The organism is Pseudomonas sp. (assembly GCF_050739935.1).
Classification (GTDB): Bacteria; Pseudomonadota; Gammaproteobacteria; order Pseudomonadales; family Pseudomonadaceae; genus Aquipseudomonas.
The window spans coordinates 57672-99795 of sequence record NZ_JBOICF010000103.1 but is presented as its reverse complement, the minus strand read 5'-3'; the positions used below and the strand labels follow the sequence as shown (position 1 = coordinate 99795).

At 59.7% G+C, this 42124-nt stretch carries 43 protein-coding genes (1 of these 43 running past the window's edge); 26 read left to right on the top strand and 17 right to left on the bottom strand.

Features of this window, described 5'->3' with window-relative positions; translation table 11 throughout:
- Positions 1-326: 326 nt before the first annotated feature.
- The gene (locus ACRER8_RS21005) at positions 327-737 is read right to left on the bottom strand and encodes a YbaN family protein (protein WP_431748113.1); all 411 of its coding nucleotides are present in this window, start codon (positions 735-737) and stop codon (positions 327-329) included.
- Positions 738-747: 10 nt separating this feature from the next.
- Positions 748-1335: a UPF0149 family protein gene (locus ACRER8_RS21000; protein WP_431748112.1), complete on the bottom strand. Its 588-nt coding sequence runs from the start codon at positions 1333-1335 to the stop codon at positions 748-750.
- A gap of 212 nt (positions 1336-1547) precedes the next feature.
- On the opposite strand from ACRER8_RS21000, the gene recQ reads away from it, so the two are divergent.
- The 5 genes from recQ (at position 1548) to ACRER8_RS20975 (ending at position 8046) form a co-directional block, all read left to right on the top strand.
- Positions 1548-3674, top strand: a complete 2127-nt coding sequence (recQ, locus tag ACRER8_RS20995; RefSeq protein ID WP_431748111.1) for a DNA helicase RecQ — start codon at positions 1548-1550, stop codon at positions 3672-3674.
- 281 nt (positions 3675-3955) lie between these two features.
- Entirely contained in the window at positions 3956-4390 is a 435-nt protein-coding gene (locus ACRER8_RS20990; protein WP_431748110.1) for a MarR family transcriptional regulator, read from the top strand.
- Positions 4391-4527: 137 nt separating this feature from the next.
- Positions 4528-6840, top strand: coding sequence for a FimV/HubP family polar landmark protein (locus tag ACRER8_RS20985; RefSeq protein WP_431748109.1), 2313 nt, complete (start codon positions 4528-4530; stop codon positions 6838-6840).
- A 3-nt stretch (positions 6841-6843) separates the two neighbouring features.
- Complete coding sequence (locus ACRER8_RS20980; RefSeq protein WP_431748108.1) at positions 6844-7143, top strand: SelT/SelW/SelH family protein; 300 nt, start codon at positions 6844-6846, stop codon at positions 7141-7143.
- Between the two features lie 3 nt (positions 7144-7146).
- On the top strand, positions 7147-8046 hold the full coding sequence (locus ACRER8_RS20975; protein WP_431748107.1) for a bestrophin family protein: 900 nt from the start codon (positions 7147-7149) through the stop codon (positions 8044-8046).
- A gap of 129 nt (positions 8047-8175) precedes the next feature.
- Here the strand turns inward: ACRER8_RS20975 and ACRER8_RS20970 are convergent, their stop codons facing one another.
- Entirely contained in the window at positions 8176-8487 is a 312-nt protein-coding gene (locus tag ACRER8_RS20970) for an Mpo1-like protein (RefSeq protein ID WP_431748106.1), read from the bottom strand.
- A gap of 133 nt (positions 8488-8620) precedes the next feature.
- Between ACRER8_RS20970 and ACRER8_RS20965 the strand changes: the two genes are divergently transcribed.
- Positions 8621-9628 carry an AraC family transcriptional regulator gene (locus ACRER8_RS20965; protein WP_431748105.1) on the top strand — a complete coding sequence of 336 codons (1008 nt, stop codon included), beginning with the start codon at positions 8621-8623 and terminating at the stop codon, positions 9626-9628.
- Positions 9629-9751: 123 nt separating this feature from the next.
- On the opposite strand, the gene ACRER8_RS20960 is transcribed toward ACRER8_RS20965, so the two are convergent.
- On the bottom strand, positions 9752-11206 hold the full coding sequence (locus ACRER8_RS20960) for a TrkH family potassium uptake protein (RefSeq protein WP_431748104.1): 1455 nt from the start codon (positions 11204-11206) through the stop codon (positions 9752-9754).
- 174 nt (positions 11207-11380) lie between these two features.
- On the opposite strand from ACRER8_RS20960, the gene ACRER8_RS20955 reads away from it, so the two are divergent.
- Positions 11381-11941: a nitroreductase family protein gene (locus ACRER8_RS20955; protein WP_431748103.1), complete on the top strand. Its 561-nt coding sequence runs from the start codon at positions 11381-11383 to the stop codon at positions 11939-11941.
- Positions 11942-12054: 113 nt separating this feature from the next.
- Here the strand turns inward: ACRER8_RS20955 and ACRER8_RS20950 are convergent, their stop codons facing one another.
- The 6 genes from ACRER8_RS20950 to ACRER8_RS20925 all read right to left on the bottom strand — a co-directional run bounded on the left by ACRER8_RS20950 (position 12055) and on the right by ACRER8_RS20925 (position 16373).
- Entirely contained in the window at positions 12055-13383 is a 1329-nt protein-coding gene (locus ACRER8_RS20950) for a sensor histidine kinase (RefSeq protein ID WP_431748102.1), read from the bottom strand.
- Between the two features lie 116 nt (positions 13384-13499).
- On the bottom strand, positions 13500-13943 hold the full coding sequence (locus tag ACRER8_RS20945) for an LTXXQ domain protein (RefSeq protein ID WP_431748101.1): 444 nt from the start codon (positions 13941-13943) through the stop codon (positions 13500-13502).
- A 264-nt stretch (positions 13944-14207) separates the two neighbouring features.
- Positions 14208-14885 (bottom strand): response regulator transcription factor, encoded by a 678-nt coding sequence (locus ACRER8_RS20940; RefSeq protein ID WP_431748100.1) that lies wholly within the window; start codon positions 14883-14885, stop codon positions 14208-14210.
- Between the two features lie 7 nt (positions 14886-14892).
- Positions 14893-15312 carry a translation initiation factor 2 gene (locus tag ACRER8_RS20935; RefSeq protein WP_431748099.1) on the bottom strand — a complete coding sequence of 140 codons (420 nt, stop codon included), beginning with the start codon at positions 15310-15312 and terminating at the stop codon, positions 14893-14895.
- Positions 15313-15463: 151 nt separating this feature from the next.
- Complete coding sequence (locus ACRER8_RS20930; RefSeq protein WP_431748098.1) at positions 15464-15763, bottom strand: YciI family protein; 300 nt, start codon at positions 15761-15763, stop codon at positions 15464-15466.
- Position 15764: 1 nt separating this feature from the next.
- Positions 15765-16373 (bottom strand): septation protein A, encoded by a 609-nt coding sequence (locus ACRER8_RS20925; RefSeq protein ID WP_431748097.1) that lies wholly within the window; start codon positions 16371-16373, stop codon positions 15765-15767.
- A gap of 65 nt (positions 16374-16438) precedes the next feature.
- Between ACRER8_RS20925 and ACRER8_RS20920 the strand changes: the two genes are divergently transcribed.
- The 8 genes from ACRER8_RS20920 to arfB all read left to right on the top strand — a co-directional run bounded on the left by ACRER8_RS20920 (position 16439) and on the right by arfB (position 23815).
- Entirely contained in the window at positions 16439-17299 is an 861-nt protein-coding gene (locus ACRER8_RS20920; protein ID WP_431748096.1) for a PHP domain-containing protein, read from the top strand.
- A gap of 13 nt (positions 17300-17312) precedes the next feature.
- The gene (locus ACRER8_RS20915; RefSeq protein WP_431748095.1) at positions 17313-17945 is read left to right on the top strand and encodes an L-threonylcarbamoyladenylate synthase; all 633 of its coding nucleotides are present in this window, start codon (positions 17313-17315) and stop codon (positions 17943-17945) included.
- A 116-nt stretch (positions 17946-18061) separates the two neighbouring features.
- Positions 18062-18760, top strand: a complete 699-nt coding sequence (locus tag ACRER8_RS20910) for a segregation and condensation protein A (RefSeq protein WP_431748115.1) — start codon at positions 18062-18064, stop codon at positions 18758-18760.
- Positions 18761-18777: 17 nt separating this feature from the next.
- Positions 18778-19569 (top strand): SMC-Scp complex subunit ScpB, encoded by a 792-nt coding sequence (gene scpB / locus ACRER8_RS20905; protein WP_431748094.1) that lies wholly within the window; start codon positions 18778-18780, stop codon positions 19567-19569.
- A 176-nt stretch (positions 19570-19745) separates the two neighbouring features.
- Positions 19746-19934, top strand: a complete 189-nt coding sequence (locus ACRER8_RS20900; protein ID WP_431748093.1) for a DUF1289 domain-containing protein — start codon at positions 19746-19748, stop codon at positions 19932-19934.
- Positions 19935-20142: 208 nt separating this feature from the next.
- Positions 20143-21345, top strand: coding sequence for a 23S rRNA pseudouridine(2605) synthase RluB (gene rluB / locus ACRER8_RS20895; RefSeq protein WP_431748092.1), 1203 nt, complete (start codon positions 20143-20145; stop codon positions 21343-21345).
- Positions 21346-21777: 432 nt separating this feature from the next.
- Positions 21778-23202 carry an amino acid permease gene (locus ACRER8_RS20890; RefSeq protein ID WP_431748091.1) on the top strand — a complete coding sequence of 475 codons (1425 nt, stop codon included), beginning with the start codon at positions 21778-21780 and terminating at the stop codon, positions 23200-23202.
- A gap of 199 nt (positions 23203-23401) precedes the next feature.
- Positions 23402-23815, top strand: a complete 414-nt coding sequence (gene arfB / locus ACRER8_RS20885) for an alternative ribosome rescue aminoacyl-tRNA hydrolase ArfB (RefSeq protein WP_431748090.1) — start codon at positions 23402-23404, stop codon at positions 23813-23815.
- A 135-nt stretch (positions 23816-23950) separates the two neighbouring features.
- Here arfB and ACRER8_RS20880 read toward each other — a convergent pair whose 3' ends face one another.
- From ACRER8_RS20880 to phhA, 6 genes are all read right to left on the bottom strand, one after another.
- Complete coding sequence (locus ACRER8_RS20880) at positions 23951-25180, bottom strand: MFS transporter (protein WP_431748089.1); 1230 nt, start codon at positions 25178-25180, stop codon at positions 23951-23953.
- Positions 25181-25353: 173 nt separating this feature from the next.
- Entirely contained in the window at positions 25354-25533 is a 180-nt protein-coding gene (locus ACRER8_RS20875) for a hypothetical protein (protein WP_120126978.1), read from the bottom strand.
- Between the two features lie 80 nt (positions 25534-25613).
- Positions 25614-25751 carry a hypothetical protein gene (locus tag ACRER8_RS20870; protein ID WP_199885010.1) on the bottom strand — a complete coding sequence of 46 codons (138 nt, stop codon included), beginning with the start codon at positions 25749-25751 and terminating at the stop codon, positions 25614-25616.
- A 277-nt stretch (positions 25752-26028) separates the two neighbouring features.
- On the bottom strand, positions 26029-27225 hold the full coding sequence (locus ACRER8_RS20865; RefSeq protein ID WP_431748088.1) for an amino acid aminotransferase: 1197 nt from the start codon (positions 27223-27225) through the stop codon (positions 26029-26031).
- Positions 27226-27582: a 4a-hydroxytetrahydrobiopterin dehydratase gene (locus ACRER8_RS20860; protein WP_431748087.1), complete on the bottom strand. Its 357-nt coding sequence runs from the start codon at positions 27580-27582 to the stop codon at positions 27226-27228.
- Between the two features lie 14 nt (positions 27583-27596).
- On the bottom strand, positions 27597-28385 hold the full coding sequence (gene phhA, locus ACRER8_RS20855; RefSeq protein WP_431748086.1) for a phenylalanine 4-monooxygenase: 789 nt from the start codon (positions 28383-28385) through the stop codon (positions 27597-27599).
- A gap of 282 nt (positions 28386-28667) precedes the next feature.
- Between phhA and ACRER8_RS20850 the strand changes: the two genes are divergently transcribed.
- Positions 28668-30221 (top strand): sigma-54-dependent transcriptional regulator, encoded by a 1554-nt coding sequence (locus tag ACRER8_RS20850; protein ID WP_431748085.1) that lies wholly within the window; start codon positions 28668-28670, stop codon positions 30219-30221.
- Positions 30222-30345: 124 nt separating this feature from the next.
- Here ACRER8_RS20850 and ACRER8_RS20845 read toward each other — a convergent pair whose 3' ends face one another.
- The gene (locus ACRER8_RS20845) at positions 30346-30612 is read right to left on the bottom strand and encodes a DUF2790 domain-containing protein (protein ID WP_431748084.1); all 267 of its coding nucleotides are present in this window, start codon (positions 30610-30612) and stop codon (positions 30346-30348) included.
- 449 nt (positions 30613-31061) lie between these two features.
- Here ACRER8_RS20845 and acs point away from each other — a divergent pair, with 449 nt between their 5' ends.
- From acs to astA, 10 genes are all read left to right on the top strand, one after another.
- The gene (acs, locus tag ACRER8_RS20840; RefSeq protein ID WP_431748083.1) at positions 31062-33017 is read left to right on the top strand and encodes an acetate--CoA ligase; all 1956 of its coding nucleotides are present in this window, start codon (positions 31062-31064) and stop codon (positions 33015-33017) included.
- A 643-nt stretch (positions 33018-33660) separates the two neighbouring features.
- A complete protein-coding gene (locus tag ACRER8_RS20835; protein WP_431748082.1) occupies positions 33661-34437 on the top strand; it encodes an ABC transporter substrate-binding protein in 777 nt (258 codons plus the stop codon).
- An 87-nt stretch (positions 34438-34524) separates the two neighbouring features.
- Positions 34525-35214 (top strand): ABC transporter permease, encoded by a 690-nt coding sequence (locus tag ACRER8_RS20830; protein WP_431748081.1) that lies wholly within the window; start codon positions 34525-34527, stop codon positions 35212-35214.
- Positions 35211-35909 carry an ABC transporter permease gene (locus tag ACRER8_RS20825; protein WP_431748080.1) on the top strand — a complete coding sequence of 233 codons (699 nt, stop codon included), beginning with the start codon at positions 35211-35213 and terminating at the stop codon, positions 35907-35909. Before ACRER8_RS20830 ends, ACRER8_RS20825 begins: the two co-directional genes overlap by 4 nt.
- Before the next feature lies 1 nt (position 35910).
- Positions 35911-37023: a succinylglutamate desuccinylase/aspartoacylase family protein gene (locus tag ACRER8_RS20820; protein WP_431748079.1), complete on the top strand. Its 1113-nt coding sequence runs from the start codon at positions 35911-35913 to the stop codon at positions 37021-37023.
- Between the two features lie 21 nt (positions 37024-37044).
- Positions 37045-37809: an ABC transporter ATP-binding protein gene (locus ACRER8_RS20815; RefSeq protein WP_431748078.1), complete on the top strand. Its 765-nt coding sequence runs from the start codon at positions 37045-37047 to the stop codon at positions 37807-37809.
- A gap of 145 nt (positions 37810-37954) precedes the next feature.
- Positions 37955-38938: a transcriptional regulator ArgR gene (argR, locus tag ACRER8_RS20810; protein WP_431748077.1), complete on the top strand. Its 984-nt coding sequence runs from the start codon at positions 37955-37957 to the stop codon at positions 38936-38938.
- Between the two features lie 378 nt (positions 38939-39316).
- Positions 39317-40537: an aspartate aminotransferase family protein gene (locus ACRER8_RS20805; RefSeq protein ID WP_431748076.1), complete on the top strand. Its 1221-nt coding sequence runs from the start codon at positions 39317-39319 to the stop codon at positions 40535-40537.
- Positions 40538-40720: 183 nt separating this feature from the next.
- A complete protein-coding gene (gene aruF / locus ACRER8_RS20800) occupies positions 40721-41752 on the top strand; it encodes an arginine/ornithine succinyltransferase subunit alpha (protein WP_431748075.1) in 1032 nt (343 codons plus the stop codon).
- A 100-nt stretch (positions 41753-41852) separates the two neighbouring features.
- On the top strand, positions 41853-42124 hold the start of the coding sequence (gene astA / locus ACRER8_RS20795; RefSeq protein WP_431748074.1) for an arginine N-succinyltransferase. Its footprint extends 754 nt past the window's final position; the window shows 272 of its 1026 coding nt (coding positions 1-272); the start codon lies at positions 41853-41855; its stop codon lies off the right edge, out of view.

Here is a 42124-nt window from a genome sequence, read left to right as displayed (position 1 = left end):
GTGTCAGACAACACATCTGTGACTGACCCACGCATTCGCCAGCAAGCCGGCTCCTACAGTAAATCGGGGTGTAGCGAAGAGGTGTCTTCGGCATTAGAAATGCGCAGAGCGTTAGCTCCAGCCTGCACGCTTTGCTTTTTGCTCTTCCTGCGCGGCGGCCCAGACGCCGCAAATCGCGACTTGGGCGCAGGCCGAGCGCACGGAGCGTCGTCGGGGTGAGGGAATCCGGACGAAGGAGAGGCCTAGCTAGGCGCAAGCACCCCCCGATAACGGTTATTCACACCGTCCCCGAGCCGCTAAACCCAGCCCGAAGAGCAAAACAAACATCACCGCCGCAACGTCTTCTGCCGCAAGATATAAACCGTCACCCCCACTGCGCTGACCACCATAACCCCCCGCGCCCAGACCGACGGCAGCAGCCAGCACGAAAACCCGATGCTCACCCACATCAGCCCGATCGCATAAACCTTCCCCTTCAGCGGAATCCCGTTGCCCTCCAGATACCCACGAATCCAAGGACCGAGCCGAGGATGATCGACCAGCCAGTGATAGAAACGAGGAGAACTGCGCGCAAAACAGGCTGCGGCCAATAGAAGAAAAGGCGTAGTCGGCAACACCGGAAGAAAGACCCCGATCACGCCAAGCGCCACACTCAGCCAGCCGACCCCTTGCAGAAAATAACGTACGAGCCGGGAGCGACTCGTACGGGGTGAATCATCAGAGCTACCATGCGCCATAGGCGCCGGCTCAATGATGGCGAGGCTTGAGGATCGCGGGTTTTTCATCCGGCGCGTGGAGCAACAGATACAGCGCGGTCAGCGCTTCAGGAATCTGCACGATCATGTCATCCATCAGATTCGCATCGGCAGCGATATCGGCGAACTCAGCCTGCTCATCGAACAGACCCGAACCGACCATGATCGGCAGCAGCATCTCGCTGACTTCTTCCTCATCATTTTCGAACCACGCCGCTTCCCGCAGGAACACGCCCTCCATGAACCCGATGCACCAGCCGCGCAATTCCGAATCATCCGGGTCGTCGCCCAGGTCCAGATCGCAAGGCAGCTCGAATTCTTCATCCGACGCCAGCTGACGTGCGATGTGTTCTTTGAGCTTGATCAGCGTGGATTCGATTTCCTCGTGCTGGGCCTGATCGGCGTAATGCGGCGGCTCGGCGAACAGCGCGTCGATCCATTCCCGGTCAGGCACCGTTTCGGCACAGATCGACAGCGCGGTCAGGTAGCCATGCGCGGCTACATAGTCCAGCGCTTCGTCATGCAGCTCATCGGCGTCGAGGAAGGCTTGCAGGCGGTGTAATTGCTCAGCGAAGGACATGGAAGGACTACCTTGGAAATAAACGATGCTGAATTCTAGGCCCTGAGGGCTCCGCGCGCCAGCGGCGAGGCCTACAGAATCGGCATTGCGTTAATTTTCGACCGCTGGTGTCACCGCTGTCCTATCGTCTGAAGCGCTCCGGTATACTGCCGCGCTTTGCGATTTTCGACAGCGAATCTTCACCCGCTGCTGCGGCACCATCCGGGGTATTTATGCTCGACCAGGCTCAACGCGTACTTAAAGACATCTTCGGCTACGACAGCTTCCGTGGTCGCCAGGGTGCCATTATCGAGCGCGTGGCCAATGGTGGTGATGCTCTGGTGCTGATGCCGACCGGCGGCGGCAAATCCCTGTGCTTTCAGGTGCCCGGCCTGTTGCGCGATGGGCTGGCAGTAGTCGTTTCTCCGTTGATTGCCCTGATGGACGATCAGGTGGCGACGCTCGAAGAACTCGGCGTGTCTGCTGCCGCACTGAATTCGACCCTGAGCGCCGAACAACAGCGCGATCTGGCCAACCGGATCCGCCTGGGCGAAGTGAAAATGCTGTATCTGGCACCAGAGCGACTGGTTCAGCCACGCATGCTGGCGTTTCTGCAAAATCTGAAGATCGCTCTGTTCGCCATCGACGAAGCCCACTGCGTCTCGCAATGGGGTCATGACTTCCGCCCGGAATACCTGCAACTTGGGCAACTCGCCGAGCTGTTTCCGGACGTGCCGCGCATCGCCCTGACTGCCACCGCTGACAAGCGCACCCGCGAAGAGATCGTCACGCGCCTGCATTTGCAGAACGCCGAGCGTTTCCTCTCAAGCTTTGATCGTCCGAATATCTTTTACCGCATCGTGCCCAAGGAACAGCCGCGCAAACAGCTGCTGGCGTTTCTCTCCGAGCGCCGCAGCGATGCAGGCATCGTTTACTGCCTGTCGCGCAAGAAGGTCGAGGAAACCGCCGCGTTTCTCAGCGACAACGGCTACCCGGCACTGCCGTACCACGCCGGTCTGCCCATCGAGACCCGCTCCGAGAATCAGCGTCGCTTCCTTAATGAAGAAGGCCTGATCATGGTTGCGACCATCGCTTTCGGCATGGGCATCGACAAACCCAACGTGCGTTTCGTGGCGCACATGGATTTGCCCAAATCCTTGGAAGCCTACTATCAGGAAACCGGCCGGGCAGGGCGCGACGGTCTGCCGGCCGATGCCTGGATGGCCTACGGGCTGCAGGACGTGCTGATGCTCAAGCAGATGCTGCAGAACTCCGAAGGTGACGAGCGCCACAAGCGCGTCGAGCATCACAAGCTCGATGTCATGCTGGCCTTATGTGAAGAAACCCGCTGTCGACGTCAGGCGCTGCTCGCCTATTTCGACGAAGACATGCCCAATCCCTGTGGGCATTGCGACAACTGCGTCGATGGCGTGCAGACCTGGGATGCCACCGAACCCGCGCGCCAGGCGTTGTCGGCGATTTACCGCACCGGTCAGCGCTATGGCGTCGGGCATCTGGTCGACGTTTTGCTGGGCAAGGAAAACGACAAGGTGCAGAGCTTCGGCCATCAGAAATTGGCGGTCTTCGGCGTCGGCAAAGGTCGTAGTGAAAGCGATTGGCGCTCCCTGTTTCGTCAATTGGTAGCCCGCGGCCTGGCCGACATTGATCTTGAAGGCTATGGCGGACTGCGGCTGAGCGATACATGCCGCCCGCTGCTGCGCGGCGAGGTCAGCTTGCAGTTGCGTCGTGACCTCAAACCCCAGACCACGCCAAAAGCCTCGGGCAGTCCGGCCAGCCAACTGGTACGTGGCGAAGAGCGCGAACAGTGGGAAGCCCTGCGCGCGCTGCGGCGCAAGCTGGCGGAGGAGCATGGTGTGCCGCCGTATGTCATTTTTCCGGATTCGACTCTGCTGGAAATGCTGCGCAGCCAGCCCGGCACCATGGCGGAAATGGGCCGGGTCAGCGGCGTCGGCGCGCGCAAGCTGGAGCGGTATGGCGAGGCGTTCCTGGAAGTGCTCGGCGGTACGGCGCCTGCGCCCCGGGTGGTTACCGATCTGCGCCACGAGCTGATCAGCCTGGCCCGCGCCGGCATGACCCCGATGCAGATCGCCGGTCAGTTGCAGTGCTCGGAAAAGAACGTCTACACAATGCTGGCCGAAGCGATTGGCAAGCAGCAATTGTCGCTGGATCAGGCGCTGGATCTGCCGGAAGACCTGCTCAGCGAGATTCAGGACGCCTTTCTTGACGGTGAGGGCGAACTGCCGCCGGTGGTCGCCATCGCTGAAATGTTTACCGGCCGCGTTCCTGAGGGCGTGCTGTACTGCGTGCGCGCGGCGTTGCAGTCCGAGTTTGAGGTTTAGCCTCGGCCGATCTCGCTGTATGAGGCGGCTTGCTGGTGAATGCGGCGGGTCAACGACGGATGTGTTGCCTGACCACCGGGTTCGTCAGCAAGCCGGCTCCTACTCGATCAGCGTCGCACCGACAATCTGTGAAGACCCCATTTACCCCACGCCAAATGCGCCGCACTCCGGTCTGCCGCGCTTTCGTGCGACGAAACACCACATCTGGCTACTTGCCTCGCCGGTATCTCCATGATTAGCTGCCTATTAATTAGCAATAGTCTTTAACCATTGAGTTACCTATGCCGTTAACAGAAGAACACCGCTTTGGCATGCAGCTGGCCAATCTGTCCCGAGGCTGGCGTGCCGAGCTTGACCGCCGCCTGGCTGATCTGGGATTGTCCCAGGCGCGCTGGCTGGTTCTGCTGCACCTTTCACGATTCGCAGAGCCGCCGACCCAACGCGAACTGGCGCAAAGCGTGGGCGTCGAGGGGCCGACCCTGGCCCGCTTGCTCGACAGTCTGGAGAGTCAGGGGCTGGTTCGGCGTCAAGCGGTCCTGGAAGATCGTCGTGCGAAGAAGATACTGCTGGGCGACACCGCCCGGCCGCTGATCGAGAAGATCGAGACCATCGCCACCGCACTGCGCCATGAGCTGTTCGAGGGCATCGATGATGAAGACCTGCGCGTATGCCTCCACGTCCACTCGAAAATTCTGGCCAATCTGGAAAAATCCTGACGATATGGCTCAATGCCTGCGACAAATACGTTGAACCTGTCGAAACATCCTGTTCTATTTGCACCCATACTGATTTTGCTCGGGCATGGTGTCCGCAAAAAGAAATTTGCAGGGAAGCCTGCCTCATAAGGGTTCGCATGCTGAAGAGTCTTCAGGCCGGTAGTCGGCGCGAGAGTCACGGGTCATTTCGCGTTCAGTCGGGTCTTCGCGCAGGGTTGCTGACGTTGGCAGTTGCCTCGGCGTCCCTGCTGCACAGCTCCATGGCGGCGGCGCTCGGCCTTGGCGATATCACGTTGCATTCGGCGCTGGGTCAGCCTTTCAACGCTGACATCGAATTGATCGAGGCTGCCGGTCTGAGCCCTGAAGAGATCGTGGTGACGCTTGCTCCGGCAGAAGAATTTGCCAAAGCCGGCGTCGAGCGAGTGTTCTTTTTCAACGACCTGCGTTTCACCCCGGTTATTCGTGGTGGCCGTGCCGTGGTGCATGTTGAATCGCACAAGGCGGTGACCGAGCCTTATCTGGACTTCGTGGTGCGGCTGGCTCGTCCCAACGGCGATCAGTTGCACGAATACACTGTGTTGCTGGATCCGCCGACTTCACCTGCTGGCCTGGCTGCAACCCGCAGCCGTGCGCAATCTCCGTCGACAGAGAATAGAACCGATCAATCCCGGCTCCCCGTTGCACCTCCCAAAGCGGTGCAGGGCAAGCACTATACCGTCGTCTCCGGTGACACCCTGGCTGGCCTCGCACGGCGGGTTCAGACACCGGGCAGCAAGGCTTCCAGCGCTGAGTTGATCAGCGGCATTCAGGCGCTCAACCCGCAGGCCTTCCCCAACGGTGAACGCAGCCAGCTCAAGGTCGGCCAAAGCCTGCTGCTGCCAGACAGCGCGACTGAACCCAAGCCCGCCTCCACAGCCTCTGCTGCGCCAAATGCTCCTGCATCTGCGGCCTCGCCTGTAACGCCTGCCGCGAAACAGGGCACTGGCGAGCAGTTGACCGCCACGGCCATGGAAAACCAGCAACTGGCCAAGACCGTCGAGGACCTGAAAGGGCAAGTCAGGCAAGTCGCCGAGGACGACGCGACCAAGAACAAGCAGATCATCGAATTGCAGACGCAACTGGCGGAGATGAAGGCATTGGCCTCCAGACCGGCTCCCGCGACTGTTCCGGTGACGGCTCCGGCGGCTGCGCCTGCCAATGCGCCGGTCCAGAAGACCGAGCCTGCTGCCAAACCGGTGGCGCCTGTCGCACGCCCTGCCGCCCCGCCCGTTGAAGACGACGACCTGCCGTGGACGACAATTGCCGCTGGGCTATTGCTTCTGGTTCTGCTGCTGGCGCTGGCCTGGTCAGTGCGGCGCAACCGGATCAAAAATCAGCTGGCACTGGAGCCAGAATTTGTCGAGCCAATCGTCAAACCCGCGCAGGCGACGGTGACGCCGGTATTCGAAGTTCCGGCAGTTACGCCCCGCCCGGTCGCCGCCGCCACGCCGAGTGCCAGTGCTGCCGCGCCTGCGGGCCAACGTCTGGCGGGGGCGGCGACCGACGCCCTGGACGGCGCCAGCATCTACATCGCCTATGGTCGTTTTGCCGAGGCGCAGGCGATCCTTCGCGAGGCACTGGAGCGACAACCGCAACGCACCGACGTGCGTATACGCATCCTCGAACTGCTCGGTGAACAAGGTGATATCGCCGGGTTCGATGAAGAAGAAAAAGTGTTGTTGAACCAAGGTATCGAACCGCAAAAACTCCAGGAAATCCGGGCCCGTTATCCGAAGCTCAGAACGGTATCTGCGCCAATCGCTGCGGCACCTGTAGATACACCGGCCACAGTCGCCGCCCCGATAGCTGCGGCTGGAGTGATCGCGGCAGTCGCTGCAGACGAAGCACTCGCCAGTGAAAAAGCGCATGCCCAGCTGGACGAGAACGCAGCGGCGTCGCTGAACCCTGATCCAGCCGACGACTTCCAGCTCAATCTCGATGACTTGTCCATGGACGCCGACTGGGATCTGGTCGATCCATTCGAGACCACCCCGGCACCGCGCAAACCTGCCGCAGACGCCCAACCTGAGCTGGACCCCACTTTCGCTTCGGATCTCACGCAGTTGCCGGAAGTCTTCGAAATGCCCGAAGAGCAGTTCCTCAGCGATTTCGCCGAGGATGAAGAGACGCCAGAGGTCGAGCTGCAATTCGAGGTAGAGCCGGAGTCAGTCGCCCAAAGCAACAGCGATCTGATGGACGACGCGTTCCTCGACAGCTTCATGACCGATGACACCGAATTCGACCTGATGGATCTGGAGGAAGAAGAGCCCTTGAGCAAGATCAACGAAGCGCAGGTGTTGATCGACGAAGGCAATATCGACGACGCCCGCCGTCTGCTGCAGGAAGTGATCGACGATTCCGACGACGGCCCGCAACAAACCGCCCGCGACCTGCTGGCGGGGCTGGGCTGAGCCATGAGCAGCAAGGCAGAAATCAGCATCACCTATTGCACTCAGTGCCAATGGCTGCTGCGTGCAGCCTGGCTGGCGCAGGAACTGCTCAGCACCTTTGGCGACGACCTGGGCAAGGTCTCGCTCATCCCCGGCACCGGTGGCGTGTTCCGCATCACCTGCAACGAGGTGCAGATCTGGGAGCGCAAGGCCGATGGCGGTTTTCCCGAAGCCAAGGTGCTCAAACAGCGGGTGCGCGACCATATCGATCCTGATCGCGATCTCGGTCATAACGACCGCGGTGCCAGCCCGCGCGCGGACTGACTGATGATCGTTCGACCTCATCCCAATCTGCTCAATGTCCTGCTCGCGCTGAAGGGCTCGATTGCCCGGCGTATCGCGTTGCGCGCGGTGATGGTGACGCTGCTGGCGGCGGTCATCGTGCTGATCGAGAGTCTGCACCCGGATTACTTCGCCAAGGTCAGCGCCACGCCATTCACCCTGCTGGGTCTTTCGCTGTCGATCTTCATGAGCTTTCGCAACAACGCCTGCTACGACCGCTGGTACGAGGCGCGCAAGGCGTGGGGGGATGTAATCACGGAAACCCGATCGATCATTCGCGAAACTCAGGTGATCAAGGACGACGCGGTACGCAGCAGCATCCTGCGCGATCTGTGCGGCTTTGCCCATGCGCTGAATGCCACTTTACGTCGCCACGATGTGCAACAAGCCGCGCAGCCCTGGTTGAGTCATTTGCCGCCTGCCGACAGCGCCAATTTCTGCGACAGGGTTCTGCGGGAGGTGGGGCGGCAATGTTCGCAGGCCAGTGAAACCGGGCAGATCAACGAGTGGCGTTACACGCTGCTGGCCAATCACCTGAGCGTGCTGAGCCGGGTCGTGACCACCTGCGACCGCATCAAACATACTCCCTTGCCGTTCCCCTACACCCTGCTGTTGCACCGTACGATTTACCTGTTCTGCATTCTCCTGCCCTTCGCCATGGCCGAACCGCTGGGCTGGATGACGCCGTTGTTCATGGCCATCGTCAGCTACACCTTTTTCGGTCTGGATGCCATCGGTAACGAACTGGAAGACCCCTTCGGCTACGACGAAAACGACCTGCCGCTGGATGCGCTGGTGCGCGTCATAGAGCGCGACGTCCTCGATGCGCTGGACGTGCGGCCACTGCCGCCGTTGCTGGAGCCGGTGGAGTTTGTGTTGAGCTGATCGGTCCGTTTCGAGAATCGGTGCAGCAGTCGCGCTCCGTTTTTCGTGCGGCTTGCATCCCGATATTCGTCAGATGGGCCGGGGTGTCGCATCTCCAAATACCCCATAAGGCAGATTGATAAGCCGGTATCAGAACGGCACCTTCCCCCTGAGCATGTCCCGATACATTACGAAATCGCCCAGCAGACTGTAGAACGGATGCTTGAAGGTGGCCGGACGATTCTTCTCGAAAAAGAAATGCCCAACCCAGGCGAACGTGTAGCCCGCCAGCGGCAAAACCCACAGCAGCAGCCAGTTGGCGCTCAGCACGGCGGTCGCCATGATCAGCAGGACCAGCGTGGTGCCGATGAAATGCAGGCGTCGGCACGTGCTGTCCCGATGCTCCTGCAGGTAATAGGGGTAAAAGTCGGCGAAACCCTCGAACGTTTTAACGTTATCCACAGCGGTCGTCTCTCAGAGGTTCAATGACTTGAGTCTAGCCGAGCCGTTCCGGCAGTCAGTGACAATGGGTGCCAACGTAGTATCCTTGGGCTATCAGTCGCAGGGGGCGGCTGATCCGAATCCAGAAGTGGCCATGGAAAAAACGACTTCTTCAAGCTGGGCGATGGGGATTGTCAAATCCCTTGAAATGGACGGCCTGGACTGTCGGGCCTTGTTCAAGGAATTGGGCCTGATGTATGCGGATCTGGAAAACCCTGACGCGCGATTTCCTCAGGATTCCATGACTCGACTATGGACCCGCGCGGTGGAGCTTTCCGGGAATCCGGCGCTCGGGCTGAACATGGCCAGGGTCGTGCGCCCAGCGTCTTTCAGCGTGGCCGGCTATGCGTTGATGTCCAGCCGCACCCTGAAAGAGGGCTTCGAGCGGCTGGTGCGTTACCAGCGCATCATCGCCGACAGCGCCGACCTGAGTTTCCGACTGCTTCCCGAAGGCTATGCGCTGATTCTGACAGTCCACGGCGATCTCTTACCCCCGACGCGGCAGAGCGCCGAAGCTTCTCTGGCGTTCGCGCTGGCCTTCTGCGGCTGGCTGACCGGGCGCCCATTGCAGCCGCGTCAGGTGCTGATCCAGGGCGATCAGCCGAAGAACATCGATCCTTATAAAAAGTTTTTCCACGCGCCACTGGCCTTCAACGCTCCGTACGATGCTCTGGTATTCGAACGCGCGGACATGGAAGCCCCGCTGCCCACGGCGGACGAGGCGATGGCCAGGTTGCACGATCGTTTTGCCGGAGAGTTTCTGGCACGGTTTGCCAGCACTCGCGTGACCCATCAGGCACGCCAGGTGCTGTGCCGACTCTTGCCCCAGGGTGAACCCAAGCGCGAAGCGGTGGCCCAGAGCCTGCACCTGTCGCAGCGCACCCTGCAGCGTCGTTTGCAGGAGGAGGGCACCAGTTTTCAGACCTTGCTCGACGACACCCGGCGCGAGTTGGCCGAGCAGTACCTGGCGCAACCGCAGATGACCTTGCTGGAAATCGCTTATCTGCTGGGTTTCGCCGATCCGAGTAACTTCTTCCGGGCGTTCCGCCGCTGGTTCGACGAGACGCCGGGGGAATATCGAATCAGGAAGGCGATCGCTTAAGTGCCGATCTCCCTGGGGGAGCGAATTCACTCGCCAGAGGCAGGTACATACGAAAGAAATTCATCGGGCATTACACCGAATCGCGAATGAATTCGCGCCCACAGGGAACAGTTCGCCCGTTGATCAATGCCGCCAAAACGCCGGAATGCACAGCACCAGTACGGTGATGATTTCCAGCCGCCCCAATAGCATCCCCACCGAGAGAATCCATTTCGCCGCATCCGGCAATGTCGAGAAATTCCCCGCAGGGCCGATGGTTTCACCCAGTCCCGGCCCCACGCCTGACACCGTACTCGCAGCGCCGGTCAGCGCGGTCATCCAGTCCAGCCCCAGCAACGAAAGCAGCAGGGCGATCAGGCAGATGGTGAAGGTAAAGAAGAAGGAAAAGGTCAGAATCGAACGCACGATCTCCTCATCCAGACGATGGCCGTTGTACTTCTGCTTGATCACCGCGCGAGGGTGAATCAGTTGATGGAGGTTGGCCTTGAGCAGGGTGTATGCCACCTGAAACCGGAACACTTTCACCCCGCCTGCCGTCGAGCCGGAACAGCCGCCGATGAAGCCCAGGTAAAAGAAAAACATCAGTGCGAAATTGCCCCACAGGCTGTAGTCGCCCAAGGCAAAACCGGTGGTGGTGATAACCGAGGTGACGTTCAGCGCCACGTGCCGCAACGCCTCGTACCACGGCAGATTGGTGGTGAACCAGTACCAGACGGTCATCACCAGCCAGGTCACCAGGAGCAAACCGATAAAGCCCTGCACCTGCTGGTCCCTGATCAACGCCTGGCGATGGCCACGCAGGGTCGCAACATAGAGGGTGAACGGCAGGCTGCCCAGGATCATCATCACGATCGCTACCCAGTGCACGGCCGGTTGCGACCATTTGGCCAAGGACTGATCGGAAGTGGAAAAGCCCCCTGTGGAAATTGCCGACATTGCGTGATTGATCGCATCGAACAGGCTCATGCCCGCCCACCAGAACGCGACAGTGCCCAGCACCGTGAAGCCGACGTACACCAGCACAATGAACTTGGCGACCATGTGCGAGCGCGGCATGACTTTTTCCGAGCGGTCCGAGGATTCGGTCTGAAACAGGCGCATCCCACCGATACGCAACAGCGGCAGGATCGCCACCGCCATGCCGATAAAGCCGATGCCGCCGAGCCAGTGCAGCAGTGAACGCCAGATGAGGATACCTGGCGACATCTTGTCCAGCCCGCTGAGTACCGTGGAGCCGGTGGCCGTGATGCCGGACATGCTCTCGAAGAACGAGTCGGTGTAGCTGATGTGTTGGGTCAGCAGGAACGGCAGCGCAGAGAACACACAGACCACGACCCAACTGCTGACAGTCAGCAGGTACATGTCCCTTGGCCGCAGATGCACGTGCTCCGGACGGCCCTGACCCACCAGCGCCAGTCCTGCGATGAAAGTGATCATGCTCGACCAGAGAAACGACGGCATATCGCCGGTGCGGTCGAAGATCATCAGCGTGACCATGGGCACGACCATGGCGATGGCCAGGGTGATGAGGAAGGTGCCGATAATGAAACCGATGATGCGGAGAGTCGGCAACGCCATTCAGTCGCTCTGATCAGGTGGTGGAAAGGCGCCCATTCTACCCGTGGGGAAAGGCAAGTAAACCGAGGCCTTTTCCGGGTGTCATGTAAGTAATTGCTGCTGTCACCCGTTATTGAAGTTCAAGAAGACGTTTACGGCACTACAATGCCTCATCAATTTTCAGGAGACCTTTCAATGGAAGCGCTCGACGTACTGCTCAATCGCGTATCCGTTCCTCGGCTGATTGAGCCCGCGCCAGATGCAGCACAGCGCGAAATCCTCTTCGGCGCGGCCCTGCGTGCGCCCGATCATGGCGCCTTGCGGCCCTATCGTTTTCTGACCGTGGAAGGTGACGCGCGTAATCGGATGGGTGATCTGCTGGCCCAAGCGCTGATCGAAAGCGGTGGCGGGGCGGATCAGAAGGCGCTGGAGAAAGCGCGTCTTGGCCCATTGCGTGCGCCGCTGGTGGTGGTGGTCATCGCCAGGCTGACCGATCACTTCAAGGTGCCGAAGAAAGAACAGGTCATCACCGCAGGGTGCGCGGCTTATGGCGTGCTGCTGGCGGCGTATGCATTGGGCGTTGGCGCGGTGTGGCGTACGGGTGAGCTATCGTATTCGAGCCATTTGGCCAAGGGCTTGGGCCTGGCGGCGGATGAGGAGGTGATTGCGTTTCTGTACCTGGGTACGCCGCAGAATCCACCGCGCGAGGCTGCCAAGCCGGATGTCGCGGAGTTTGTCAGTGGTTGGCAAGGCTAAGCTGTACCACGATCGACTGTAGGAGCCGGCTGGCGAAGCGGAGGTATCAGGCACCGTATTTGTAACTGCCTCACCGCATTCGCCAGCAAGCCGGTTCCTACAATAGTTGCAGGTCAGGCGGTGATTTCGCGCGGGATCACAATGCTGGCAATGAACCCGCCTTGTGGATGATTCTCCAGCAGCAGGTGCCCGCCATGCTTTTCCGCAGCGCGCTTGGCGATGGCCAGGCCCAGGCCGTAACCCGGCGCGGTCTGGTTCGGCGCGCGGTAGAAGGGTTCACCCAACTGCGCAAGATGCTCCGCGCTGACACCGGGACCATGATCGCGCACGCTGACGAACAGGTCGCCCCCTTCGCAGCGCGCGTTGAGTTCGATCGGCTGCCCCGCCGGATTGAAGCGTAGGGCGTTGCGCAGCAGGTTATCCAGCGCGCGCTCCAGCACATTCGGCCAGCCTTGCAGTTGAATGCCTGGTTCACACTCGACCTCGATGGTCTGCTCGGTGCCACCCATCTCGGTTTCCGCCTTGAGGTGATGCAGCAGACCCGGCAAGTCAATCGGCGTAGCGCTGCCCATGTCGGCATCCAGTCGGGCCAGCGCCAGAATCTCGCTGATCAACTCTTCCAGCCGGTCGCACTCGCGAGTGAGTCGCGGCCAGAGTTTTTCACGCTCCCCAGGGGCTGCCCGCTCGGCCAAAGCCAGTGCGATACGCAGCCGCGCCAAGGGCGAACGCAATTCGTGGGATACGTCGCGCAGCAATTGGCGCTGGCTTCCGATCAGGCTCTGTAGACGCGCGCCCATACGGTTGAAGTCGTTGGCCAGCACCCCAAACTCGTCGCGTCGATTGGCCAGTTGCGCCAAGCTGTTCTGTTGATAAGTGGTTTGGCCCAGGTCGTGTACCGCGCCCCGCAGACGACTCAAGGGACGGGTGATCGACAGGGTCACCAACAGGCTGAACAGCGTCAATACCACCAGCGCGATCCCCAATGCACTGAGCGGCCAGAGCAGACTTTCCCGATGCCAGGCGTCCAGTTCAGGATGGGGAATACGGTAAATGAGCAGATAGGTTTCGCTGCTTTTCGGGCTGGTGTATTCAGCGGTCAGACGGCGCCAAGGCAACTGTCGAGGATCGTCCTTCTGCCGCGCCTCGAACGCAGCCGCGCGCGGGGGGAAGGTTCCGGGAATCACCGCCTCGCCGCTGTCGTTCAGGACCTGGACATCGATGTGGTATTTGCGCTTGAGATCCTGCAGAAACTCCTGCGCCGGACCTTCGCCCTGATTCTCGTAAAGCTGCGTCCACTTTTGCGGCAAATTGTGCAAGCCGGGATGGCGACTGAGGATCCACGCGTCCTGATTGAGCATGTGCCCCAGCAGAATCGAGAGACCTGCCACCAACGCGATCGCGAGCCAGAAGCTCGCCAGGATTCGCCAGAACAATGAACGCACGTGAAGCCCTCAATCCGGCCGTCAATCAGGCCCTTCAAAATCAGAAAAACCCGACACGCCTGGGAGAGCGTGTCGGGTCGGGGAGTGTAGCGCCGTGTCAGTCGCCTGTTACTGACTTACTGAGCTTTTTGCGCTTTTTGCGCCTTCCAGGCTTCGAACTCGGCGCGGTCAGCACGACGTTGTGCCTGATCCTTCTGGATCTGGTCGAACGTCTTCTGCTGATCAGGGGTCAGCATCGCTCGGATATCGGCCTGGGTTTTCGCGTGTTTGGCGGCCAGTTCATCCTGCATGGCTTTCTGATCGGCTGGCGAAAGCTTGGCCAGGTACTTATGGGTGATTTCGGAACGACCACGCCATTGATCGCCCATCAGTTTGCCGACTTGCTGACGTTGTTCCGGAGTCAGGTTCAGCTTGTCGAACGGGCCTTTGCGGTGATGCATGCCAGGACCGTCAAAGCCAGGACCGCCAGGACCACCCATGTGGCCGCCTTCGGCAGGTGCAGCCATCGCAACAGTCGGCAGGGCAGCAGCGAACATCAAAGCCATCAGAGTCTTACGCATGGTGTATCTCCTTGTCTCGAATCCGGCTCTGTGCCGGTTGTGGCCAGTTTAGGGAGATCAAGGTCAAGCGAGGTCAGGCGTGCGTAAAGCTTGGGTAAAGGCGGCGCGCTACGCGGCTGACAATCAAGTATTCAAACAGGGGCAACACTCACGCCGTGGGAGCGGATTCATTCGCGAAGCAATCGTCTATGCAGCAGAGATGTGTCGCATGTACCTTCCTCTGGCGAATGAATTCGCTCCCCACAGTTGAATTTACGTTGTCTTTCAAACCGCGTAATAGTACCCACGACTACGCAACGCTACGATTCGCGGCCGGCCATCGGCATGCGGCCCGATCTTCTTGCGCAGGTTACTGACGTGCATGTCCAGGCTGCGATCATAAAGCGTCAGCTTGCGGCCCAACGCCAATTGCGCCAGTTCCTGCTTTTCCAGAGGCTCGCCGGGTTGACCCAGCAGGGCTTCGAGCAGACGTGCCTCGGAAACGGTCAGGGTGAATTCCTGATCGTCGATGGTGACCACGCCTCGGGCCGGGCTGAAACACAAGTCGCCCAGTTCGATCTGGCTGGACACCGCCGTCGGATGGCTGCGACGCAACACGGCGCGCAACCGGGCCGTCAGTTCGCGGGGATCGCAGGGCTTGGCCAGGTAGTCGTCAGCACCCAACTCCAGACCGAGAATGCGATCCAGCGGCTCGCCACGGGCCGAGAGCATCAGCACCGGCAAGTCGGGGTGATCGGTGCGCAACTGCTTGAGCAGTTCCAGACCGCTGCCGTCGGGCAGCATCACGTCCAGTACCACGGCGGCAGGGGCGGTTTCGGCAAGCGCCTTGCGAGCGCTCTGGCCATCGTGGCAGGCCTGCACCACAAAACCTTCCTGGCTCAACCAGCTGCTCAGGAGCTCACACAGCTCCTGGTCATCATCAATAAGTAACAGCTCGCTCATGACTCACTCAATTTAGCCATTGCCGACGCTGTCTACGCCAGCCGCTGGCAAAAATACCGCACAACAGGGCCACCATCGCGACGCCGCCCCCTGTGACGAACCATTGTTGTTGCTCGGTCAGTACGCGCGCAGGCATGACCGACTGCGCTTCTTTGAGCTGCAGTTTAAGCCTTTGGTTCTCCTGACGCAGGCGTCCCACCAGAATACTTTCACGTTCAGTGTCGGCATTGTGCAGTTGGCGGGTCAACTCTTCCCGTTGTTTCTCACTGTCGGCCAGACGCTGACGCAGGTCGGTCAACTGGCTGGCGGTGCTGGGCAATGGCAAGGCACGGCTGACGGTATCACTCGTTTCCTCGGCTCGAACCTCGACACTGATCGCCGAAACGGCCAGCGCGACCGCCAGTAGACACCACGGACGTAGACGCATCTGAACTCCTGAATTTTCTTGCGGCACCTGACCTGCGCGCCGGTTTTTATTGGGCGTTTGGCAGGGTATCGGCACAGCAATGCGAATAATGAGCAGTCAGGGCTGCAGAGGGCGAACCCGGCCTCTGAACGAAACCGGGTCAGAGGCGAGGTTACGGCAGGACTTGCTTGAAAGGCTTGACCACGACGTGATCGTAGACACCGGCCTTTATGTATGGATCGGCATCGGCCCAGGCCTGTGCGGCGCTCAGCGATGCGAATTCGGCGACGATCAGGCTGCCGGTGAAACCCGCGGCACCCGGATCATTACTGTCGACTGCAGGCATGGGGCCGGCCAGCACGACTCGGCCTTCGTTTTTCAGCGCGGTCAGGCGCTCAAGATGCGCAGGACGCGCTTCGAGGCGTTTTTCCAGCGAGTTGGCGACGTCCGTTGCTACGATTGCGTAGAGCATTTCAGTCCTCTGTCTTTTTTGTTGAAGGCTGGGTCGATGGATCGGCATCGTGAAGATGACGGGCCAGGAAGAGGCCTTGGCCGATCAGGAAAATCAGGGTCATGCCCAGGCTGCCGAAGACTTTGAAGTCGACCCAGAATTCCTGGTAGGTAAACGCGACATACAGATTGGCCGCGCCGCAGAACAGAAAGAATATGATCCAGGCGATGTTTAGTTTGGTCCAGATCGCCTGTGGAAGATTCAGCGCGTGACCCATGATGCGCTGGATCAGCAACCGGTCGCCGATGAAATGACTGCCGGCGAACACCAGCGCGAACACCCAGTTGACCACCGGCGCTTTCCATTTGAGGAAGGTTTCGCTGTGGAAGGCCAGTGTCAGGCTACCGAACACCAGGCAACCGGCGAGGGTCAGCCACTGGCTTTTCTCCAGCTTGCCCTGCTGTATATAAAGGATGCCGTAGACCACGATGGAGCTGGCGATCAGTACCGCCGTGGCGCTGAAAATCCCGCCTACCATGAAGCTGTGGCCCAGGATGTCGACGGCTTGAGGACTGATTTTGTAGACGATGAAAAACAGAATAAGCGGGATGAAGTCGATGAATTGTTTCACAGTAAGAGCCAGAAGCTGGATGTGGCGGCATAATAACAAACATCAATGACTGCGAAAGCGCCCCTATGAATGTCGACCTGCACTGTCACAGTACCGCCTCCGACGGCGCGCTAGCGCCTGCGGCACTCGTCGCGCGGGCTTATGAGAACGGCGTGCGGGTGCTCGCGCTGACCGACCACGACACCATCGAAGGTCTCGAAGAAGCCCGCGCGGCGGCGCTTGCGCTGGATATGCAACTGATCGACGGCATCGAGCTGTCCTGCACTTGGGGCGGTGCCACTATCCATATTCTGGGTTATGGCTTTAATGTCGATGCCAAGCCTTTGCTCGATGCCATTGAGCAATTGCACACCGGCCGCTGGTTGCGCGCCGAAGAAATCAGCCGAAAATTGGCGATGAAAGGTATGCCCGGAGCGCTGGAAGGTGCCCGAGCGGTGCAACAGGCGCTTGGCGACAGCGGAAATGCTCCGGCCCGACCACACTTCGCAGACTTCCTGGTCAATGAAGGTTTCGTGAAAGATCGCGCCGAAGCGTTCCGCAAATGGCTGGGTGCGGGCAAGCTGGGGGATGTCAAGCAACACTGGCCCACCCTGCAAGACACCGTCGCGACCTTGCGCGCGGCGGGCGCCTGGGTCAGTCTGGCGCACCCTTCGCATTACGACTTTACCCGCAGCAAACGCCGCAAGCTGGTCGCCGACTTCATTCAGGCGGGCGGCCATGCAATAGAAGTGGTCAACGGCCTGCAGCCTGCCGATCAGGTGGGCAGCCTGGCCATTCTGGCCCGTGAGTTCGGTCTGCTGGTCAGTGCCGGCAGTGATTTCCATGCGCCTGGCGCCTGGTCCGAGATAGGCGTCTATCGCCCGTTACCGGAGGACCTGCCGCCACTTTGGGGGCGATTCAAACATGAGCAGCCTACTGCCGTCTGAACAGGAAGATACCGTGAGTCAATTTTTCCAGATCCATCCGGAAAACCCGCAGGCGCGCCTGATCAAACAGGCCGTGGACATCATCAAGGCGGGCGGGCTGGTGGTTTACCCGACCGATTCGTCCTACGCCCTGGGTTGCCGAATGGAAGACAAGACAGCGGTGGACCGAATTCGCCGTCTGCGCCAGCTGGATGACAAACACAACTTCACCCTGATGTGCTGCGATCTGTCGCAATTGGGGACCTTCGCCAAGGTCGACACGGCCGCTTTTCGCCTGCTCAAGGCGCACACGCCCGGCCCCTACACATTCATTCTCGGCGCCACCCGCGATGTGCCGCGCCTGGTGCTGCATCCCAAGCGGCGCACCATCGGGTTACGAGTGCCGGAGCATCCGATCGCTCAGGCGCTGTTGAAAGAGCTGGGTGAGCCGCTGATGAGCGTCAGCCTGATCATGCCGGGCGAAACCATCCCGATGAGCGATCCCTATGAGATGCGCCAGGTTCTCGAGCATCAGGTCGACCTGATCATCGACGGTGGCGAAGGCGGAATATCGGCTTCGACGGTGGTCAATCTGTCCGAAGACGAACCGCAAATAGTGCGCATCGGTTGTGGCGATCCGACGCCGTTCGGGGTCGAAGTCGAGTGACCGAAGTCCAGGCACTGGACCGGCAGGCCGACGCTCAACAGGAGTTGCCCTTCGCGATGGTCTACGGGCAGGCGGTCACGCAGATGCCGCTCGATCTGTACATTCCTCCGGATGCGCTGGAAGTCTTTCTCGAAGCCTTCGAAGGCCCGCTGGACCTGCTGCTTTACCTGATCCGCAAACAGAACATCAACATTCTCGACATCCCGGTGGCAGAGATCACTCGCCAGTACATGGGCTATGTCGAGCTGATGAAAACCGTGCGTCTGGAACTGGCCGCCGAATATCTGGTGATGGCCGCAATGCTTGCCGAGATCAAGTCTCGCATGCTTTTGCCACGCTCGGAGGCCGCCGAACAGGAAGAAGATGACCCCCGCGCCGAACTGATTCGACGTCTGCAGGAATACGAGCGCTTCAAGGCTGCGGCAGAGGGTATCGACACGCTGAACAGAGTCGGTCGTGACGTGGTGGTGCCGAAACTCGAAGCCCCCGAAGCCCGTGTGCGCAAGCTGCTCCCGGATGTGGCGCTGGAAGAACTGTTGATTTCCATGGCCGAAGTGCTGCGTCGTGGCGACATGTTCGAAAGCCATCAGGTCAGCCGTGAAGCGCTGTCCACTCGCGAGCGGATGAGCGACGTGCTGGAGCGATTGAAGGGCGCCGGTTTCGTGCCCTTTGCCGAACTGTTCACAGCGCAGGAAGGGCGGCTGGGCGTAGTCGTGACCTTCATGGCGGTGCTCGAACTGGTCAAGGAGCAATTGGTCGAGCTGGTGCAGAACGAACCTTTTGCTGTCATTCATGTGCGCGCGCGAGCCGAATAAAGAGCAAGAGCTGATCGATGAATCTGAACGAACCCCGCGAACTCGCGCCGCTGCTCGAAGCCTTCCTGCTGGCCTCTGGTAAACCCCAATCTGTGGAACGACTTTACGAGCTGTTCGAGGAAGGCGAGCGCCCGGAGCCCGCAGTGTTCAAGAAAGCTCTGACGCTTTTGGGTAAATCCTGCGACAACCGGGCGTTCGAGTTAAAGGAAGTCGCCTCGGGGTATCGCCTGCAGATCCGCGAAAAGTTCGCGCCCTGGGTCGGCCGCTTGTGGGAAGAACGCCCGCAACGCTATTCCCGCGCCTTGCTGGAAACCATGGCTCTGATCGCCTATCGCCAGCCCATCACTCGCGGCGAGATCGAGGATGTGCGCGGGGTGGCGGTCAACAGCAACATTGTCAAAACCCTGCTGGAGCGCGAGTGGATCCGCATCGTCGGCTACCGCGACGTGCCCGGCAAACCGGCGATGTTCGCCACGACCAAGGGGTTTCTGGACCACTTCAACCTGAAGAGTCTCGACGAGCTACCGCCGCTGGCAGATCTGCGGGAAATGGAAGCAGAGCCGGTGCTGGACTTCGACGATGCCCCGGTCCCCGCGCATCTGCAGGCGTTGGCCGACGCCAGCCTGGAGCAGGATCGCGAAGCCGAGCCCGAAGCGCCACGGGACGAAACCAGCTTCCGCAGCCTGCTGGCAGAGCTGGACACCATGGAAGAAGGGCTGAAAATCGACTTCGACGATTTATTGCTCGATGAGGCCGAAAAAGAGTCTGAATTGGAAGACGAGCCTGCGGATGACGACGATCCGCGATAAACGCGGCGCCGATCTACGTTGGGCCTGCGATTTCTTGTTGAAAAGCGATCCCGTGGGAGCGGGTTCATCCGCGAGAGGGCAGTACAGTCGACACATATCCATCGCCTGACGATTCTTCGCGAATGAATTGGCTCCCACAGATTGTCCCTGGTGTATACCCGAGTTCAGGCCAACCCATGAGCACCAAAGATCCCTGCATCAGCATCTGCAAATTCGACGACGACATCTGCATCGGCTGCGGTCGCAGTAAGCGCGAGATCAAATCGTGGAAGAAGATGGACAAGGATGAGAAACGGTCAGTCCTGGCTGAGTCGGCAATGCGTCTGATCAGGCTCAAAGGCTCCAGTCGGCGGAAAAAGAAGTAACCCCGGCGTCGTACGCGGTATTTTCGTCTAGTCTCTGATGCGCAACGCGCGCCATGAGCGTATGATTCGCGACCTTTTGGCGATCCACACTCGCCTGAGGTTTCAGTTTTCAGCCCTTCTGGTCCGCAGACTTGCTCTGGCCAGAGACAGGGCAACAGGCCGTGCCCACTCGCGCACGCCCTGATTCGACACACCGGGAGGTGCCCAGATGAGTGAACAAGACAAGCAGGACAAAGAGATCGGCCCAGCAGGCGAAAAACTGCAAAAGGTGCTGGCGCGCATTGGCGTCGGCTCGCGCCGTGATGTCGAAGCCTGGATCGGCGAAGGCCGGATCAAGGTCAATGGCGTACAGGCAAGCCTGGGTCAGCGCGTCGATCTGCACGATGCCATCAGCGTCGATGGACGTGTGATCAAGCGCGAAGAAGCGGCTGAAACAGTCCGCCGCGTCATCATGTATAACAAGCCAGACGGTGAAATCTGCACCCGTGACGATCCGGAAGGCCGTCCGACCGTGTTCGATCGCCTGCCGCGCCCGAAAGAAGGCCGCTGGATCAACATCGGTCGTCTGGACATCAACACCACCGGTCTGCTGATGTTCACCACCGATGGTGAACTGGCCAACCGCCTGATGCACCCGTCGTTTGAAATGGACCGCGAGTACGCCGTGCGCGTGCGCGGTGAAGTCGATGACGACATGCTCCTGCGTCTGAAAAACGGCGTGATCCTCGAAGACGGCCCCGCGCGGTTCACCGACATCCAGCAAGCGCCGGGTGGTGAAGGCTTCAACCACTGGTATCACTGCGTGGTGATGGAAGGCCGTAACCGCGAAGTTCGTCGTCTGTGGGAGTCCCAGGGTCTGGTGGTCAGCCGTCTGAAGCGCGTGCGTTTCGGTCCGGTGTTCCTCAACTCCGACTTGCCAATGGGCCGCTGGCGCGAAATGAGTCAGCAGGAAGTCGACATCCTCAGTGCCGAAGTCGGCCTGAAACCAGTCGCCATGCCGCAAATGAACGCCAAGACCAAGGACAAGCTGGAGCGTCTGCAACGTCAGTCTTCGCGTCCATTGGGCAAAGGCGAACGCGTGCGTCAGCTGCGCCCGGCCAAGGACGCCGCGCCGACCGAACGCCCTGCCCGCGAGCCGCGTCTGGCCGATGGCGAGCGTCCGGCCCGCAAGCCGGCTGACAGCGGTCGTCCCGCGCGCACTCCGCGTCCAGCGGCTGGCGGTCGTACCGACAGCAGCCGTGGTACGCCGGTGGCAGAGCGTCCGAGCGAGATGAACAAACGCCCGGCCAAGCCCAAGACCACGCGTCCAGGCATCAAACTGGTGGACGACAAGACCCCGTCGGGCAAGCGTCGCGGCGCCCCGGCCGGTGCCGGTCAACGCCCGGGCTTCGGTCGTCGCAAGCCGGAGTGATCACACCTTGAAACGGAAAACGCCAGTCTTCGTGACTGGCTTTTTTTGCACGGCAATTCGTCGATTTCAGGCTTAGACCTGTTTGTCCGACATTACGCATTCCCCTCTGCGGGCGCGAATTCATTCGCGATTGGCCAGTACAGCCAACACATCTCAATGACTGGGCGCTTTTTCGCGAATGATTTCGCTCCCACAGTGCTTTCACCTGGCTCGATGAATTGCGGCGTGGCGAAATTCAAACCTTGACTGCATGCACAGCTTTTTGGCGGTCATCTGCCGGTTTGCGGTGTACAATGCGCCGCGTTTTTTCTGTGATTCATCGGCGTATGGACGCCACAAAATTCGGGGTTACCCACTCCGTTTCACTCCGCCGCGTCATGAGCGCGTCGGGTTCGATTCCGTCACAGACAAGAACAACAAGGTGACTATCCAATGAGCGAACACATGTCCCATTCGGGAGACTTGAAGCGTGGTCTCAAAAACCGTCATATCCAGCTGATCGCCCTCGGCGGCGCTATCGGCACAGGCCTGTTCCTGGGGTCGGCGGGCGTTCTCAAATCGGCGGGTCCGTCGATGATTCTCGGCTATGCCCTGTGCGGCTTCATCGCCTTCATGATCATGCGCCAGTTGGGCGAAATGATCGTCGAAGAGCCGGTCGCCGGGTCTTTCAGCCATTTCGCACACAAATACTGGGGCGGTTTCGCGGGCTTTCTGTCCGGCTGGAACTGCTGGGTGCTGTACATCCTGGTGGGCATGTCCGAGCTGACCGCGGTCGGTAAATACGTGCAGTACTGGTGGCCGGAAATCCCGGCCTGGGCGTCGGCTGCAGTGTTCTTCGTGATGATCAACGTCATCAACCTGGCCAACGTAAAAGTCTTCGGCGAGGCCGAATTCTGGTTCGCGATCATCAAGGTCGTGGCCATTCTGGGCATGATCGCGCTGGGCAGCTATCTGCTGGTCAGCGGCAACGGCGGCCCCCACGCGTCGGTGAGCAACCTGTGGAACCACGGCGGCTTCTTCCCGAACGGGGTAAGCGGTCTGGTGATGGCGCTGGCGTTCATCATGTTCTCCTTCGGCGGACTGGAAATGCTCGGTTTCACGGCAGCCGAAGCCGACCAGCCGAAAGTCATCATCCCCAAAGCCATCAATCAGGTGATCTACCGCATCCTGATTTTCTACATCGGCTCGCTGGTGGTGCTGCTCTCGCTGACGCCTTGGGATGCACTCCTGGGTGACTTGAACGCATCCGGCGACGCCTACAGCGGCAGCCCGTTCGTGCACGTGTTCTCGATGCTCGGCAGCACCACGGCGGCGCACATTCTCAACTTCGTGGTCCTGACGGCGGCGTTGTCGGTTTATAACAGCGGCACTTACTGCAATGCGCGGATGCTGTTCGGCATGGCAGAGCAGGGCGATGCGCCGCGATCCCTGGCGCGGGTTGACAGCCGTGGGGTTCCGGTGCGGGCGATTCTGGTGTCCGCGGCTGTGACGGTGATTGCCGTGCTGCTCAACTACCTGATCCCGCAAAACGCGCTTGAGCTGCTGATGTCACTGGTGGTCGCGACGTTGGTGATCAACTGGGCGATGATCAGCTACTCGCACCTCAAGTTCCGTCAGCACATGGCGCGCAAGGGCGTGCAACCGCTGTTCAAGTCGCTGTGGTATCCGTATGGCAACTACCTGTGCCTCGCGTTCGTGGTGTTGATCCTGGCGATCATGCTGATGATTCCGGGGATACAGGTGTCGGTGTACGCGATTCCGGTCTGGCTGGTGGCGATGTGGGTGTTCTACGTGATCAAGAACAAGCGCCACGCCGAGACTGAATCGATGGCGCAGCGGACATCGATCATTAAATAAAGGTAAGTGCGCCCTATATTTGGCGCACCGTTGAAACCCGTGGGAGCGAATTCATTCGCGATTGGCCAGTACATCCGATACCTCTGTTTCGCTGTACCGACGTTTCGCGAATGAACTCGCTCCCACAGGGCACCTCGCCAGCCATGCAGTATTGGGCGTAATGTCCGCCGTAGCGGCTAATTTTCAACCTGAGTTCCCCATGCTGATCATCTCCAACAACGTTCACCTGCCAGACAGCGAAGTCGAGCTGACCGCCATTCGTGCCCAGGGGGCGGGCGGGCAGAACGTCAACAAGGTGTCCAGTGCGGTGCATCTGCGTTTCGATATCAACGCCTCATCCTTGCCGCCGTTCTACAAGGAGCGGCTGCTGGCGCTGCGCGATAGTCGAATTACCGGCGATGGGGTGGTCATCATCAAGGCCCAGCAGTACCGCACGCAGGAACAGAATCGTGTCGATGCGCTGGAGCGGCTGAGCGAGTTGATCGTCAGCGCGGCCAAGGTGGAAAAGAAGCGTCGTCCGACCAAGCCGACCCTGGGCTCGAAAACCCGCAGACTGGAATCAAAGTCCAAGCGCGGATCGATCAAAGCGGGGCGGGGAAAGGTGGATTTCTGAAATGTGGGCTGATCTGTAAAGTGCGCCGCGCTATCTATAGGAGCCGGCCTGCTGGCAAGCGCGTCGGGTCAGACACATCATCGGCGGCTGGATCACCTCATTCGCCAGCGGGCCGACTCCTGCAAATTCGGCGAATCAGATAGTTGCGACCTTATCCCGCATCACCTTCGCCTGCTTGTACAGGTACACACTCAATCCCAATCCAGCCAGCGATGCCAACGCCGCGAAAAGAAAGATCGAGGCAAAGCCAAAGCCCGATGCCACAGCGCCCGCCACGGGTCCAGTGACTCCCAGCGACAGGTCAATGAACAGCGAATAAGCGCCCACCGCTGCGCCGCGACTGGATGCTGGCACAAGATTCACCGCCTCGACCCCCAACGCCGGAAACACCAGCGAGAAGCCAAAGCCGGTTAATGCGGCACCGGCCAGCGCCAGATCGGGATTGGGGGCCAGCCACAACAGCAGCAGCCCCAGCGCTTCCACCGATAGACAGACGATCGCTACGCGAAAGCCGCCGATGCGGTTGATCATGTTGCCGAACAGCAGTCGGGCACCGATGAAGCAAGCGCCGAACAGGCTCAGACACAGCACCGCATTCGGCCAGGTGTGGCTCGCGTAGTACAGAGTGATGAACGTCGCGATGGTGCCGAAGCCGATTGAGCCCAGAGCAAGGCTGGTGCCGTGCGGCAACACACGACCCAGCACGTGCAGGAACGGCATACGCTCGCCATGAACGATCGGTGTGGGCGTCTTCTTCCAGGCGAGGAAAATGCCCAGCGCCGCCAGCAGAATGATGCTCACCCCCATGCTCCAAAGTCCCAGTGCATTGACTAGCAACACCCCCAGCGGAGCGCCGATGGCCAGCGCGCCGTAGCTGGCAATGCCGTTCCAGGAAATCACCTTGGCAGTGTTCGCCGCGCCCACGCGGCCAATGCCCCAGCCGATGGCACCTGAGCCGACAAGACTTTCCGCACTGCCGAGCACCAGACGGCCAACGAACAGACTGATCAGGCTCACCATCGGCCAGACATCGAGCCAGCTGGCCAACAGCATGAACACGCCGCTCAGGCCGCAGCCGAACAGCCCGATGATCACCGCTTTCTTGGGCCCTTTGGTATCGATGATGCGCGCGGCATATGGGCGGCTGAGCAGGGTAGCCAGGTATTGAATGCTGATCACCAGGCCCGCCGCCACTGCGCCGAAGCCCAGGTCGGTGTGCACATAACCTGGCAACACGGCCAGGGGGATGCCGATGTTCAGATAACCAATGAACGTGAACAGGACAATGGAAACGACCTGAAGGGTCACGGCCATCGGTTTTTGTTCGGTGGGACGTTGAGTTGCGGCGCTCGAAGCGTCTGGCATGGGAGTCAATCCACGATTACGGCTGAGGAGGTGCTGCGGGGCAAATATTGAATGAAGCGTAGACGCTTGAAAGCCAAGCGATGCCACACATGATAACGGCGCATTCCCGATCATGGCAGCCGAAGGTTGAATCTGCGTTGAACCGAACGCGGATTTGCCGGCGAGTCGTTTGCTTATTCGGCGGCGGGTGCCACGAGCTGCGTCGTGACCAGAGCGGCGAGGGCATTTTCCTGGGTGCCGAAGCGCGCCAGTAATGCCTGTTGTTTTTCGGGGCTCAGACGGGCCCAGATTTCGATCATCTTCTCGGCCGTGCCAATCAAGGCTTGAGCCTGGGTTTCGGTGAATTCGGTCATGGATTCGGATCTCGGAACATTTCAGCCCTTATGGAAGTACGCCTCAAAGACGCTCTTGCATAGGGGCTGAAAATCAGCCTTCAGCGTTGGCCTTGGGCTTTCTTGCTATCACCATCTTTTGCACCGGCTTTCATCTCGATCGGCTGACCGAGTTCCTGACGGGCTGCTGCGCTTTGCTGGGTTTGGCTTGGGAAGGGGAAGTTTGGGATTTCATGCATATCGTCGCTCCTCACAAGATGCTGGTTTGAACAGCGCGTCCAAAAAACGCCAGGGGAGGATACAGCACAACAAATGACAAGCAGACTTTTTATTGATGGCCGTTGGTCATGTAGTGGCGATTGAGTCCTGCAACCAAGACCCGGATAACACCGAATCTGTAGGAGCCGGCTTGCTGGCGAATACCGTGGATCTGTGACAACGATGTTGTCGGACGCAACGCACTCGCCGGCGAGCCGGCTCCTACAAATGTGAGGTGTAGCAGGACTCAGGCGACCATCAATCCCTACAGACCGCCGCAAACGCTGCCGCCAATGCATCCAGCCGCGTAGCGTCAATACCCGCCACATTGGCCCGCCCGGCAGCGACCATGTACACGCTGTGCTCGTTGCGCAGGCGTGCCACCTGATCGTCGTTCATGCCGGTGTAGGAGAACATGCCGCGTTGCACGCCGATGTGCGCGAAGCGTTCGCCCAGACCCAGCGGTGTCAGCGCTTCGACCAGCCCCTTGCGCAGTTGCGCAATGCGGCTGCGCATTTCTTCTACTTCATCGGCCCACAGGGCTTTGAGCTCGGGATCGCCGAGGATTTCCGCCACCACCGCCGCACCGTGATCCGGCGGGTTTGACCAAAGGTTACGGGCCGTCGCCGACAATTGGCTGCGCACATCCGCGAGCTTCTCGCTGTTGTCGGCACACACCAGCAGCGCGCCGGTGCGTTCGCGGTACAGGCCGAAGTTCTTCGAGCATGAGCTGGTGATCAGCAATTCCGGCAACTCGCTGGCGAACAGGCGAACGGCCCATGCGTCTTCCTCCAGGCCGTCACCGAAACCCTGATAAGCGAAGTCGATCAGCGGCAGCAGGTTGCGGCGTTTGACGATTTTCAACACTGCCTGCCAATCATCGTGGCTCAGATCGAAACCGGTCGGGTTGTGGCAGCAGGCGTGGAGCAACACCACATCGCCTTCCGGCACGGTGTTCAGCGTTTCCAGCATCGCCGGGACGTTGAGTCTGTTGTCACTGCCCACGTAAGGGTAGTGATTCACCTTCAACCCCGCGGCGGCATAGATGGTTTCGTGGATCGGCCAGGTCGGATCGCTCAGCCAGATGCCTTTGCCCGGCAGGCAATTGGCGATGAAATCCGCGCTCAGACGCAGGGCCCCGGTGCCGCCCGGAGTTTGAGTAGCACCCACGCGACTATTGGCGATCAGCGGTGAATCGGCGCCCATCACCAGATCACAGATCAGCGTGCCGAAACGTGGTTCGCCATGCCCGCCGATGTAGGTCTTGGTCGGCTGCGAATCCACCAGGCGCTGCTCGGCCAGCTTGACCGCGCGCGGAATGGTGGTCAGGCCCTGCGCGTCCTTGTATACGCCCACGCCCAGATCGAACTTGTTCGGGTTCGGGTCTTTGGCATAGGCCTGAATCAAGCCCAGGATCGGATCGTCCGGTACGCGCTGAATCTGTGAAAAATGCATTTACTTACGGCCCTCGGCGCCTTTGGCCACCTCGTCGGTGCGGGCAGCCATGATGAAGTCGTTGCGGTGCAGCCCTTTGATGGAATGGCTCCACCAGGTCACGGTCACTTTGCCCCATTCGGTCAGAAGACCCGGATGGTGACCTTCGGCTTCGGCAATTTCGCCGACCGCGTTGGTAAACGCCAGCGCAAATTTGAAATTCTTGAACATGAAGACCTTTTCCAGCTGCATTACGCCATCACGGACTTCGATGTTCCAGTCCGGGATCTGACGCAGCAGTTCCGGCAATTCGGCCTCGCTGACTTGTGGGGCATCGGCGCGGCAGGCTTCGCAGTGGGCTTGATTTAAAGATGTCATAACGGTGTCCTTATTCAGGCTGCTTTTGTTTTAGGGGGAAAGCGCGGCGCGTGCAGGCCCAGCTGTGTCGCGGTCTGGACCATGCCCATGATGTCTTCATGAGCGAGGTCGAACAGACGTTTGAGGTCCGGCAGCACAAAGTACAGCGGCTGCAAAATGTCGATGCGGTATGGCGTACGCATGGCCTCTATCGGGTCGAACGCCTGATGTTCCGGTGTTGACGACAGGCTGTAAACGGTCTCTTTGGGTGAAGAAAGAATGCCCCCGCCATAGATCTTGCGACCCTGCGCGGTTTCCACCAGCCCAAACTCAATGGTCATCCAGTAAAGGCGGGCAAGATACACGCGCTGCTCTTTACTGGCTGCCAGACCAAGCTTGCCGTAGGTGTGGGTAAATTCTGCAAACCAGGGATTCGTCAGTAGCGGGCAATGTCCGAAGACTTCGTGAAAAATGTCGGGCTCTTGCAGGTAGTCCAGCTCTTCTTGGGTGCGGATAAAGGTGGCCACGGGAAATCGCTTGCTGGCCAGCAATTCGAAAAAGGTCTGAAAGGGGATAAGCGCCGGAACCCGTGCGACCTGCCAACCCGTCGTGGCCCCCAGTACATGATTTATCTCGTCCAGCTGTGGGATTCGATCGTGGGGCAGTTTCAGTTGCTCTATACCGTCCAGGTATTCCTGGCAGGCGCGGCCTTCGATCACTTTCAACTGGCGCGTAATCAAGGTATTCCACACCTCGTGTTCACCGTCGGGGTAATCGATGAAGCCAGTGGCGTCCGGTTCGTGGGCGACATACTGCGTACTCATGCTGCTCTCCTGAATGGCTTGTTTTTATCTGGAGCATTGCGATGCAGGCTCGTGATCTGCGTGGGCTTATAAATACCCTTTTCCATACCGTTTGCAGTCCTGCCAGGACTCGTTCGGCGTGTCGACTCGAACCAATGCTGTAAGGAAATCCTGACAGCTGCATGCCGACGGCTTCAAATCTGCATCCGCCAAGCCTCTATCGGGCTTGCGCTGTAACGTATTCTTGACGATAAACTTCGTCTCACCACCAAAAGTCTGCCTGTTCAGAAGAGTCGACTCGCCATGCGTATCAAAGTGCACTGCCAAAACCGCGTAGGAATCCTGCGCGACATCCTCGAATTGTTAGTGGCCTACGGCGTCAACGTCTCGGGCGGCGAAGTGGGAGGCGAGCATGGCGATGCGATCTATCTGCGCTGCCCGAATCTGATCAATCTGCAGTTTCAGGCGCTAGTGCCCAGATTCGAAACGATCCCCGGGGTTTTCGGCGTCAAGCGCGTGGGATTGATGCCCAGCGAGCGTCGGCACATGGAATTGAATGCGTTGCTGGGTGCGCTGGAATTTCCGGTGCTGTCCATCGACATGAGCGGGTCGATCGTGGCGGCAAACCGGGCGGCCGCGCAGTTGTTGGGTGTGCGCGTCGATGAGGTGCCGGGTATTGCGCTTTCACGCTACGCCGAAGACTTCGACCTGCCGCAATTGGTGCGCGCCAATCGCTCGCGTATCAATGGGCTGCGGGTGAAAGTGAAGGGCGACATTTTTCTCGCCGACATCGCGCCGCTGCAGTCCGAGCATGAAGACAGCGAGGCGATGGCCGGTGCGGTCCTGACCCTGCATCGCGCCGACCGGGTCGGTGAGCACATCTATAACGTGCGCAAGCAGGAGCTTCGTGGTTTCGACAGCATCTTCCAGAGTTCGAAGGTGATGGCGGCAGTGGTACGTGAAGCCCGACGCATGGCCCCGCTGGATGCGCCGCTGTTGATCGAAGGGGAGACTGGCACTGGCAAGGAACTGCTGGCGCGCGCCTGTCATTTAGCCAGTCCACGCGGACAGTCGCCGATGATGGCGCTCAATTGTTCCGGGCTTTCCGAATCCATGGCCGAGACCGAGCTGTTCGGTTACGGGCCGGGCGCATTTGAAGGCGCGCGGGCCGAGGGCAAATTGGGGCTGCTGGAACTGACAGCCGGCGGTACGCTGTTTCTCGATGGCGTGGCAGAAATGAGCGCCCGTTTACAGGCGAAACTGCTGCGCTATCTGCAAGAAGGCTGCTTTCGCCGTGTAGGCAGTGATGAAGATGTGTACCTGGACGTAAGGGTGATCTGTGCGACTCAGATCGATCTGTCCGAGCTGTGCGCGCGAGGAGAGTTTCGTCAGGATCTCTACCACCGGCTCAATGTGCTATCGCTGCATATTCCGCCGCTTCGGGAGTGTGTCGATGGCCTTGGGCCTTTGGTGCAGCACTTCCTCGATCAGGCCAGTCGGCAGATTGGTTGTGCCTTGCCGCGCATCGCGCCCGCCGCGCTGGAACGTCTGGCGCAATACCACTGGCCGGGCAACGTCCGGCAGTTGGAAAACGTGCTGTTTCAGGCGGTATCACTGTGCGAGGGCGGGGTGGTCAAGGCCGAGCATATTCGCCTCCCGGATTATGGCGTGCGTCAGCCGCTGGGGGATTTTTCGCTGGAAGGGAGCCTGGAAGATATTGTCGGGCGTTTCGAGAAAGCAGTGCTCGAACAACTTTATGCCGGACATCCCAGTAGTCGCTTATTGGGTAAGCGATTGGGTGTTTCCCATACAACCATTGCCAATAAGCTGAAGCATTATGAAGTTGGCCAGAAGTGAATGCCGTAAATAAGTGAGTGCCGACGAACATATTATCTATAGCAACAACACTTGCCAGCGGTGGTTATTCGAAGAGACCATCGTCGGCAAGCGTGTTGCTACAGCATTAATCTTTCAACCCGTATTAACCGTTACTGCACCCGTTGCCCATGACCATGTATTCCATGACATGGCGCTGGCCCTGGGAGTCATCGTAGGTCATGTGCTGCGGCACCACGCGGCAGACGTTCGGCACTTCATCTACCGAGATAACCTTGGCGATGTCCAGCTTGGTCGAGTAGGAGTAGTGCTCGATGCGTTGTTGCTGGGCAGCCACTTTGGCGCCCGATTCTTCTGCCATTGCCATGGCGCTGAAACCACAAAGAGCCATTACAACCAGTGCAGCTTTCATTACAAGTTTCCTCTCAGTTGCTTCGTCAACTCTTCCGAGCGGAATTCCGCTCGGCCGGGTGCGCAAAGCCCTTATGGGGCTCTGTGTGAAGCCAGGTGATTACAGGTTAATTACTCGATCGACAAGCCGATGTGTGGGGGGCTGTTAGTTGTCAATCATGTGCCGTGTTGGCGAAACGAATTCTATGCCCCTGCCTGAAAGTTATATAGAAACCATTTTGATAAAGACTGTTGAGCAATCTGGTAACAATCGCGGACATACCTATTGATCAGCGGCAGCTCTGGTTCATTGGTCGTGGCGCTTAGATGAAGATTTGCCCCGAGCCGGGCGCCTCAGCACGTTTCGGCGTTATGCTGAGGCCCGGTAAGACCATCGTCGAATGGCTTTCGGGGCCTTCGGCGGATACAACAGCGTCATAAAACAACAACATTTCCACCGAGGTAAGAAAGATGAGTGCGGCTTCCCTGTACCCCGTCCGCCCTGAAGTGGCAGCAAATACGCTCACTGATGAGGCGACCTACAAGGCCATGTACCAGCAGTCGGTGGTCAACCCCGATGGCTTCTGGCGTGAGCAGGCCAAGCGCCTGGATTGGATCAAGCCTTTCACTACCGTCAAACAGACCTCCTTCGACGATCATCGCGTAGACATCAAGTGGTTCGCCGATGGCACCTTGAACGTTTCCTACAATTGTCTTGACCGCCATCTGGCCGAGCGTGGCGATCAGGTCGCAATCATCTGGGAAGGCGACGACCCCTCCGAAAGCCGCAATATCACCTATCGCGAACTGCATGAAGAAGTCTGCAAGTTCGCCAACGCCTTGCGCGGCCAGGATGTGCATCGCGGTGACGTCGTCACCATTTATATGCCGATGATCCCGGAAGCCGTGGTCGCCATGCTGGCGTGCGCGCGTATCGGCGCAATTCACTCGGTGGTGTTCGGCGGGTTCTCGCCGGAGGCTCTGGCCGGGCGCATCATCGACTGCAAATCGAAAGTGGTGATCACCGCCGATGAAGGTTTGCGTGGCGGCAAGCGCACGGCGCTCAAAGCCAACGTCGATCGCGCCCTGACCAACCCTGAAACCAGCAGCGTGCAGAAAGTCATCGTCTGCAAGCGTACCGGTGGCGACATTGAGTGGAACCGCCATCGCGACATCTGGTACCACGCCTTGCTGGAAGTGGCTTCTACCACCTGCGCCCCGAAAGAAATGGGTGCCGAAGAGTCGCTGTTCATCCTCTACACCTCGGGTTCCACGGGCAAGCCGAAGGGGGTGCTGCACACCACTGCTGGCTATCTGTTGTATGCCGCGCTGACCCATGAACGGGTGTTCGATTACAAGCCGGGCGAAATCTACTGGTGCACCGCCGACGTGGGCTGGGTCACGGGCCACAGCTATATCGTCTATGGCCCACTGGCCAATGGCGCGACCACCCTGTTGTTCGAAGGGGTGCCGAACTACCCGGATATCACTCGCATGTCGAAAATCATCGACAAGCACAAGGTCAACATTCTCTACACGGCGCCGACCGCAATCCGCGCCATGATGGCTGAAGGCACCAAAGCGGTGGAGGGCGCTGATGGGTCGAGCTTGCGCCTGCTCGGTTCGGTGGGCGAGCCGATCAACCCGGAAGCCTGGAATTGGTACTACAAGACAGTCGGCAATCAGAAATGCCCGATCGTCGATACCTGGTGGCAGACCGAAACCGGTGGCATTCTGATCAGCCCATTGCCAGGCGCCACGGCTCTCAAACCAGGCTCGGCAACGCGTCCATTCTTCGGCGTGATTCCGGCCCTTGTGGATAACCTCGGCAACCTGATCGAAGGCGCGGCGGAGGGCAATCTGGTGATTCTCGATTCGTGGCCGGGTCAGTCGCGCAGCCTCTATGGCGACCATGACCGCTTCGTCGACACCTACTTCAAGACCTTCCGCGGCATGTACTTCACCGGTGATGGCGCTCGTCGCGACGAAGATGGCTACTACTGGATCACCGGCCGTGTGGACGACGTGCTCAACGTTTCCGGTCACCGCATGGGCACCGCCGAGATCGAAAGTGCGATGGTCGCTCACCCGAAAGTCGCCGAGGCGGCGGTGGTCGGCGTGCCTCACGACCTGAAAGGGCAGGGCATTTATGTCTACGTCACCCTGAACGGCGGCGAAGTGCCGGATGAAGCCCTGCGCATCGAACTGCGTAACTGGGTGCGCAAGGAAATCGGCCCGATTGCTTCACCTGACGTCATTCAGTGGGCGCCGGGCCTGCCGAAGACCCGCTCGGGCAAGATCATGCGCCGCATCCTGCGCAAGATCGCTACCGGCGAGTACGACGCACTGGGTGATATCTCAACCCTGGCCGATCCGGGCGTGGTCGCCCATCTGGTTGAAACCCACAAGACCATGAACGTCGCCTGACACTTTCCGGGTCGAAGCGCCCCGTTCGGTGAAAGCCGGGCGGGGCGTTTTTGTGTGGGCATTTTTGGAGTATGGCGGCCGGATACCTGAGAGCGAATTCATTCGCCAAAAGTCTCCCTGACGATAGAAGCGTGTCGAGTTTACGCCCCAGTCGCGAATGAATTCGCTCCGCAGAGGCATTGGTAGTGATCGCACCTTCTGGGCGGAACGGGATATATATCGATTGTTACCGTCTCTCCCTCTTCTGTAACCCCGCGCACCGATGTGGGGCTTTTCACCCCGAAAATTCTGTAACTCATCGTCCGAAACCAACCGCCCGGCACGCTGGGCTTGCCGGATTAGAAGGCTTTGCCAATAATGGGCGCGTTATTTGCTTCGATGATAGGTTTGCCGCTACTGGCTCAGGCATAAACTTTCTGGGCTGTCAATCCGGCTGATCGGCTTTCTCGGTGCTTCTGTAACTAGTTGTCGCATTGAAGAAATATCGACTTCCAGCCTGCCGCTAAAATGCCGATCACTCGCCGAAGGCCTGTCGAGCCCTGAGACCCGACGGCAACTCGCGTCGCAATTTCAGATATTCCTTCTGCACACTGAGCGTTTCGCTCACTGCCATTTGTCGCGTTATACCGATGGAGTTCCAAGAATGAAAAAGCTCATGCTGCTGGGTGCGCTGGCGCTGTCCGTATTGGCACAGCCTGTGTTCGCCGATGAAAAGCCCCTGAAGATCGGCATCGAAGCGGCTTACCCTCCATTTGCCTCGAAAGCGCCCGATGGCAGCATCGTCGGCTTCGACTACGACATCGGCAACGCCCTGTGCGAAGAAATGAAGGTCAAGTGCGTGTGGGTCGAGCAAGAGTTCGACGGCCTGATTCCGGCGCTGAAAGTGCGCAAGATCGACGCGATCCTGTCTTCGATGTCCATCACTGAAGACCGCAAAAAATCCGTCGACTTCACCAACAAGTACTACAACACGCCGGCGCGCCTGGTCATGAAGCAAGGCACCGTCGTTAGCGACAGCCTGACCGAACTCAAGGGCAAGAACATCGGCGTGCAACGTGGTTCGATCCACGAGCGTTTTGCCAAGGAAGTCCTCGCTCCGCTGGGCGCCGAAATCAAACCGTACAGCTCGCAGAACGAAATCTACCTGGACATCGGCGCAGGTCGTCTTGATGGCACCGTGGCGGACGCGACCCTGCTGCAGGATGGCTTTCTCAACACCGACTCGGGCAAGGGCTACGCTTTTGTCGGCCCGGCGTTCACTGACGTCAACTACTTCGGCGACGGCGTAGGCATCGCGGTACGTAAGGGCGACAAGGCTGATCTGGACAAGATCAACGCCGCTATCGCTGCCATTCGCGCGAACGGCAAATACAAGGCGATCCAGGACAAGTACTTCAACTTCGACATCTACGGCGAGTAAGTACAAGACTGCAGTAATGGCGCAATCGGCGGGGCTCGGATCCTCGGTTGCGCCATTTTTCTATCCCGCGCTCGAGGGCCAAACAACATGTTGAAAGGCTACGGAGCCGTCATCCTCGACGGTGCATGGCTGACCTTGCAGCTCGCCTTGTGCTCCATGGCGCTGGCAATCGTGCTTGGCCTGATCGGCGTGTCGCTGCGCCTGTCGCCGGTGCGCTGGCTGGCCTGGCTGGGCGATCTGTATTCCACGGTGATACGCGGCATTCCCGACCTGGTGCTGATCCTGCTGATTTTCTACGGCGGTCAGGACCTGCTCAACCGCATCGCACCGCTGCTCGGTTATGACGATTACATCGACCTGAACCCGCTGATGGCCGGTATCGGTACGCTGGGTTTCATTTTCGGTGCCTATCTTTCCGAAACCTTCCGTGGCGCCTTTATGGCCATTCCCAAAGGCCAGGCCGAGGCCGGCATGGCCTACGGCATGAGCAGCTCCCGTGTGTTCTTTCGCATCCTGGTGCCGCAGATGATTCGTCTGGCGATTCCCGGATTCACCAACAACTGGCTGGTACTGACCAAGGCCACCGCGCTGATTTCCGTGGTCGGTCTGCAAGACATGATGTTCAAGGCCAAGCAGGCGGCCGACGCCACCCGCCAACCCTTCACTTTCTTCCTCGCAGTCGCGGCCATGTACCTGGTGATCACCAGTGTCTCGCTGCTGCTACTGCGCCAAATCGAGAAGCGTTACTCGGCCGGCGTAAGGGTGGCAGACCTATGATCTTCGATTACAACGTCGTCTGGGAAAACCTGCCGCTGTACTTCGGCGGCCTGTTGATCACCCTCAAGCTGCTCGCGCTGTCGCTGTTCTTTGGTCTGCTCGCAGCCTTGCCGCTGGGACTGATGCGCGTCTCGAAAGTCGCCTGGGTCAATCTGCTGGCCTGGAGCTACACCTACGTGATCCGCGGCACGCCGATGCTGGTGCAACTGTTCCTGATCTACTACGGTCTGGCGCAGTTCGAAGCGGTGCGCGAAAGCTTCCTCTGGCCGTGGCTGTCCAGCGCGACGTTCTGTGCTTGTCTGGCCTTTGCCATCAACACGAGCGCCTACACCGCCGAAATCATCGCCGGCAGCCTGAAGTCCACGCCGCCGGGCGAGATCGAAGCGGCTCGGGCGATGGGCATGTCCAAGGCCAAAATGTATCGGCGCATCCTGCTGCCGTCAGCGTTGCGCCGGGCACTGCCGCAGTACAGCAACGAAGTGATCATGATGCTGCAGACCACCAGTCTGGCGTCCATCGTCACGCTGATCGACATCACCGGCGCGGCGCGCACCGTCAACGCGCAGTTTTATCTGCCGTTCGAGGCGTATATCACCGCCGGCGTGTTCTACCTGTGCCTGACTTTCATTCTGGTGAAGCTGTTCAAGCTGGCCGAGCGCCGCTGGCTCAGTTACCTCGCACCGAGGAAGTACTGATATGCAACGCATCGATCACGACTTGCCATGGGGCAACCTCGGCACGCAACGGACGTTGAGCGTGTTCCGCTTCGGTCAGGGTGAGCGCAAGGCCTATATTCAGGCCAGCCTGCATGCCGACGAGTTGCCGGGCATGCGCACTGCCTGGGAACTGAAGAAACGTCTTACGCAACTGGAAGAGCAGGGCTTGCTCAACGGCGTCATCGAACTGGTGCCGGTGGCTAACCCGATCGGTCTAGGGCAATTGCTGCAGGGCAACCATCAGGGGCGTTTCGAGTACGGCAGCGGCAAGAACTTCAACCGTGACTTCACTGAACTCAGCGAGCCAGTGGCAGAAATGCTCGCTGGCAAGCTCGGCGACGACCCCCACGCCAACGTCAGATTGATCCGTCAAGCCATGGCCGATGTATTCGAGCGGCTGCCGACGGCCGGCAGTGAGCTGGCGGGCATGCAGCGCGCGTTGCTGAGCCACGCTTGCAATGCGGATATCGTTCTCGATCTGCATTGCGACACCGACGCCTCGCTGCACATGTACGCCTTGCCGCAACACTGGCCACAATGGCGATCGCTGTCGGCATATCTAGGCGTCAGCGTCGCTCTGCTGGCTGAAGATTCCGGCGGCAGTTCGTTCGATGAAGCCTGTTCGCTACCTTGGCTGCGACTGGCAAAACAGTTTCCCGAAGCACAGATACCGTTGGCTTGCATGTCGACCACGCTGGAGCTGGGCGGTCAGTCCAACACCGGCAAGGCCGAGGCTGAGGCGTATGCCGAGGGCATTCTGGCGTTCCTCGCCGAGCATGGCCTGATCAGTGGCGAGTGGCCGCAGCCGGCGTTCGAAGCGTGCGAAGGCATGCCGTTCGAAGGCACCGAAATGATTTACGCGCCGCACCCCGGCGTTCTGACTTTTCTGCGTCCGGGGGGCGCCTGGGTCGAGCCTGGCGAACCACTGTTCGAGGTCATCGACCCGTTGACCGACCGGGCGACCACGGTCTGCGCCGGTACGGCGGGCGTGCTGTTCGCCATCGAAAAACTGCGTTATGCCCAGCCGGGTTTATGGATGGCCAAGGTGGCGGGCCATACTCCGTTGCGCAGCGGCCGCCTGCTCAGTGACTGATTACTTGTGAGAACCGACATCATGAACAAACTGGAAGTCCAGGACCTGCACAAGTGCTACGGCAATCACGAAGTGCTCAAAGGCGTTTCGCTGACCGCCAAGGCTGGCGATGTGATCAGCATCATCGGCTCCAGTGGCTCGGGCAAGAGTACCTTCCTGCGCTGCATCAACTTGCTGGAACAGCCGAAATCCGGCCGCATCCTGCTCAATAACGAGGAGTTGAAGCTGGTGGCCAACAAGGACGGCGGCCTGAAGGCTGCCGACCCCAAGCAACTGCAACGCATGCGTTCGCGGCTGTCGATGGTGTTCCAGCATTTCAACCTGTGGTCGCACATGACCGCGCTGGAAAACATTATCGAAGCGCCGGTTCACGTGCTGGGTGTGCCGAAGAAGGAGGCTCTGGAAAAGGCCGAGCATTACCTGAACAAAGTTGGCGTAGCCCATCGCAAGGACGCCTTTCCGGGGCACATGTCCGGTGGTGAACAACAGCGCGTGGCGATTGCCCGTGCGCTGGCGATGGAGCCAGAGGTGATGCTGTTCGATGAGCCAACCTCGGCGCTGGACCCCGAGCTTGTTGGCGATGTGTTGAAAGTCATGCAGGCGCTGGCTCAGGAGGGCCGCACCATGGTCGTAGTGACCCACGAGATGGGCTTTGCCCGTGAAGTGTCGAATCAGCTGATCTTTCTGCACAAGGGTCTGATCGAAGAGAGCGGCGACCCGCGCCAAGTGTTGGTCAACCCGAAATCCGAACGTCTGCAGCAGTTCCTTTCCGGCAGCTTGAAGTAACGATTGGCGCCGTCTTCGAACGGTGCGTTTTGTGTGAGAACAGTTCATGCTGCGCGTCATCTTGACCTGCCATGAACTGAACGCGACAGATTTCGCACGCCCGGGCGTGTGACCCATAACAGCGACATGTTTCGGATTGCACGCCATGACTGCCCATCGAATCGGATTTCTTATCTGGCCCAGCACCAAAGCCTTGACCCTGGCGCTGGCCGAGGAAGCCCTGCGTGTCGCTCAGCGCGTTCATCCCGACGTAGTGTACGAGCTGACGTTCATGCAGGCCGAGCCATCGGTGGAAGGTGCCGCCTGGCAACTGCCGGGTGAGCCGTGGGGCGGTCGCCTTGAAGGCTGTCAGAAAGTGTTTCTGGTAGCTGACGAACCGCCCGCGCCGATGGCCTCCGCGCTGGCTGGCGCACTCAAGCAACTGGTGCGCGGAGGCTGTGTGATCGGTGGTCTGTCGGCAGGTGTGTACCCACTGGCGCAACTGGGTTTGCTGGATGGCTATCGTGCTGCGGTGCACTGGCGCTGGCAGGATGATTTCGCCGAGCGTTTTCCCAAGGTCATCGCCACCAGTCATCTGTTCGACTGGGATCGAGATCGTCTGACGGCGTGCGGCGGCATGTCGGTGCTGGATCTGCTGCTGGCGGTGCTGGCGCGTGATCATGGCGCGGAGCTGGCTGGCGCAGTGTCGGAAGAGCTAGTGGTTGAGCGCATTCGTGAAGGTGGCGAGCGTCAGCGCATTCCACTGCAGAATCGTCTGGGCTCCAGTCATCCGAAGCTGACTCAGGCTGTGCTGTTGATGGAGGCCAACATCGAAGAGCCGCTGACCACTGACGAAATAGCCCAGCATGTGTGCGTGTCTCGCCGTCAACTGGAGCGGATCTTCAAGCAGTACCTCAATCGCGTGCCGAGCCAGTATTACCTGGAGCTTCGCCTGAACAAGGCCCGGCAAATGTTGATGCAGACCAGTAAATCGATCATTCAGATCGGCCTGTCTTGCGGTTTCTCCTCCGGCCCGCATTTCTCAAGCGCCTACCGCAACTTCTTCGGCGCGACCCCTCGCGAAGACCGCAACCAGCGGCGTAGCAGCAGCCCGTTCGAATTGTCGTCGGTGCCTGCAGAGCGCGGGTGATCGATTTCAAGCCGTGCCTGCGTACCCTTGTGGGAGTCCGAGAGGGCCGTACATCCACCACATCTGGACCGTCCGAACGAATTCCGCGAATGAATTCGCTCCCACCGGGATATGCGATGTGGTCGGAAGTTGTGAGGTGCCATTATCCGTGTACGTGGCGGCAGTTGAAATCAGAGCCACAGGCGCTGCTTTAACCCTTCTCAACGTTTAAACTGCGCCTTTCCGACCCAATTTGTCGCATTGCCGCAAACCTCGGAAAAAGCCGGTTTGACGCTATAAGAAGTTGTCGCTTGGCGGCAAGGCCGGACCGAAATCAGTCCTTACAATCCTTCCATCGCTCGCCAGTCCCAGGCAGGCGTTCCTCTTCAGGAGACTCCGATGTCCGTTGAGCAAGTTCCAGTGCAACGTGCCGATTTTGACCAGGTGATGGTCCCCAACTACGCCCCCGCAGCGTTCATTCCCGTACGCGGTCAGGGTTCCCGCGTCTGGGATCAGTCGGGTCGTGAGCTGGTCGATTTCTCCGGCGGCATCGCAGTCAATGTGCTGGGCCATGCGCATCCGGCGCTGGTCGGCGCGCTGACCGAACAAGCCAATAAGCTGTGGCATGTTTCCAACGTGTTCACCAACGAGCCGGCGCTGCGTCTGGCCAGAAAACTGGTCGAAGCCACCTTCGCCGAGCGCGTGTTCTTCTGTAATTCCGGCGCTGAAGCCAACGAAGCGGCCTTCAAGCTCGCCCGGCGTGTGGCTCACGATCTCTACGGCACCGAGAAGTATGAAATCGTCGCCGCGCTCAACAGCTTCCACGGTCGCACCCTGTTCACCGTAAGCGTCGGCGGTCAGGCGAAATATTCCGACGGCTTCGGCCCGAAAATCACCGGTATCACCCATGTGCCGTACAACGATCTCGAAGCGCTGAAAGCCGCCGTGAGCGACAAGACCTGCGCCGTCGTTCTGGAGCCGATTCAAGGTGAAGGCGGTGTGCTGCCAGCCGAACTGGAATACCTGCAAGGCGCGCGCAAGCTGTGTGATGAGCACAACGCGCTGCTGGTGTTTGACGAAGTGCAGAGCGGCATGGGTCGTAGCGGCCATCTGTTCGCCTACATGCATTACGGCGTGACTCCGGACATTCTGTCCAGCGCCAAGAGCATCGGCGGCGGTTTCCCGATGGCGGCGATGCTCACCACCGAGAAACTGGCCAAGCACCTGGCGGTAGGGGTTCATGGCACGACCTACGGCGGCAACCCGCTGGCCTGCGCAGTGGGCGAGGCGGTCATCGATGTGGTGAACACGCCCGAAGTGCTCGCAGGCGTCAACGCCAAGCATGAGCTGTTCAAAACCCGTCTGGAGAAAATCGGTCAGCAATATGGCGTGTTCAGCAAAGTGCGGGGCATGGGTCTGTTGATCGGCTGCGTACTGACCGAGGCCTGGAAAGGCAAGGCCAAGGAGTTCTTCAACGCTGCCGAGCAAGAGGGCGTGATGATTCTGCAGGCCGGTCCCGATGTGGTGCGATTCGCGCCGAGCCTGGTGATCGAGGATGCCGACATCAGCGAGGGTCTGGATCGCTTCGAGCGTGCGGTTGCCAGGTTGACCAAGGCCTGATAGGCGCCGCGAAACTCTGTAGGAGCCGGCTTGCTGGCGAAGGCGTCAGACCTGGACACATACCTGTCGACTGACATACGCATTCGCAGCAAGCCGGCTCCTACAAGGGTTGGCGTCTGCGTCCTGATTTGTTTTTTCTTTCTCATGCCGGACAACCGGCCTGTTTTCTCAAGGAGTGACACCATGCTGGTGATGCGCCCCGCGCAAATGGCTGATCTGAGCGAGGTCCAACGACTCGCTGCGGACAGTCCGATTGGTGTCACGTCCCTGCCGGATGACGCTGGACGTCTGGGTGACAAGATTGCCGCTTCCGAAGCGTCATTCGCCGCCGAGGTCAGTTTCAACGGCGAGGAAACCTATTTCTTCGTGCTGGAAGACACCGAATCCGGGCGCCTGGTGGGCTGCTCCGGGATCGTCGCATCGGCCGGTTACTCCGAGCCGTTCTACAGCTTCCGTAACGAAACCTTCGTGCATGCCTCTCGCGAGCTTAAGATCCACAACAAGATTCACGTGCTTTCGCAATGTCACGACCTGACCGGCAACAGTTTGTTGACCAGCTTCTACGTGCTGCCGGAACTGGTCGGCACATTGTGGTCGGAGCTCAACTCCCGCGCGCGCCTGCTGTTCGTCGCGGCGCACCCCGAACGTTTCGCCGATTCGGTGGTGACCGAAATCGTCGGTTACAGCGACGAGAACGGTGATTCGCCATTCTGGGATGCTATCGGTCGCAACTTTTTCGATCTCAATTACGCCGAGGCTGAGCGGATCTGCGGCCTGAAAAGCCGGACGTTCCTCGCCGAACTGATGCCGCATTATCCGATCTACGTGCCGCTGCTGCCCGACGAGGCTCAGGAGGCGATGGGCCAGGTCCATCCGCGAGCACAGATCACCTTCGACATCCTGATGCGCGAAGGCTTCGAAACCGACCATTACATCGACATCTTCGACGGCGGGCCGACGCTGCATGCACGGGTTTCCGGCATCCGCTCGATCTCCCAAAGCCGCGTGGTACCGGTGAAAGTCGACACGGCGAACAGCGGCGATGCCGTGAAAGGTGGGCGTCCTTATCTGGTTGCCAACAGCCAGTTGCAGGACTACCGCGCGGTGATGCTGGAATTGGACTGGGTGCCGGGCAAGCCGGTGACCCTGAGCCTGGCGGCAGCCGAGGCGCTGGGTGTCGGCGAAGGCGCCAGCGTGCGCATCGTTGCGGTTTGACAGTTGAGCCATCGGTAGTCGGCGCTGATTGACAGCCTGACACCGTGTCGCAGGTTAGCGAGTTCGTTGGTTTCCGCGGAAACCGGCATGAGGAGAAAGCATGATCGTTCGTCCCGTACGCAGCAGTGACCTACCGGCGCTGATCGACCTGGCGCGCAGTACAGGCGCAGGCCTTACCACGCTGCCGGCCAACGAAGAGCGTCTGGCGCACCGGGTCGGTTGGGCCGAGAAAACCTTCAGCGGCGATGCCGCGCGAGGCGACACCGATTATCTGTTCGTCCTTGAGGACGACGATGGTCGTGTGGTCGGTATCTCCGCCATCGCGGGTGCGGTGGGGCTGCGTGAGCCCTGGTACAACTATCGAGTGGGGCT

What these genes read in the sequence shown, in the direction of transcription:
- ACRER8_RS20830 (WP_431748081.1), top strand. Translation starts at nt 34,525, where the DNA reads ATGTTGAAAGGCTACGGAGCCGTCATCCTCGACGGTGCATGGCTGACC.
- phhA (WP_431748086.1), bottom strand. Translation starts at nt 28,385, where the DNA reads ATGAGTACGCAGTATGTCGCCCACGAACCGGACGCCACTGGCTTCATC.
- arfB (WP_431748090.1), top strand. Translation starts at nt 23,402, where the DNA reads ATGCTGATCATCTCCAACAACGTTCACCTGCCAGACAGCGAAGTCGAG.
- recQ (WP_431748111.1), top strand. Translation starts at nt 1,548, where the DNA reads ATGCTCGACCAGGCTCAACGCGTACTTAAAGACATCTTCGGCTACGAC.
- ACRER8_RS20850 (WP_431748085.1), top strand. Translation starts at nt 28,668, where the DNA reads ATGCGTATCAAAGTGCACTGCCAAAACCGCGTAGGAATCCTGCGCGAC.
- ACRER8_RS20820 (WP_431748079.1), top strand. Translation starts at nt 35,911, where the DNA reads ATGCAACGCATCGATCACGACTTGCCATGGGGCAACCTCGGCACGCAA.
- argR (WP_431748077.1), top strand. Translation starts at nt 37,955, where the DNA reads ATGACTGCCCATCGAATCGGATTTCTTATCTGGCCCAGCACCAAAGCC.
- acs (WP_431748083.1), top strand. Translation starts at nt 31,062, where the DNA reads ATGAGTGCGGCTTCCCTGTACCCCGTCCGCCCTGAAGTGGCAGCAAAT.
- ACRER8_RS20955 (WP_431748103.1), top strand. Translation starts at nt 11,381, where the DNA reads ATGGAAGCGCTCGACGTACTGCTCAATCGCGTATCCGTTCCTCGGCTG.
- scpB (WP_431748094.1), top strand. Translation starts at nt 18,778, where the DNA reads ATGAATCTGAACGAACCCCGCGAACTCGCGCCGCTGCTCGAAGCCTTC.
- ACRER8_RS20825 (WP_431748080.1), top strand. Translation starts at nt 35,211, where the DNA reads ATGATCTTCGATTACAACGTCGTCTGGGAAAACCTGCCGCTGTACTTC.
- ACRER8_RS20875 (WP_120126978.1), bottom strand. Translation starts at nt 25,533, where the DNA reads ATGACCGAATTCACCGAAACCCAGGCTCAAGCCTTGATTGGCACGGCC.
- ACRER8_RS20920 (WP_431748096.1), top strand. Translation starts at nt 16,439, where the DNA reads ATGAATGTCGACCTGCACTGTCACAGTACCGCCTCCGACGGCGCGCTA.
- ACRER8_RS20860 (WP_431748087.1), bottom strand. Translation starts at nt 27,582, where the DNA reads ATGACATCTTTAAATCAAGCCCACTGCGAAGCCTGCCGCGCCGATGCC.
- ACRER8_RS20965 (WP_431748105.1), top strand. Translation starts at nt 8,621, where the DNA reads ATGGAAAAAACGACTTCTTCAAGCTGGGCGATGGGGATTGTCAAATCC.
- ACRER8_RS21005 (WP_431748113.1), bottom strand. Translation starts at nt 737, where the DNA reads ATGGCGCATGGTAGCTCTGATGATTCACCCCGTACGAGTCGCTCCCGG.
- ACRER8_RS20835 (WP_431748082.1), top strand. Translation starts at nt 33,661, where the DNA reads ATGAAAAAGCTCATGCTGCTGGGTGCGCTGGCGCTGTCCGTATTGGCA.
- ACRER8_RS20975 (WP_431748107.1), top strand. Translation starts at nt 7,147, where the DNA reads ATGATCGTTCGACCTCATCCCAATCTGCTCAATGTCCTGCTCGCGCTG.
- ACRER8_RS20805 (WP_431748076.1), top strand. Translation starts at nt 39,317, where the DNA reads ATGTCCGTTGAGCAAGTTCCAGTGCAACGTGCCGATTTTGACCAGGTG.
- ACRER8_RS20985 (WP_431748109.1), top strand. Translation starts at nt 4,528, where the DNA reads ATGCTGAAGAGTCTTCAGGCCGGTAGTCGGCGCGAGAGTCACGGGTCA.
- ACRER8_RS20935 (WP_431748099.1), bottom strand. Translation starts at nt 15,312, where the DNA reads ATGCGTCTACGTCCGTGGTGTCTACTGGCGGTCGCGCTGGCCGTTTCG.
- ACRER8_RS20815 (WP_431748078.1), top strand. Translation starts at nt 37,045, where the DNA reads ATGAACAAACTGGAAGTCCAGGACCTGCACAAGTGCTACGGCAATCAC.
- ACRER8_RS20880 (WP_431748089.1), bottom strand. Translation starts at nt 25,180, where the DNA reads ATGCCAGACGCTTCGAGCGCCGCAACTCAACGTCCCACCGAACAAAAA.
- rluB (WP_431748092.1), top strand. Translation starts at nt 20,143, where the DNA reads ATGAGTGAACAAGACAAGCAGGACAAAGAGATCGGCCCAGCAGGCGAA.
- aruF (WP_431748075.1), top strand. Translation starts at nt 40,721, where the DNA reads ATGCTGGTGATGCGCCCCGCGCAAATGGCTGATCTGAGCGAGGTCCAA.
- ACRER8_RS20890 (WP_431748091.1), top strand. Translation starts at nt 21,778, where the DNA reads ATGAGCGAACACATGTCCCATTCGGGAGACTTGAAGCGTGGTCTCAAA.
- ACRER8_RS20845 (WP_431748084.1), bottom strand. Translation starts at nt 30,612, where the DNA reads ATGAAAGCTGCACTGGTTGTAATGGCTCTTTGTGGTTTCAGCGCCATG.
- ACRER8_RS20930 (WP_431748098.1), bottom strand. Translation starts at nt 15,763, where the DNA reads ATGCTCTACGCAATCGTAGCAACGGACGTCGCCAACTCGCTGGAAAAA.
- ACRER8_RS20960 (WP_431748104.1), bottom strand. Translation starts at nt 11,206, where the DNA reads ATGGCGTTGCCGACTCTCCGCATCATCGGTTTCATTATCGGCACCTTC.
- ACRER8_RS20980 (WP_431748108.1), top strand. Translation starts at nt 6,844, where the DNA reads ATGAGCAGCAAGGCAGAAATCAGCATCACCTATTGCACTCAGTGCCAA.
- ACRER8_RS20870 (WP_199885010.1), bottom strand. Translation starts at nt 25,751, where the DNA reads ATGCATGAAATCCCAAACTTCCCCTTCCCAAGCCAAACCCAGCAAAGC.
- ACRER8_RS20865 (WP_431748088.1), bottom strand. Translation starts at nt 27,225, where the DNA reads ATGCATTTTTCACAGATTCAGCGCGTACCGGACGATCCGATCCTGGGC.
- ACRER8_RS20900 (WP_431748093.1), top strand. Translation starts at nt 19,746, where the DNA reads ATGAGCACCAAAGATCCCTGCATCAGCATCTGCAAATTCGACGACGAC.
- ACRER8_RS20990 (WP_431748110.1), top strand. Translation starts at nt 3,956, where the DNA reads ATGCCGTTAACAGAAGAACACCGCTTTGGCATGCAGCTGGCCAATCTG.
- ACRER8_RS21000 (WP_431748112.1), bottom strand. Translation starts at nt 1,335, where the DNA reads ATGTCCTTCGCTGAGCAATTACACCGCCTGCAAGCCTTCCTCGACGCC.
- ACRER8_RS20940 (WP_431748100.1), bottom strand. Translation starts at nt 14,885, where the DNA reads ATGAGCGAGCTGTTACTTATTGATGATGACCAGGAGCTGTGTGAGCTC.
- ACRER8_RS20945 (WP_431748101.1), bottom strand. Translation starts at nt 13,943, where the DNA reads ATGCGTAAGACTCTGATGGCTTTGATGTTCGCTGCTGCCCTGCCGACT.